Raw genomic sequence first — 57,671 nt, 5'->3', positions numbered from 1 at the left:
AGCGCCTCCTCGACGTGGATCTCATGCTCTGCGCCCCCCCGTTCCAGCCCATCGGCAATCGCCTTCAGGCCGTTCATCGCCATCCACGGGCAGTGGGCACAGCTGCGGCAGGCCGCCCCTTCCCCCGCGGTGGGGGCCTCAAGCAGCTCTTTATCCGGGCAGGCCTGCTGCATTTTATAGAAGATGCCGCGATCGGTGGCGACGATCATCTGCCGCTGCGGCAGCCGCTGTGCGGCCTGGATCAGCTGGCTGGTCGACCCCACCGCGTCGGCCAGGTCGACAATCGCCTGCGGCGACTCCGGGTGGACCAGCACCGCCGCCTCGGGATAAAGGTGCTTCATCTGCCGCAGCGCCTGGGTTTTAAACTCGTCGTGGACGATACAGGCCCCCTGCCAGCACAGCACGTCCGCGCCGCTTTTGCGGGTGACGTACTGGCCAAGGTGGCGATCCGGCGCCCAGATGATCTTCTCGCCGAGGCCGTCGAGGTGCTCAATCAACTCAACGGCAATACTGGAGGTGACCACCCAGTCAGCGCGCGCTTTGACCGCCGCCGAAGTGTTGGCGTAGACCACCACCGTGCGGTCCGGGTGGGCATCGCAGAAGGCGCTGAATTCTTCAATCGGGCAGCCGAGATCCAGCGAACACTCCGCCTGCAGCGTTGGCATCAGGATAGTTTTTTCCGGGCTGAGGATTTTGGCCGTTTCCCCCATAAAACGCACCCCGGCTACCAGCAACGTTGACGCCGAATGCTGGCTGCCGAAGCGTGCCATCTCCAGCGAGTCCGAAACGCAGCCACCGGTCTCTTCTGCCAGCGCCTGAATCTCCGGGTCGGTGTAGTAATGGGCCACCAGCACCGCATTCCGTTCTTTCAGCAGGCGTTTGATTTTCTCACGGTAAAACACCTTCTCATCGGCGGTGAGTCGGGCGGGTTTCGGCGGGAAAGGATAAATGGCATCATCAGGGTTAAACATCAGGCTCATATCACAACTCTCGTTTCTTCAACTTAACCGAATTCGCCGTAAAAGCCGTGTTGCGTGACTCATTCGGCTGGTTTGTTTTATATGCTAAACACGATAGCTGAAAAAGAGACCAGTGTCGCTGGATTTCTCGTCAGAATGTTATGATTTTGTGAGCGCCAGCTGAAGCGGCTCTTCCGCCCACAGCTGGCCGCTTTCTCTGCGCAGCAGGAAGGCTTTAGTGTCAAGGCCACCGGCGAAACCGGTCAGTTTACCGTTAGCACCGATCACCCGGTGGCAGGGAGTGATGATCGAGATCGGATTGCGGCCATTCGCCGCCCCGACGGCCCGCACGGCGCTCGGGTTGCCGATCTGCTGTGCGATCTGCGCATAGCTGCGGGTTTCGCCGTAGGGGATGGTGAGCAGCGCGGCCCACACCTGTTTCTGAAAGTCGGTGCCGACAAAGTCCAGCGCCAGACTAAAGTGCTGCCGTTCACCGGCAAAGTATTCCCGCAGCTGGCGTTCGGTCTCCAGCAGAATGGCATGCTGCCGGTCTTCAGTCTGCGGCAGAAAGCGGCTACGTTTCGGGTCATCATTTTCCCACAGCACCGCCACCAGCGCGCGCTCTGTCGCCACCAGTTTGAGTTCGCCGACCGGGGAGTCGATCAGGTTGAAAGAGTAGGTCATCGTGGTTCTCCTGGTTTACCTGCCGTCGCGGTGATTATGCGCTTTTACCCGGCCATCACTGGCCGTTTGCGGACAGCATAATAAAATAAGTCTGATGTCCGCAAACGGCCAGTGTCAGCACCGCAAACGGATTAACGTGGATTACCTTAGCTTAACGGGGCACCTTCTATGATCGATCCGGCCAGCGCGTATCTGGCGCTTACCTCGCGCGACGCACGTTTTGATGGCGTGTTCTACGTCGGCGTGACCTCCACCGGCATCTACTGTCGCCCGGTCTGCCCGGTAAAGCCACCACAGGCGCAGAACTGCCGCTTTTTTGCCAGCGCGGAAGCCGCCGAGAAAGCCCATTTCCGACCCTGCCTGCGCTGCCGCCCCGAGCTGGCGCCGGGTAATGCCCCGGTCGACCGCGGTTCAATGATTGCGGAGCGGCTGATGCAGCGCATCGATGAAGGGCTGGCCGAGCAAGTGGATTCGCTGGAGGCGATTGCCGCCCAGTTCGAGCTCAGCCTGCGCCAGCTGCGGCGTATCGTCCAGCAACAGCTCGGGGTCTCCCCGCAGGAGCTGCGCCAGACCCGCCGCCTGCTGCTAGCCAAGCAGCTGTTAAGCGAGACATCGCTGCCGATCACCGAAATCGCCTTCGCCAGCGGGTTCAGCAGCCTGCGCCGCTTTAACGCCGCGTTTAGCAGCCAGTATCGCATGCCCCCCAGCCGTCTGCGCCGGGCGCTGATCGCGAAGCCGCAGAGCGGTCAGCCAGGCGACAGCTCCACGCTGCTGTTGAGTTACCGCCCGCCTTACGACTGGACGGCCATGCTCGACTTCCTGCGGCTGCGTGCGCTGGCGGGCGTCGAGTACGTGGATGCGGACAGTTACGCCCGTACGGTGCGTCTGGGGGCCTGTAGCGGCTGGATCCGCGTGACCGCCTCGCCGAAGAGCTCCGCGCTAAGCGTGGCGTTCAGCCATACCCTGACGCCGGTGCTGCCGGCGCTGCTGCGGCGGTTACGCAATCTGTTCGACCTCAGCGCCCGCCCGGACCTGATAGCCGCTCATCTGAGCCAGGATCCGCTGCTGGCGGCGGCCGTGCAGGCGCACCCGGGCTTACGGGTGCCGGGGGCATTTGACGGCTTTGAGATGGCGGTACGGGCGATCCTCGGCCAGCAGATCACCGTGAAGGCGGCGACCACGCTGGGTGGGCGTTTTGTCGGCGCGTTTGGCGAAGCGATCGACACGCCGCTGCCGCAGCTGACCCGGCTGTCGCCACAGGCCGCTACCGTCGCCACCTGCACGGTTGATCAAATTGCCAGCCTCGGGATTATCAGCGCACGCAGCCGTACCCTGCTGGCGCTGGCAGCGGCTTGTGCCGGCGGAGAGCTGCAGCTGGATGCCGGCAGCCAGCCAGACGTCACCACAGCCCTGCTGCTGCAGTTGCCGGGCATAGGTGACTGGACGGCACAGTATCTTGCTATGCGCGCGCTACGCTGGCCTGACGCCTTTCCTGCGGGGGACATCGTGGTACGCAACAATCTGGGTGGGCTGACGGCCAAAGAGGCGGAGGCGCGCTCTCAGGCGTGGCGACCGTGGCGCAGCTATGCGGTAATGCATATCTGGAAGAGTCTGGGGAAAGGGTGACACACCCTGCCCGATTTACGCATAGCAAAAAGGCGCCTTTAGGGCGCCTTCTTAACATTGGTGGGTCGTGCAGGATTCGAACCTGCGACCAATTGATTAAAAGTCAACTGCTCTACCAACTGAGCTAACGACCCGATATGGTGGGGGATGACGGGCTCGAACCGCCGACCCCCTCCGTGTAAAGGAGATGCTCTACCAACTGAGCTAATCACCCATATCGTTACTGCTGCGTATTGCGGACTTCCTTAGCGGAAGTGGTGGGTCGTGCAGGATTCGAACCTGCGACCAATTGATTAAAAGTCAACTGCTCTACCAACTGAGCTAACGACCCGCAATGCGGTACTGCCTTTACTACGCTGTCTGAAGTGGTGGGTCGTGCAGGATGACTCGGCTGACGCCTCGCCCTTCGGGCCGTTGCCGCTGGCAACGTTGTCTCGCTTTCGCTTGACCCGAACCTTTACGGTTCTCATCCTTCACGGTTAAACACCGTGTACTATTTCCATAATTGGTGGGTCGTGCAGGATTCGAACCTGCGACCAATTGATTAAAAGTCAACTGCTCTACCAACTGAGCTAACGACCCACTTTTTTGTTGCTTTTGGCGTTGAACTTATCCCCCTGCAACGGCGGCATATATTACTGATTTGAATTTTCAGCGCAACCACTATTTCAGGTTAAATCGTTCAACTGCCTGACTTTCAGGCGTTAAGACCAGAATTCAGACGAAAACTGGTCACACAACGGCAATTACAGACCGGCAGCGCGTTTCTGCGCCTGTTTTGCGGCTTCACTGGTTGGGTACAGTTTTACCACCTGCTGGTAGACCGCTTTGGCTTTTGCCTTGTCGCCCTTTTCCTGCATGATCACCCCGACCTTGAGCAGCGCTTCCGGGCTCTTCGGTGATTTAGGGTAATTTTTGACTACGGTGGCAAAATAAAATGCCGCATCGTCTTTTTTACCTTTGTTGTAATTCAGCTGCCCCAGCCAGTAGTTAGCATTGGCCTGGTAGGTTGAATCCGGGTACTTCTTCACAAAGGCCTGAAAAGCCGAGATTGCCTGATCGTACTGTTTTTTCTCCAGCACCAGCGCAACCGCTGCGTTGTAGTCGGTATTGGCATCACCACTCTGGGTTGGCGCAGCGGCGGCGGCAGGCTGGCTACCGGACGTGCTGTTATCCCCTGCGGCGGCACCGGCACCGGCTGCTGCGGCATCAGCGTTTCCCGACTGTCCACCGGCCGCGGCACCGCCGCTGCTCAGACCGTCGATCTGCTGAAGAATACTTTTCTGACGCTCCACCACCTGGTTCAGCTGGTAGTTGTTTTCCTGGATCTGACCGCGCAGTGAGTCGATATCGGTCTGAGTTTCGGAAAGCTGCTGCTGAAGCTGCTGGAGGAGTTGAGCCTGAGCATTAGAGATACGCTCAAGGGTGGTGACGCGGTCTTCGACCGAGCCGGAGCCAACGCTACTGATTGTTGCCTGGGCATTAGCGGCCCAGGGGGCCGCTACGCCAATCAGTAACGACAGACTCAGGAGATGAGTTCTGCAGCTACTAATCATGTGATTCTCTTAGTAAACCAGTACTGCACGACGGTTTTTAGCATACGCTGATTCGTCGTGGCCCAGTACGGCTGGTTTCTCTTTACCGTAAGAAACGATAGAGATCTGGTCAGCAGAAACGCCTTTACCCTGCAGGTACATTTTCACTGCGCTGGCACGACGTTCGCCCAGGGCGATGTTGTACTCAGGGGTACCGCGCTCATCCGCGTGGCCTTCTACAGTGACTTTGTAAGACGGGTTGCTACGCAGGAAGTTTGCGTGCGCGTCCAGCATCTGTGCGAATTCAGACTGGATTTCATATTTGTCCAGGCCGAAGTACACGATGTTGTTTTTCTGCAGTTCCTGCATCTGCAGGCGAGCCTGCTCGTCAGAAGACATGTTGCCGCTGTTCAGGCCGCTGTTAGAACCGTCACCAAGACCGTTAGTCTGGTCGTTGTTGTTGTTCTTGTGTGAGCTACATGCAGCTACTGCGATCACTGGCAGTGCCAGCATTAAGCCTTTCAGCACTTTATTCAGTTGCATTTCATAATTCCTATTATAGTTTGCCATACATAATTATTTATGCATCACAGATACGGCGACCAGGCAGGAAATTTGACCTGTCCATCGGTTGCCGGAAGACGCGCTTTGAAACGCCCGTCGGTTGACACTAACTGCAGAATTGAACCCATGCCCTGAGTGGAGCTGTAGATTACCATGGTGCCGTTCGGTGCCAGACTTGGCGTTTCATCCAGGAACGTGTCCGTTAATTGTTGAACGGCTCCCGTTACCAGATCCTGTCGTGCGACGTGTTGAGCGCCGCCGTTGGTGCTAATCATCACCAAAGATTTACCATCAGAGCTGACGTCTGCGTCCTGGTTCTGTGAACCTTCCCAGGTAATACGCTGAGGCGTGCCGCCGCCTGCGCTGACTTTATAGATTTGTGGACGGCCGGCCTGGTCAGAGGTATAGGCCAGGTTCTGGCTGTCCGGGTACCAGGTCGGTTCGGTGCTGTTGTAGCGGCCGTCGGTAACCTGACGGATCTGGCCGGAGCCGATATCCATCACATAGATGTTCAGGCTGCCGGTCTTGGACAGGGCAAACGCCAGCTTGCTGCCGTCCGGTGAGAAGGCCGGTGCGCCATTGTGGCGTGGGAACGAAGCTACCTGACGGATAGCACCGTTGGCCAGCGTCTGGATCACCAGCGCTGATTTACCGCTCTCAAACGTCACGTAGGCCACTTTACTGCCATCCGGAGACCAGGCCGGTGACATCAGCGGCTCAGGTGAACGGTGCACCACGAAGGTGTTGTAGCCGTCGTAGTCGGACACGCGCAGCTCATACGGGAACTGGCCGCCGTTGGTCTGCACCACGTAAGCGATACGGGTACGGAACGCGCCTTTGATACCGGTCAGCTTCTCAAAGCTTTCGTCACTGGCGGTGTGCGCAGCATAACGTAACCACTGTTTGGTCACCTTAAACTGGTTCTGTGCCAGTACCGTGCCCGGATTACCGGCGGTATCAACCAGCTGGTAAGAGACGAGGTAGCTGCCGTCCGCGCCAGGCTGCACCTGACCGACTACGACCGCGTCGATACCCAGTGCGGTCCAGGCCGCTGGCTGCACCTCAGCCGCCGAGGTCGGCTGCTGAGGCAGACGCGAGCGGTCCAGCGGGTTGAATTTGCCGCTGTTGCGCAGGTCAGCGGCTACGATGCCACCAATATCTTCAGGGGCTGCACCCGGACCATCCCATTTGAACGGCACCACGCCGATCGGACGTGCGGTATTCACACCCTGAGTAATCTCAATACGTACTTCTGCCTGCGCAACCGCGACAAACAGCAGTAAAAAACTCAGCGCTACACGAAATGCCTGCTTCATTATTTCTCCCTTATCCGGGTATCACACCCACGATAATTAGCCTTGTATCAACAAACCTAAGAGTACGGCATGTTGCTCAGAGTTCAACACACCGCTGGTAAACGCACGTTTACGGTTTGAATTCCAGCGTCGCGTTTTTAACCGCCTGCCACACTTCCGGACTCGGTGGCTTCGGAATTCTTGCCGAATTAGCCGCGTTGATGGCTGCCTGACAGAGTGCCGGGTCACCACCTGCGGACTTGGCAGAAATCAGCAGACCATCCGATCCCAGGCTGATACGCACATCGCAGGTTTTGCCCGCAAAGGTATCAGCATCGTAAAACTTGCTCTGAATCGCGCCTTTCACCTGGCCCAGGTAGCTGTCGATCGCGGCACCTGAAGCGCCCGCTTTCTTCTGGTTACCTTCACCCGGTGCGGCACCGGCACCCCCGCCCGCTTTACCTGATTTCGGCGCATTCTTACCTGAAGTCAGGTCGCCGAGCAGATCGCCCACGTCACCGGCCTCTTTCGCCGCCTCAGCTGCCGCTTTCTTCTTCGCGGCGGCATCGGCTTTGGCTTTGGCTGCCGCATCGGCCTTGGCTTTCGCAGCAGCATCGGCTTTCGCTTTCGCCTCGGCGGCAGCCTTCTCTTTAGCCTCTGCCGCAGCTTGTTCTTTCGCTTCTGCGGCAGCCTGTGCTTTGGCTTCTGCTGCTGCGGCTTTCGCTTCCGCAGCGGCCTGTGCCTTGGCTTCCGCCGCCGCCTGGACTTTCGCTTCCTGCGCCGCTTTCGCATCCGCAGCCGCTTTGGCTTTAGCATCGGCAGCAGCTTTTACTTTAGCTGCTTCTGCGGCAGCCTGCTTAGCCTGTTCTTCCGCTTTTTTCTTCGCATCGGCAGCCGCCGCTTTGGCGTCTTCCTGCGCTTTTTTCTGTGCATCAGCGGCGGCTTTCGCCTGGGCATCCGCCTGCGCTTTCGCATCGGCTTTGGCTTTTGCAGCGGCGTCTGCTGACGCTTTCGCCTGGGCATCGGCTTCGGCTTTGGCTTCAGCCTTCGCTTTCGCGGCGGCGGCTTCGGCCTGCTTCTGCTCCTGCTGGGCCTGCTTCGCGGCTTCCTGCGCCTGTTTCTGCTCGGCTGCCTGCTCGGCCGCTTCCGCTTTGGCCTGTTCAGCCGCCTGCAGACGCTCTTTCTCCAGCTGTTTCAGCCGCTGCTGTTCTGCCGCCTGTTTCTGCTGCAGCTCTTCCGCCTGCTGTTTCGCCTGCTTCTGGCGCTGCTGCTCGGCGCGTTTGCTGTCACTCTGTTGATTCTGCTGGCGATTATACTGTTCTACCACCGCACCAGGATCGACCATGACGGCACTGATATCACTACCGCCGCCACCGCCGCCGCTGGCGTCGAGATTTTCGTCAAACGAGCTCCATACCAGCAGAGCGATCAGCACAACATGCAGGATCACTGAGAGGGTTATCGCACGTTTTAACTTATCGTTTTGCTCGGTTGCCTTCGACACTCTCGATTCCCAAAAACGGTTCGAATGAATTAAATCGGCTGCGTCATTAATCCGACAGACTTCACGCCTGCCTGATGCAGCAAGTTAAGCGCCTTGATGATCTCTTCGTAGGGCACCTCTTTCGCACCGCCGATCAGGAACACGGTCTTCGGATCGGCAGTGATACGACGCTGTGCTTCGGCGACGACCTGCTCAGACGGTAACTGCTCCATGCGGTCGTGATCGACCACCAGGCTGTACTGCCCGACGCCGGACACTTCAACAATCACCGGCGGATTATCATTGGTGGAGACGGTTTTGGAATCTGTTGCGTCCGGAAGATCGACCTCAACGCTCTGGGTAATGATCGGTGCGGTTGCCATGAAGATCAGCAGCAGCACCAGCAGTACGTCCAGCAGCGGAACGATGTTGATCTCAGACTTCATGTCGCGACGACCGCGACCACGCGTTCTGGCCATGTGAAACCTCCGACTTACTTGCTGGCGTCGCTGGTGAAAGCCTGACGGTGCAGGATAGCCGTGAACTCTTCCATAAAGTTGTCGTAGTTCTGCTCCAGCTTGTTCACGCGCAGGGTCAGACGGTTATAAGCCATAACCGCCGGGATCGCCGCAAACAGACCAATCGCGGTGGCGATCAGCGCTTCGGCAATACCCGGTGCCACCATCTGCAGGGTGGCCTGTTTTACCGCACCGAGAGCGATAAAAGCGTGCATGATCCCCCATACCGTACCAAACAGGCCGATATACGGGCTGATTGAACCGACGGTGCCGAGGAACGGAATATGGTTTTCCAGCGCTTCCAGCTCACGGTTCATCGAGATGCGCATGGCACGGGTCGCCCCTTCCACTACCGCTTCCGGCGCGTGGTTATTCGCGCGGTGCAGGCGGGCAAACTCTTTGAAGCCGGCGTAGAAAATCTGCTCCGAACCCCCGAGCTCATCGCGTCGGGCCTGACTCTCCTGGTAGAGGCGCGACAGTTCGATACCCGACCAGAACTTATCTTCGAAAGCGTCTGCATCCCGTGTCGCCGCATTCAGAATACGGGTGCGCTGAATGATCACCGCCCAGGAGGCGATGGAGAATCCGATTAAAATTAACATGATCAGTTTTACCAGAAGGCTCGCCTTCAGGAACAAATCAAGAACATTCATGTCAGCCACTGCTTGAACTCCGCGACAATAGACTTGGGAAGCGCTATCGGCTTCATTAGATGTGGATTGATGCAGGCAATAAGGACTTCTGCTTCATTGAGTACACGCCCATCGGCATTCAGAATGCGCTGAGCGAACGTCATGGTCGTGCGGCTCATGGCAATCACCTGGCACTCCACGCTGAGCAGATCGTCCAGACGTGCGGCAGCAAGGTAATCGACCGTCATTCGACGCACGACAAAGGACACCTGCTGTTCCAGCAGTGCCTGTTGATTGAAATGGCGCTGACGCAGCATCTCAGTGCGTGCCCGTTCATAAAAAGCAACGTAGCTGGCGTGGTAAACCACGCCGCCGGCATCTGTGTCTTCATAGTAGACCCGCACCGGCCATCGAAACAGCGTTGTACTCACTCTACATCCCGGTAATGCATTAAACGTTGGTACCCGAAAACGTTGCTACTATACGCAAGAGCATAGGGCTTGGGAATGGATTGCCAGAGGGGAACGAAAATAATTATTGAACGGTAACAACTTATTGGAAGTCAGTACGTTTGGCAAACAAAGATTGACAATTATAGAGGTAAAAACAGACAAACATCGGTTAGATTGTCGACAGTACACCTGGCCGATTGGGCAGCCAGGCATTGGCGGACGGTAACCGTATTAGCAATAGAAGAAAACGATGCCGCAGACCAGCAGGACTAACGCCGGCAGCGGCGAAAATACCCCCTGCCAGCGCAGGCGCCGCGGGCTGAAGCCGACGCCGTGGATCACCCCACTGCACACCGCCCAGATCAGCAACGGCCCCTGCCAGATAGCCAGATGGCCGCTGTTGGCGGCAAAGCGCGCCGGGTCCCAGAAGATACAGCCCGCCAGCAGCAGCGCGGCGGCCAGCGACAGCGCCCGCAGGGGGCATCTGTCCATCATTTGATACAGACGGCTTACCCCCTGCCCCATTACTGGTCGCCTTCTGCGTTGCTGGCCTCAACATGTTCCAGCGCCAGCGCGGTGATAATTCCGAAGGCACAGGCCAGCAGCGTGCCAAGGATCCAGGCAAAGTACCACATGATATCGCTCCTATTCAGTAGAGTGAGTGGGTGTTGTTTTCAATCTGTTCATTGGTCACCCGGCCGAACATCTTCCAGTAACACCAGCTGGTATAGATGAGGATCAGCGGCACGAAGATCATCGCGGCCACGGTCATCACCTTCAGCGTCAGCAGCGTCGAGGTCGCATCCCACATCGTCAGGCTGGCACCCGGCACGGTGCTGGAGGGCATCACGAACGGGAACATCGCTACGCCGGCCGTCAGGATCACACAGGCCAGCGTCAGTGAGGAGAACAGGAACGCCCAGGCGCCTTTCTCCAGCCGTGAAAACAGGATGGTCAGCAGCGGTAGCACCACGCCCAGTAACGGAATCAGCCACAGTACCGGCGTGTGATTGAAATTAACCAGCCAGGCACCGGCCTCGCGGCCCACCGTTTTCAGCAGCGGATTGGAGACGCCGTTGTGATCCAGCGCCGAGGTCACCACGTAGCCATCGATACCATAAACTACCCAGACGCCGGCCAGCGCGAAACAGACCATCATCACCAGCGCGGAAATTTGCGCCGCGCAGCGGGCACGCTGATGCAGTACGCCAACGGTGCGCATCTGCAGGTAGGTCGCTCCCTGTGCCAGAATCATGGTCAGGCTGACGATGCCGGCCAGCAGGCCAAACGGATTCAGCAGCTGGAAGAAATTGCCGGTATAGAACAGACGCAGGTCACTGTCGATATGGAACGGCACGCCCTGCAGCAGGTTGCCAAAAGCCACACCGATCACCAGCGGCGGCACAAAGCTGCCGATGAAGATGCCCCAGTCCCACATGCCGCGCCAGCGCGAGTCTTCAATCTTTGAACGGTAGTCAAAGCCCACTGGACGAAAGAACAGCGAGGCCAGCACCAGGATCATTGCCACGTAAAAACCGGAGAACGCCGCAGCGTAGACCATTGGCCAGGCGGCGAACAGCGCACCACCGGCGGTGATCAGCCACACCTGGTTGCCATCCCAGTGTGGCGCAATGCTGTTAATCATCACTCGTCGCTCGGTATCGGTGCGGCCGAGAATGCGGGTCAGCATGCCGACCCCCATGTCGAAGCCGTCGGCGACCGCGAAGCCGATAAACAGGATGCCGATAAGCAGCCACCAGATAAAACGCATCAGTTCATAAGTTAACATCGCTTTGTTTCTCCCTTAACGTACGGTCTGCAAACGTGGCTCGGGCTGTTCATAGTGATAGCGTCCGGTCTTCAGGCTGCTCGGCCCAAGACGGGCAAACCTGAACATCAGGTACATCTCCGCTACGATGAACAGCGTGTAGAGCCCGCAGATTAGTCCCATTGAAAACAGCAAATCCCCGGCGGTAAGCGATGAGTTAGCGACAGCCGTTGGTAATACTTCACCAATTGCCCACGGCTGACGGCCATATTCGGCAACAAACCAGCCAGATTCGATAGCAATCCACGGCAGTGGAATACCGTACAGCGCGCATTTCAGCAACAGTGGCCACTGACCGATGCGGTTACGGATCACCGTCCAGAAGGAGAGTCCGATGATCAGCAGCATCAGCATGCCGCTGGCAACCATAATACGGAATGAGAAATAAAGCGGTGCAACACGTGGTATTGAGTCCTGTACCGCCTGTTTTATTTGCGCTTCGCTGGCATCCGCAACTGCTGGCGTATAGCGCTTCAGCAGCAGCCCGTAACCGAGATCCTGTTTCGCCGCATTAAAGGCCGTACGCACCGCCGGATCCTGGCTACCCCCACGCAGTTCCTGCAGCAGGGTGTAAGCTTTCATCCCGTTGCGGATACGCACTTCGTGCTGGCTCATCAGCTCTTTCAGGCCGGTGACCTGTTTATCGACGGAACGGGTGGCAATCAGCCCCAGCGCCCACGGGATCTGAATGGCGAAGTGATTTTCCTGTTTGTCCTGGTCGGGAATGCCGAACAGGGTAAAGGCCGCGGGTGCCGGCTGGGTTTCCCACTCAGCTTCAATGGCGGCCAGTTTGGTTTTCTGCACGTCACCGATTTCGTAGCCGGACTCATCCCCCAGCACGATGACTGACAGAATCGCCGCCATACCGAAGCTGGCGGCCACCGCAAACGAGCGTTTGGCAAAGGCGACGTCGCGGCCGCGCAGCAGGTAGTAAGCGCTGACCCCGAGAATAAACATCGCGCCGCAGGTGTAGCCTGCCGCCACGGTGTGGACGAATTTCACCTGTGCGACCGGGTTGAGCACCAGCTCGGAGAAGCTGACCATCTCCATGCGCATGGTTTCCCAGTTGAACTCAGAGGCTACCGGGTTCTGCATCCAGCCGTTGGCCACCAGAATCCACAGCGCCGACAGGTTTGAGCCCAGCGCCACCAGCCAGGTAACCGCCATATGCTGCACTTTACCCAGCCGATCCCAGCCAAAGAAGAACAGGCCAACAAAGGTGGATTCAAGGAAGAACGCCATCAGGCCTTCGATCGCCAGCGGCGCACCGAAGATATCGCCAACGTAGTGCGAGTAATAGGACCAGTTGGTGCCGAACTGGAACTCCATAGTCAGTCCGGTGGCCACGCCCAGCGCAAAGTTAATGCCAAATAACTTGCCCCAGAACTTAGTCATATCTTTATAAATTTGTTTACCTGACAGGACGTAGATCGTCTCCATAATGGCCAGTAAAAACGCCATACCCAGCGTCAGTGGCACAAACAGGAAATGATACATCGCCGTCAATGCAAACTGTAAACGTGACAGTTCGACAATATCAAACATGATAACTCCTTGCTCCGCTAAAGGGAGCAGCCTTAAATAAATGAGTCAGAAACGCATTTACTTATTCGTGCCCCCGGTAATAACGAAAACCGCGTTCCTGAACCCTGGCTACAGGCGCAATGCAGCACGCCTCAGCGCAGCTGAGCCCCAGGGCAAAGACGGATTTAAAATTTCTGGTGGTGAGATTGCGCAGTGATGATACGCCTTTCTCCCCACAGGATTAAAGTGGTTTTCGATGACAATATTCTTTTCTTGTCTTACATCAAAATTCAATGAATCAACGATCTATCCATCATTGATGTGGCGCAATTTAACCCTATCGGAGACGGCAATTCCAGATAAATACCCAGGTATAAATCGGCATTTATTGATCCAGAATAATAATCTGACGAGGCAACTGTGCCGGAGAGGAGAGTTGTGAAATTATTGTATAACTTTATAAAGTAAAAGGTGAATGCACCATCCGCTTATGCCACCTGTTACGGTAAATGATAATTCCCGTAATTTAAAATTTTATTAACCAGGCCAGCCAGCCCGTGGCTTTGCGCTACCTGCCGCCGGAAGAAACAAAAAGGGCCGCCCGAAGGCAGCCCTGATATCGCAAGAGTTTAGCTTACTGTGGCAGTACGGCTTTCACCGCGTCGCCGATGTCCGCCAGGCTACGCACGGTTTTCACACCGGCCGCTTCCAGCGCAGCAAACTTCTCGTCTGCGGTGCCTTTGCCACCGGCGATAATCGCACCGGCGTGGCCCATACGCTTGCCTTTCGGCGCGGTAACGCCGGCGATATAGCCGACGACCGGCTTGGTCACGTACTCTTTGATAAACGCTGCGGCTTCTTCTTCCGCGCTGCCGCCAATCTCACCGATCATCACGATCGCTTCGGTCTGCGGGTCATCCTGGAACAGTTTCAGGATGTCGATGAAGTTTGAACCTGGGATCGGGTCACCGCCGATACCGACGCAGGTCGACTGGCCGTAGCCGATGTCGGTGGTCTGCTTGACTGCTTCATAGGTCAGGGTACCGGAACGGGAAACGATGCCGATACGGCCCGGCTGGTGAATGTGGCCAGGCATGATGCCGATTTTACATTCGCCTGGAGTGATGACACCCGGGCAGTTCGGGCCAATCATGCGCACGCCGGCTTCATCCAGCTTCACCTTCACGGTCAGCATATCCAGCGTCGGGATGCCTTCGGTGATGGTGATGATCAGTTTGATGCCCGCTTCAATCGCTTCCAGGATACCGTCTTTGCAGAACGGAGCCGGAACGTAGATCACCGAGGCGGTGGCGCCGGTGGCTTCTACCGCTTCGCGCACGGTGTTAAACACCGGCAGGCCAAGGTGCTCAGTGCCGCCTTTACCCGGAGTGACGCCGCCAACCAGCTGCGTACCGTAGGCCAGCGCCTGCTCAGAGTGGAAGGTACCCTGACCGCCGGTGAAACCCTGGCAGATCACTTTGGTGTTTTTATCGATCAAAATGGACATTATTTACCCTCCGCTGCGGCAACAACGCGCTGTGCCGCGTCACTCAGGCTGGTTGCTGCAATAATATTCAATCCGCTGTCTGCCAGTTTTTTCGCGCCCAGCTCAGCATTGTTACCTTCCAGACGGACCACAACCGGTACGTTGACGCCGACTTCTTCCACGGCACCGATGATACCGTCAGCAATCAGGTCACAGCGAACGATGCCGCCGAAGATGTTAACGAAGACCGCTTTCACCGCATCGTCAGACAGGATGATTTTAAAGGCTTCGGTCACGCGCTCTTTGGTCGCGCCGCCGCCAACGTCCAGGAAGTTGGCCGGCTGGCCACCGCTCAGCTTCACGATGTCCATGGTGCCCATCGCCAGACCGGCTCCGTTAACCATGCAGCCGATATTGCCTTCCAGCGCCACGTAGTTCAGTTCCCACTGCGTTGCGTGGGCTTCACGGGCATCTTCCTGGCTTGGGTCACGCATTTCGCGCAGCTCAGGCTGACGGAACATGGCGTTGCTGTCGGCGGTCAGTTTACCGTCGAGACACACCAGGTCGCCCTGCTTAGTGATCACCAGCGGGTTGATCTCAACCAGCGCCAGGTCGCGCTCCAGGAACAGCGTCGCCAGACCCATAAAGATCTTGGTGAACTGGCCAACCTGCTTACCGGTCAGGCCCAGCTTGAACGCCAGCTCACGGCCCTGGTAAGGCTGTGGACCGGTCAGCGGGTCCAGCGCCATTTTGTGGATCAGATGCGGAGTCTCTTCCGCCACTTTCTCGATTTCCACGCCGCCTTCGGTTGAGGCCATAAACACTACGCGACGGGTCGCACGGTCCACTACGGCACCCAGGTACAGCTCTTTGTCGATATCGGTCGCTGCTTCAACCAGGATCTGATTAACCGGCTGACCGCCTGCGTCAGTCTGATAGGTCACCAGGTTTTTGCCCAGCCAGTTTTCGGCGAACGCACGAATGTCTTCTTTGCTGTTAACAACCTTCACGCCGCCCGCTTTACCGCGGCCACCGGCATGAACCTGACATTTCACAACCCACGGGCCGGCGCCAATTTTAGAGGCGGCTTCTTCAGCTTCACGTGGCGTGGTGCAGGCGTAACCGGTTGGTGCCGGTAAGCCATACCGTGCAAACAACTGTTTTGCCTGATATTCGTGTAAGTTCATGATGTTCTATCCATTCAGGTCTGAAAAGACTTAGCCACCGTTGTGGCTACACATAGAACAGAGCACGGCGCTGGCCGTGCTCTGCAAGGTTTAAACGTCCAGCAGCAGACGCGCCGGATCTTCCAGCAGCTCTTTAATCGCCACCAGGTAACCCACGGACTCACGTCCGTCGATCAGGCGGTGGTCGTAAGAGAGCGCCAGATACATCATCGGCTGGATCACCACCTGACCATTCACCGCCATCGGACGATCTTTGATCGCGTGCATACCAAGGATCGCACTCTGCGGTGGGTTGATGATCGGCGTCGACATCAGCGAACCGAATACGCCGCCGTTGGTGATGGTGAAGTTACCGCCGGTCAGCTCCTCAACGGTCAGCTTGCCGTCACGGCCTTTAATCGCCAGCTCTTTGATTTTCTTCTCGATGTCCGACATGCTCAACGCATCAACGTCTTTCAGTACCGGCGTCACCAGGCCACGCGGCGTGGAGACGGCGATGCTGACGTCGAAGTAGTTGTGGTAGACCACATCTTCACCGTCGATCGAGGCGTTCACTTCCGGATAACGCTTCAGCGCTTCTACCACCGCTTTGATGTAGAAGGACATAAAGCCCAGGCGCACGCCGTGGCGCTTCTCGAAGGCATCTCCGTACTGCTTACGCAGTGCCATGATCGGCTGCATGTTGACTTCATTGAAGGTGGTCAGCATCGCGGTGCTGTTTTTCGCCTGCAGCAGACGTTCGGCCACGCGCTTACGCAGGCGGGTCATCGGTACACGCTTCTCGCTGCGGCCTGCCTGCACCACCGGTGCAGTCTCAGGTGCTTTGGCAGCAGGGGCTTTCGCCTGAGCCTGTGCCAGATGTTTTTCCACATCTTCACGGGTCAGACGGCCACCGACGCCGGTGCCTTTAATGGCAGACGCATCGAGGTTGTGCTCGGCGATCAGGCGGCGAATGGCCGGGCTGAGCGCGTCGTTGCTTTCTTCATCCAGCGAGGCAGTCTGACGCTGGGCTGGCGTAGAGTCCTTGCTTTCGGTTTTAACCGAGGTCTCTTTGCCGCCGCTGTTGCCTTCTTTCAGGCGCCCCAGCAACTGGCGAGAGGTGACGGTGGCACCTTCGTCTTCAAGGATGGCTTCCAGCACGCCGTCCGCAGCAGCAGGCACTTCCAGGATCACTTTGTCAGTTTCAATTTCCACCAGCACTTCATCACGGGTCACCGCATCACCCGGCTTTTTATGCCAGGTGGCGACGGTTGCATCAGCAACGGATTCAGGCAGGTCGGGAACAAGAATATCTACGCTACTCATTTTCTTTCCTTTAATTAATCTACGTTCAGCGCGTCATTAACCAGATCTTGCTGCTGCTGCTGGTGAACGGACATGTAACCCACGGCCGGCGATGCGGATGCAGGACGACCGGCATAACGTAATGAAGCCCCAAATGGCACGATTTCGCGGAAATGGTGCTGGCTGCAGTACCATGCGCCCTGATTCAGCGGCTCTTCCTGACACCAGACAAAATCATGAACATGGGCATACGGCTGCAACGCTTCCTGTACGGCTTTGTGCGGGAACGGATAGAGCTGTTCGATACGCACAATCGCCACATTGCTTTGCTCATTTTTACGGCGTTTTTCCAGCAGGTCGTAATAGACTTTACCGGAACAGAGCACTACGCGCTTCACGCCCTGCGGGTCGAGATCGTCGATCTCGCCAATCGCCGGACGGAAGGCTCCGTCGGCCAGCTCTTCCAGCGACGAGACCGCCAGCGGATGGCGCAGCAGCGACTTCGGCGACATCACCACCAGCGGACGGCGCATACCACGCAACGCCTGGCGACGCAGCATATGGTAAACCTGCGCCGGCGTGGACGGCACGCACACCTGCATATTCTGCTCGGCGCAAAGTTGCAGATAGCGTTCCAGACGCGCGGAGGAGTGCTCAGGGCCCTGGCCTTCGTAGCCGTGCGGCAGCAGCATCACCAGGCCACACATACGGCCCCACTTCTGCTCGCCGGAGCTGATGAACTGGTCGATCACCACCTGCGCACCGTTGGCGAAGTCACCGAACTGCGCTTCCCAGATGGTCAGGGTACGCGGCTCTGCCGTTGCATAGCCGTACTCGAACGCCAGTACCGCTTCTTCCGACAGCACGGAGTCCCAGACCTTAAACACGCCCTGGCCGTTGTGCACGTGCTGCAGCGGGGTGTAAGTCGAGCCGTTGGACTGGTTATGGATCACCGCATGACGGTGGAAGAAGGTGCCACGGCCCATGTCTTCACCTGAGAGGCGGCACGGAATACCTTCATCAACCAGCGTGGCGTAGGCCAGGTTTTCTGCTGCGCCCCAGTCGAACGGCTTGTTGCCGGCGGCCATTTCAGCGCGATCGTTGTAGATTTTCGCCACGCGGGACTGCATCTCAACCGCGTCCGGCACCGTGCTGATGCGTTTCGCCAGCGACTGCAGACGCTGCGGGTCCAGTTTTTCCGGATACCCTTCATCCCAGTCGTGATTCAGATACGGTGACCAGGTAAAGGAGTGCAGGCTCATCGGACGCCATGCCGGCACCACGCATTCACCGGCATCCAGCGCGTCACGGTACAGGTTGACCATTTCCGTGGCATCTTCCAGGCTGGCAACCTGTTCAGATTCCAGCTTGTCCGCGTAGATTTTACGCGGAGTCGGGTGTTTCTTGATCTTCTGGTACATCACCGGCTGGGTGGCGCTAGGCTCATCCGCTTCGTTGTGACCATGACGGCGGTAACACACCAGATCGATAAACACGTCGCGTTTAAAGGTGTTACGGAAATCCAACGCCAGGCGGGTGACAAAGGCCACCGCTTCCGGATCGTCCGCGTTAACGTGGAAGATCGGGGCCAGCACCATTTTACCGATGTCGGTACAGTACTGGCTTGAACGGGCGTCTTTCGGATTAGAGGTGGTGAAACCAACCTGGTTGTTGATCACGATACGCACGGTACCGCCCACTTCATAACCGCGGGCCGCCGACATGTTCAGCGTTTCCTGCACCACGCCCTGGCCGATCACCGCCGCATCACCGTGGATGGTAATCGGCAGCACTTTGTTGGAACCCGGTTCATCCATGCGGTCAAGACGCGCACGCACCGAGCCCATCACCACCGGGCTGACGATCTCAAGGTGAGAAGGGTTAAACGCCAGCGCCAGGTGTACCATGCCGCCGGGGGTTTCCACGTCGGACGAGAAGCCCATATGGTACTTAACGTCACCGGTGCCGAGGTGTTCTTTATGCTTGCCGGAGAACTCGTCGAACAGATCCTGGGGCCTTTTGCCCAGCACGTTAATCAGCACGTTCAGACGGCCGCGGTGCGCCATACCCAGCACCACTTCACGCGTACCGCTCTTGCCGGCATGATGGATCATGTCGTTGAGCATCGGCACCAGCGCGTCGCCGCCTTCCAGGGAGAAACGCTTCGCACCGGGGAATTTCGCGCCCAGATAGCGCTCCAGCCCTTCCGCTGCGGTCAGCTGTTGCAGGAAGCCCTTCTTCTCTTCAGAGGAGAAGGAAGCCTGCCCCACCACCGATTCGATACGCTGCTGGATCCAGCGTTTCTCTTCCGTGTTGGTCATATGCATGTACTCGGCCCCGATCGAGCCGCAGTAGGTCTGTTTCAGCGCGGCGTACAGATCGGCCAGCTTCAGCGTCTCTTTGCCGATCGCAAACGAGCCTACGTTGAAGCTTTCCTGCAGGTCGGCATCGGTCAGGCCGTGCCAGGCCGGATCGAGATCCGGCACCGTATCCTGCTTCCACAGGCCTAACGGATCGAGATTGGCCTGCTGATGGCCGCGGAAACGGAAGGCGTTGATCAGCTGCAGGACCTTTACCTGTTTGGCATTGGTTTCCGGATCGCTGACGGAGGCCGTGTAGCGCGTAGCATCTTTCGCCAGACGGCGGAAGTATTCACGCGTGGTGGAATGAAACTGCTCTGGTTTAACTCCCGTCCCCGGAAGCTGCTGGAAAAGCGATTTCCAGGCATCGTCAACAGAGTCAGGATCGGTCAGGAAGTCCTCATAGAGCTGCTCTATGTAGGACTGGTTCGCGCCGGCCAGCCAGGATGAGTCCAGCCAGGGTTTCATCGCGCTGTTCTGCATTGTGATCCCTTAAGCATTATGCTTTTTTTCGCCGTGGTTATTGAAGGAACCTTTGCAAGTCCCGTGCCGCGTTAACGGCTTACCATATACGGTTCTTCGATACGAGCAGCGGCCCGTAAGGGAACCTTTGCGAGACGTCTCAGGCGGCAAATCAGCCCAAAACACCTTCCAAAGATCGCCTGTTAAAACACCGGGAACCTGAGGTTCCCGGATATGCACGTCATCCTTCACGCTGCCTCTGCGTTGGCTGCTCTCATTCACCCCAGTCACATAGCGGCCTATGCTCCCGGGGATTCACTCGTTTGCCGCCTTGATGCACCCTGAATGATTTTGTGCATATTTTTGCCGTTATGCGCCCCGTTGCAGCAGCATCGACTTGATATGGCCGATGGCTTTGGTCGGGTTGAGCCCTTTCGGACACACGCTCACACAGTTCATAATGCTGTGACAGCGGAATACGCTGAAAGCATCGTTCAGATTATCCAGACGGGCATCCGTTTCGGTATCACGGCTGTCAATCAGGAAACGGTACGCCGCCAGCAGGCCAGCCGGACCGACGAACTTGTCGGGGTTCCACCAGAACGACGGGCACGAGGTTGAACAACAGGCACAAAGTATACACTCGTACAGGCCATCCAGTTTTTCACGCTGCTCAGGGGCCTGTAAATGCTCCCTGGACGGTGGATTTTTCCCATTATTCAACAGGTAAGGCTTAATCTTCTCATACTGAGCATAGAATTGCCCCATGTCCACCACCAAATCGCGGATCACCGGCAGGCCGGGCAGCGGGCGGATAACAATTTTCTGCTTGCCGTTCCCCAGCGCGGACACCGGGGTAATGCAGGCGAGGCCATTTTTACCATTCATGTTGATGCCGTCTGAGCCACAGACGCCTTCACGGCAGGAGCGACGGAAGGCCAGCGTCGGATCCTGCTCTTTCAGACGCATCAGCGCGTCCAGCAGCATCATGTCACGGCCGTCTTCCGACTCCAGCGTATAATCCTGCATGCGCGGCGCATCATCGACATCCGGGTTGTAGCGATAGATGGAAAATTCGAGTTTCATGTCTCTCTCCGCAAACTAGTAGGTACGCGCTTTCGGCGGGAAGGCCGCACGCAGTTTCGGTTGCATGTTCACTTCACGGCGCGTCATGCTGTCGTTTTGCGGCAGATACAGGGTATGGCATAACCAGTTCGCATCGTCACGCTCAGGGTAATCGAAGCGGCTGTGCGCGCCACGGCTTTCGGTGCGGAAGTTGGCCGACAGCGCGGTGGCATAAGCCGTTTCCATCAGGTTATCCAGCTCCAGGCACTCCACACGCTGGGTGTTGAAGTCACTGGAACGATCGTCCAGGCGGGCGTTGTGCAGACGTTCACGCAGCACTTTCAGCTCCTCCAGCCCTTTCGCCATCGCATCACCTTCACGGAACACCGAGAAGTTGTTCTGCATGCAGGACTGCAGCGCTTTACGCAGCTCGGCCGGGTCTTCACCGGTGGTGTTGTTGTCCCAGCGGTTGTAGCGCGCCATCGCAGCGTTAACTTCATCTTCGGTGGCGTCACGCAGGGTTCCCTGCTCGGCGATCGATTCCGCCAGATGCAGGCCTGCCGCGCGGCCAAATACCACCAGGTCCAGCAGCGAGTTGCCGCCAAGACGGTTAGCACCGTGCACCGAAACGCAGGCGATCTCACCGACCGCAAACAGGCCCGGGATCAGCACGTCTTCACCCTGCTCGTTGACCGTCAGTGCCTGGCCGCTGACGCGGGTAGGAATACCGCCCATCATATAGTGGCAGGTTGGGATCACCGGAATCGGCTCTTTGACCGGGTCGACGTGGGCAAAGGTGCGCGACAGTTCAAGGATGCCCGGCAGGCGAGCTTCCAGCACATCCTTACCGAGGTGGTCCAGTTTCAGCTTGGCGTGCGGGCCCCACGGGCCATCGCAGCCGCGGCCTTCGCGGATTTCGATCATGATGGAACGCGCGACCACGTCACGACCGGCGAGATCTTTGGCATTCGGTGCGTAACGCTCCATAAAGCGCTCGCCGTGTTTGTTCAGCAGGTAACCGCCTTCCCCACGGCAGCCTTCAGTCACCAGCACGCCCGCGCCGGCGATGCCGGTCGGGTGGAACTGCCACATTTCCATATCCTGCAATGGCACGCCGGCGCGCAGCGCCATACCGACGCCGTCACCGGTACAGATATGGGCGTTGGTGGTGGACTGGTAGATGCGTCCGGCACCGCCGGTGGCCAGCACCGTTGCCTTGGCCTTGAAGTAAACCACTTCACCGTCTTCGATATTCATCGCGGTGCAACCGACCACCGCACCGTCAGCATTCTTCACCAGGTCCAGCGCATACCATTCAGAGAAGATAGTGGTGTGGTTTTTCAGGTTCTGCTGGTAGAGGGTGTGCAGCAGGGCGTGACCGGTACGGTCTGCCGCCGCCGCGGTGCGTGCCGCCTGCTCGCCGCCGAAGTTTTTCGACTGGCCACCAAACGGGCGCTGATAGATACGGCCATCGTCCAGGCGGGAGAACGGCAGACCCATATGTTCCAGTTCCAGAATCGCTTCCGGACCGGTTTTACACATATATTCAATCGCGTCCTGGTCACCGATATAGTCGGAGCCTTTAACGGTGTCGTACATGTGCCATTCCCAGTCATCTTCATGGGTGTTACCCAGCGCAACGGTGATACCGCCCTGCGCAGACACGGTATGGGAACGGGTTGGAAATACTTTAGACAGCAGGGCACAGCTCTGGCCCGACTGGGAGATCTGTAAGGCGGCGCGCATACCTGCACCACCCGCGCCGATCACCACGGCATCAAATTCTCTTACTGGCAACTTCATTACGCACCCCACACGACAACAGTTCCGTAAATTGCATAGACGAACAGCGCGACCACAATCACCAGCTGCAGCACCATACGCAGCGCCAGCGGTTTAATGTAGTCGGTCAGTACCTGCCACATGCCAATCCAGCCATGAACCAGAATGCACAACAGCGTCAGCAACGTGAAAACTTTGGTTACCGGGGAGGCAAAGAAGCCATGCCAGATGTCATAAGTCAGTGGCCCTGACATGATCAGGAAGCCGAGGATATAAAGCACATAAAGGGTCATTACCATGGCGGCAGCGCGCAGCAGCAGCCAGTCATGGATTCCGTTGCGACCCAGTGCAGAAGCGTTACTTACCATACGAGGACTCCTGCAAGAACAGACAGCACGACAGTGATAGCGAAAGCAATATGCGCGGAACGTTTACCCGCCTCTAAGGTTTCTTCCAGGTAGCCGAAATCCATCAGCATGTGGCGAATACCGACCACAATGTGATAAGCGAGCGCAGTGAGAATGCCCCACATAATGAATTTGGCGAAGAAGCTGGTCATCACGGCGGATGCCTGATCGAAACCTTCGGGAGAAGAGAGCGAGAGACCCAGTAACCAGAGCAATATCCCGATCGACACAAAGGTGATCACCCCGGATACGCGGTGGAGAATGGACGCTATTGCAGTTACGGGAAACCGGATCGTAGAGAGATCCAAGTTGACAGGTCTTTGTTTTTTCACGGTTTTGCCCACACAGCCTTTCTTATTTTGCTTCCTCCGGTCCTGAAGGGGGGCTCAGACAGCGTCACACGTGAAACTTTGCGCAGGCACTAAAACTACAAACGTCCAGTGTCAGATAATAGCGCGCATGAAACGCTGGGTGGCTCCTACAGCAGGGTTTTCCGGAGACCTGGCCGCAGTATAGGGGGATCACATTCTTATTACAATTCCCCTACAAACACTTTGGGGAATTTAAAGTGGAACAGTGATCACCCTCACGGATTTTACATTCTACACAAATTTAATTATCTGATTTGACAATACTTCAACAACTTTGTTACAAACGATGCCTCAAAAGGACTATGATGCACAAAAGTTATGGGGATACACTTTCCCCTAAGCACAAGTTATGTAACATTGATGATGATTATCTATAAAGTATCGGGTTTTGGTTATGATGTAGGATATGGCCAAACCGGGTCTTAAACCATGATACGCATCAGGAATGTGCCACCCAGGCCAACGCGCCCGTCACTCTGTACCCTGCACATTATAAGATGCCACAGAGTTGATATCCTTATAGCGCCTGGCAATAAGGCTGGGAGGTTGTGGTTTTCCCGGTGGTAAATGATCCCTGTATAAGGCGCTAAGGAGACTATAAATGGCTGATAAAAAAGCGACGCTAACCCTCGACGGCGAAGCCCCTATTGAGCTGAACGTACTGAAAGGTACGCTGGGCCCGGAAGAGATCGACGTACGAGCTCTGGGCTCTAAAGGGTATTTCACTTTTGACCCTGGCTTCACCTCTACCGCGTCGTGCGAATCCAAAATCACCTTTATCGACGGTGATGAAGGCATTCTGCTGCACCGTGGTTTCCCGATCGACCAGCTGGCCCTGCACTCCAACTATCTGGAAGTATGCTACATCCTGCTGAACGGTGAAGCCCCTACCCCGGAACAGTTCAACGAATTCAAAGTCACCGTGACCCGCCACACCATGTTGCATGAGCAGATCCACCATCTGTTCCGCGGCTTCCGACGTGACTCGCACCCGATGGCGGTGATGTGCGGCGTGACCGGTGCACTGGCGGCGTTCTATCACGATGCGATGGACGTAAACATTGAGCGTCACCGCGAAATCGCCGCGTTCCGCCTGCTGTCGAAAATGCCGACCATGGCAGCGATGTGTTACAAATATTCAATCGGCCAGCCGTTTGCTTATCCGCGTAACGATCTCTCCTATGCCGGCAACTTCCTGCATATGATGTTCTCCACACCGTGCGAAGACTACGTGGTGAACCCGGTGCTGGAACGTGCGATGGACCGGATCTTAATCCTGCACGCCGATCACGAGCAGAACGCGTCGACCTCAACCGTACGTACCGCCGGTTCATCCGGTGCTAACCCGTTTGCCTGCATCGCGGCCGGTATCGCGTCACTGTGGGGGCCTGCACACGGCGGTGCCAACGAAGCCTGCCTGCGCATGCTGGAAGAGATCAGCACCGTAGAGCACATTCCTGAGTTCCTGCGCCGCGCCAAAGACAAAAACGATTCGTTCCGTCTGATGGGCTTCGGTCACCGCGTTTACAAAAACTACGACCCGCGTGCCACCGTAATGCGTGAGACCTGCCATGAAGTGCTCAACGAGCTGGGCATGAAAGATGACCTGCTGGAAGTGGCGATGGAGCTGGAACACATTGCGCTTAATGACCCGTACTTCATCGAGCGTAAGCTGTATCCAAACGTCGACTTCTACTCCGGCATCATCCTTAAGGCGATGGGCATCCCGTCATCCATGTTTACGGTGATCTTCGCCATGGCGCGTACCGTTGGCTGGATCGCCCACTGGAAAGAGATGCATGACGAAGGCGTTAAGATCGCCCGTCCGCGTCAGCTCTACACCGGTTACGAACAGCGTGATTTTACCTCACAGCTGAAGAAGTAATCGCAGAGCGGGGCCTCCCCCGCTCTGGCTGAGCAACGTCAACGAAATGGCCGGAGATCCTCCGGCCATTTTTTTATGGCTGACAAACAGGGCAACGGTAGAACGGCCGCGATGCCAGCGTGCTTTTCTCGATCATGGTGCCACAGCGCGGGCAGGGCTTCCCGGCCCGGTGAAATACGTTAAAGCGGAACAGCGCGCCGTGATGGTGCCGCTCGTCGGCCTGCCCGCGCGTGTGGTAAGAGAGCCTGGGTATCGCCAGCAGCGCGTGGCACAGGTCCGTCAGCTGCGCATCGTTCAGCGTTTGTGCCTTATGCTGCGGCGCCAGCCTCGCCTGCCAGAGGATCTCGGCGCGCAGATAGTTTCCCAGTCCGGCAAGAAACGCCTGATCCAACAACAGTCCGCTGAACTGCCGCCCGCGAAAGCGTTTGGACAGCAGCCGCTCGCGCACCTGCGTCTCGGTCAGCGTCATATCCAGCACGTCCGGCCCCACCCGCTGCAGAAACGGATGGCTGGCCAGCCCGTCGGCGTTCAGCAGCTGGATATCCGAGGCGCTGTAGAGCAGCAGCGTTTTGTCCGCCGTCGCCAGCCGCACCCGCAGCTGGCGTTGAGTCTGCGGTTCACTACCGGTAGCGACTACCCGCCAGACGCCGTACAACTGGTTATGGCTGTAGAGCGTCAGGCCGTTAGAGAAGTGGGTGAGCAGCGCTTTGCCGCGGGTTTCCAGCGCGGTCACCCGCTCGCCGATCAGCGCCTGTTGATAGGTCTGCAGCGCGGGAAAGGCGAACCAGACGTCGGTCAGCTCTTTGCCGCGCACCGCTTTTTCCAGCTGGTCCGCCGCGCGGCGGATCTCCGGTCCTTCAGGCATCGTCCTGCCTCCGTAAGTTAATCTGCTGCGCTGACGCGGATCTGCTGCTGACGGAATGCCTCACGCAGCCGGTGGGCAAACTCAAGCGCATGCGCCCCGTCGCCGTGCAGGCAAACCGTCTCTGCCCGTACGTTAACCCACTCGCCGCCGAGAGACTGTACCCGGCCCTGCTGCACCATGCTCAGCGTCTGCGTAATCGCCTGGGCATCGCTCTCCACCAGCGCCCCCGGCTGGCCGCGCGGCACCAGCGTGCCGTCTGCCCGATAGCCACGATCGGCAAATACCTCCTGACGCGTTACCAGGCCGTGGCGCTGGCCGGCGCGGATCAGTTCGCTACTGGCCAGCCCCACCAGCATCAGCGCCGGATCGACCGCCCGCACCGCGAGGGCAATGGCGTCAGCCAGCGCGGCATCGCCCGCCGCCTGGTTGTAGAGCATGCCGTGCGGCTTCACGTGAACCAGTCGGCCGCCCTCGCTGCGCACCATCGCCTGCAGCGCACCGACCTGATACAGCATCTGGGCATACACCGTCTCCGGCGGCAGCTGCATGGCGCTGCGGCCAAAGTTTTCGCGATCGGGGAACGACGGGTGCGCGCCGATCGCCACCCCCGCCGCCAGCGCCAGCCGCACCGACTGCAGCATGGTGTCGGCATCACCGGCGTGAAAGCCGCAGGCGATATTGGCCGATGAGACCAGCTGCAGCAGTTGCGCGTCGCTGCCCGCTCCTTCGCCAAGATCGGCGTTCAGATCAATCTTCATGGTTCAGCCCCCAGGCCATTTGCTCCAGCGCGCGCTGCTGTGCATCTCTGGCCTGTCGTGCCTCTTCCAGCGTACAGGCAACAAAATGCAGCGGCTCACCCAGCCGCAGCTGGGCTAAATGGTAAAGGTCGGCTTCAATCACACAGGCGATACGCGGGTAGCCGCCGGTGGTTTGCGCATCGCCCAGCAGCACGATCGGTTGCCCGGCCGGCGGCACCTGCACCACGCCGGGAACCAGCCCGTGGGAAAGCAGATCGCGGTTATTCTCCCGCTCCAGGCGGTTCCCCTGCAGCCGGTAGCCCATGCGGTTGCTTTGCGGATCGAGCCGCCAGGCGGAGCGCCAGAACGCATGCTGGCTCTCCTCGCTGAACTCCTGATACTCCGGTCCGGGCAGCGCCCGCACCCGGTTGCCCCACAGCAGCTGACGCACGCCGACCGGGCGTTTGAAGCGCCGCGCAGGCTGCAGCGGCAGACGGTCACCGTCGGCCAGCCTGCGCCCGGAAAAACCGCCGAAACCGGCCTGCAGATCGGTGCCGGAAGAGCCCAGCACCGGCTCCAGCGCAAAGCCGCCGTCAACGGCCAGATAGCTGCGCATGCCGCGGCTGGGCAGGCCCAGCGTCAGCCGCTGGCCCTTTCTGACCGCGGTGCGCCAGCCGGTCCACACCTCACGCCCGTCAAGCCGCGCATGGCACCCTGTCCCGGTTAAGGCAAACCAGCCGTCGCGACCAAACTCAACGCAGAACTGGCCCAGGGTGATTTCCACCACCGCGCTGTCGGGCGCGTTGCCCACCAGCAGATTGGCGGTGTGCATCGCTGGCCGATCCAGCGCCCCACCGAGGCTGATGCCGTACTGCCGCCAGCCGGGACGGCCGGCATCCTGCAGCGAGCTGCTCAGACCGGCGCGGATCAGGGTTAACATACGCCCTCCTTTTGCGGTACAAAACGCAGCCGATCGCCCGGGCGCAGCAGCACCGGCGGCTGGCGATCGGGCAGAAACAGCGCGGTAGCGGTATGGCCAATCAGCTGCCAGCCGCCGGGGGATTCAAGGGGATAGATGCCGGTCTGGCTGCCGCCGATGGCGACCGACCCGGCGGGCACCCGCACCCTTGGAGTGTCGCGGCGTGGGGTGTGCAGGCGCGGGTCCAGCCCGGCCAGGTAGGGAAACCCCGGCTGGAAGCCGATAAAGCACACTACGTACTCAGCGGCGGCATGCATCTCCACCACCTGGCGAGCGTTCAGGCCGTGATGGCGCGCCACGTGCTGCAGATCGGCTCCGCCGCTGCCGCCGTAAATCACCGGGATGTCGACGCGGCGGAATTCCGCCTCCTGCGACCCGCTCTGCTGCCACGCCTGCTGCAGCCACGCCAGCACCTCCGCGGCGTTATGCGGCGCTTCGCGCAGGATCACGCTAAGGTTATTCATGCCCGGCACCACGTCCAGCACCTGCGGGTGCGGCTGCAGGTGCTGCGCCAGGCTCCAGACCCGCTGCTGCGCGGTGAGTGAAAACGGCGGCTCCAGCTCCAGCACCGCCGTGCGTTCTCCTAACAGATAATATCGCGCGTGTTGCACAGGTAACCTCCGCAAAAGGGGTCATTCAGAGCGAGGTGGCGAAGACTCCGCGCCGGTGTCAATCTGCCGGGCGCCCTTGCAAGGCACCCGGCAGACCGCGAGGATGGAACCGATCAGACCGGATTGTTGATATCAATAAAGGTCACGTCCAGCCCGTATTGCCCGGCCAGCCACTCACCGAGTGCCTGAATGCCGCAGCGTTCGGTGGCGTGGTGCCCGGCGGCGAAGAAGTGGATACCCTGTTCACGGGCGCTGTGGATGGTCTGCTCAGAGGCTTCACCGCTGATAAAGGCATCCACGCCGAAGGCCGCCGCCGCATCGATAAAGCCCTGACCGCCGCCGCTGCACCAGGCCACGCGTTTGATCAGCGCCGGTGCATTATCGCCGCAGTGCAGCGGCGTTCTGCCCAGCACCTCAGCGATGCGCTGCCCAAACTGTTCGCCGCTCAGCGGCGTGGTCAGCTCGCCCCAGGGTAACAGCAGCTTCACTTCTCCCTTCACCTCAATGCCAAACATCTTTGCCAGCAGCGCGTTATTGCCAAGCTGCGGATGCGCATCCAGCGGCAGGTGCCAGCCAAACATATTGATGTCGTTAGCCAGCAGGGTTTTCAGCCGGCGGCGCTTCATGCCCTTGATCACCGACGGCTCGTTTTTCCAGAAATAACCGTGGTGCACCAGCACCGCATCGGCCTGCAGCCGCACCGCTTCATCGAGCAGCGCCTGGCAGGCGGTCACGCCGGTCACCACCTTTTTAATCTCAGCGCGCCCTTCCACCTGCAGACCGTTCGGGCCGTAGTCGTCAAAAGCGGAAGCGTTCAGGAACTGGTTTACCAGCGTTTCGAGTTCAGTATTCAGCATAATCAATCCATCTGTTTGCGTGCGGCCTCAAAGGCGTCCAGCGTCTGCTGGCGTGCCTGTTTATGTTCCACGATCGGCGCAGGATAATCGAGTTTTTGCTGATTTTTCTTTGCCCACTCGTGAGGCTGATGGATATATTTTTCCGGCACCCGGCTCAGCTCCGGCACCCAGCGGCGGATAAACTCACCGTTCAGGTCAAAGCGTTCGCCCTGGGTGGTCGGGTTAAAGATGCGGAAATAGGGGGCCGAGTCGGTCCCGGTGGACGCCGCCCACTGCCAGCCGCCGTTGTTGGCCGCGAGGTCGCCGTCGATCAGCTGCGAGATAAAGTAGCGCTCGCCCTGGCGCCAGTCGATCAGCAGGTCTTTGACCAGGAAACTGGCGGTGATCATCCGCAGCCGGTTGTGCATCCAGCCCAGCGCATTAAGCTGACGCATGGCGGCGTCAACGATCGGGTAGCCTGTTTTTCCCTGCTGCCAGGCCTGCAGCAGTGCGGCATCCTCGCGCCAGCGCACGTTGCGCGTCCATTTAATGAACGGCTGATGACGGCATAGCGCCGGGAAGGCCACCATCAGGTGGCGGTAAAACTCGCGCCAGATCAGCTCATTCAGCCAGACAAACACCCGGGTATCGTCCAGCCCGTGCGGATGCTGCTTCAGCAGACGATGCAGACACTGACGCGGCGACAGCACCCCCGTCGCCAGGCACGCAGACAGGCGGCTGGTGCCGTCCAGCGCCGGCAGATCGCGTTTATCCGGGTACTCGGTGACCGGCTGCTGGCAGAACTCCCGCAGCCGGGCAATCGCCGCTTTCTCCCCCACCGGGAACAATCGATCGTCGAACGCCTCACGCGGGTAATCAAACGGCTGCAGCGCATCAGGCGTGGACAGCGGTCCATCCGGGCGCACGGCGGGCGCGGGCACGCACTCCGGCAGGCCCTCTTTCAGGCGTTTAACGAAGGCTTTGCTGAACGGGGTAAACACCTTATACATCTCGCGGCTGCCGGTCAGCACGCTGCCCGGCGGCAGCAGCAGGCTGTCGTCAAAGCCCTGCACCATCACTTCGTCGTCAAACAGCGTGCGTTCGACGGCGGCATCGCGCTGACGCTCATTTACCTCGTACTGATAGTTATAGAACAGGCGGTCCACACGGTGTTCGTGACAGAAATCCTTTAGTAACGTCACCGAGTCGTCGAAATTGTCGCACTGCTGCAGAAACAGCGGAATGCCCTTCTCCGCCAGCGACTGCTGCAACGACTGCAGGTTCTGCCAGATGTATTCAGCCTGTTTCGGGGCCATATCATGGGACTGCCACTGGCCAGGCGTGGCGATAAACAGCGCCAGCACCCGCGCGCCCTCTGAGCGGCAGGCAGCATAAAGGGCAGAGTTGTCGTGAATGCGCAGGTCGTTACGCAGCCAGACCAGATGGGTCAGCATAAAACATCCTTAATTTAGTGTCCGTAGCGCAGGCACAGCTGGTCAGGGTAAGGCGCGAAGTAGCGCTGTTCGGTCAGCCACGGGTGCGGATACTCATTCATGTAGTGTTTAAGCAGGGTAATCGGCGCCAGCAGCGGCTGCACCCCGCGGCGGTAACAGTCGATCAGCCCGGCCAGCTCCTGACGCTGGGATGACTTCAGCTGGCGGCGGAAGTAGCCCTGAACGTGCATCAGCACGTTGGTATGGTTGCTGCGCGTGGCTTCGGTTTTCAGCAGATCCATTAGCCGCTGACGATAGGCCACGGCAAAGGCGTCCAGCGAGTCCCACTGGCCCATCGCCGCCACAAACGGCCCAATTTCCCGGTACAGCGGCTGCGAATGCGCCAGCAACAGCAGTTTGTAGCGGGTATGGAACGCCATCAGCCCGGCGCGGGTCAGACCGCTCTGCCACAGCTGATTAAATTCATGTAACGCATAGACGCGCGTCACGAAATTCTCGCGCAGCAACGGATCGTGCAGGCGGCCGTCCTCCTCCACCGGCAGCCACGGCATCTGCGCCATCAGTTCGCGGGTGAAGATGCCGGTACCGGCTTTACGGTTGTTGTTGTTATCAGGCTGATAGACGCGCACCCGCTCCATGCCGCAGCTGGGGGATTTTGCGCAGACGATATAGCCGCAGAGGTGCTGCAGCTGGCTGACTTTCTCAGCTGAAAAATGCTGCATCTGTTGTGTTACCGGCGCGGCCTGGCCGTTGCTGAAGCTTAGCGCCGTTTCGCCGCCCGGCTCCCCGGTCAGGCGCAACGCCGGGCGAGGGGTGGGCAGGCCGATAGCCATCTCCGGGCACACTGGTTCAAAGCGCAGAAAGGGTGCCAGCTGCTCGGTGGCAAATTCGTTGCGCTTGTGGCCGCCATCAAAGCGGACTTTTTCACCCAGCAGGCAGGCGCTGATGCCAACAGGAATTTTTTCGCTCATAGTTATACAACCTCAAAATTCTTGTACAGATTTAAGTGTAGCGCAGAATTGTCGTGCGCTCACCTGTTTCTTACCGCCTCACCGGACTACGGGCAAAAAAAATCCCGCCGGCGGCGGGATCGGTATGACAGGAAACGGCAGGCTTAATAGAAATCGATGCCTGCCGCTTCTGCCTGGCTCAGCCAGACCGGCTGATCGCTGGTCTTCAGCCAGAAACGGTGCAGGTAGCTGTAGAAACGCGCGCGGTCGGAGCGGAACAGCATCACCGGCAGCGCCAGCACGCCAATAAGCAGTGCGGCGCAGCGACGTACACAGACCCGCGTTGATGAATAGTGATGATAGTGACTCATACGTCCTCCGTTAAGGGAATTTAAGATTGATGGTTATCTGAGCAAAAGTGTATCGCGTCTGATGTAATTTTACTACTGATCCGACCACTTTAACGTGTAAAGAACGGAATTTAACCGTTGTGGCTGTAATTTTGTTACACGAAGGTTAAATTTAAGTTTCGCATTTTCGACTCAAGACTGCCCCCCGCTGCACCAACGGTCAGGTTCAGTGGTGACGCAGCTGTGCCGCGGTGCCTTTTGGTGAAAGCGGGCGTTAGATCGCGCCGATGGATTTTCAGGCGTGCAGACCTCATCTGCTGGCGACTACTGCCTGGCAACACAGACGCCATCCGCTCTTTTTGCTAGATTAAGCGCAATACGGGCGGTATATACCGCCTTTCAGCCTGTCGTGAGGTGCTGTGACCACTATCCTGATCGTCGAAGATGAAAAAGAGATCCGCCGCTTTTTACGCAAAGCGCTGGAGGGAGAAGGCTTCCACGTGGTGGATGCCGACACGCTGAGCCGCGGGCTGATTGAGGCCGCCACCCGTAAACCGGCGCTGGCGATCCTCGACCTGGGGCTGCCGGACGGCGACGGCGGGGAATTTATTCGTGAGGTCCGCCAGTGGAGCAGCCTGCCGGTAATCGTGCTCTCCGCCCGCAGCGACGAGCAGGATAAGATCGCCGCGCTGGATGCCGGTGCCGATGATTTCCTGACCAAGCCCTTCAGCGTCGGTGAGCTTCTGGCCCGGGTGCGGGTGGCGCTACGCCATCGTCCGGCCGGAGAAAACAGCGTAACGCCGGTGGTGACCTTCGCCGATATCGCGGTGGATATTGCCGCCCGCCGCGTCACCCGCGCCGGCAGCGAACTGCACCTGACCCCGATTGAGTTTCGTCTGCTGGTCAGCCTGCTGAACCATCCCGGCAAGGTGATGACCCAGCGCCAGCTGCTGGTGCAGGTCTGGGGGCCAAACGCCGTTGAGCACAGCCACTACCTGCGCATCTATATGGGCCACCTGCGGCAAAAGCTGGAGCAGGATCCGGCGCGCCCCGCGCATCTGCTGACCGAAACCGGCGTTGGCTACCGGTTCCTGCCCTGATTCTGGCAAAAAAAAGGCAGCTCATCGCTGAGCTGCCTTTTCAGAGTGCCGACGATCAGGCGTTTTTCAGCACCGCACTGACGATCTCAACCGCTTCTTTCTCGATCTGCTCACGATGCTCAGCGCCGAGGAAACTTTCGCAGTAGATCTTATAGGCGTCTTCGGTACCGGACGGACGCGCGGCAAACCAGCCGTTTTCCGTCATCACCTTCAGACCACCGATCGAGGCACCGTTGCCCGGCGCGGCGGTCAGGCGGGCGGTGATCGGATCACCGGCCAGCGTCGAGGCGCTGACCATTTCCGGCGAGAGCTTAGACAGCGCGGCTTTCTGTGCTGACGTTGCCGGTGCCTGGATACGGTTATAGCTTGGCGCGCCGAAGCGGGCCGCCAGCTCATCGTAGTGCTGCTGTGGATTCTTACCGGTTACCGCAGTGATCTCTGCAGCCAGCAGGCACATGATGATGCCGTCTTTATCGGTGGACCACGGTGTGCCGTCGAAGCGCAGGAATGAAGCCCCCGCGCTCTCTTCACCGCCGAAACCGAAGCTGCCGTCGAACAGGCCATCAACAAACCATTTAAAGCCGACCGGCACTTCCACCAGCCTGCGGCCAATGTCCGCCACCACCCGATCAATCATCGCGCTGGAGACCAGCGTTTTGCCAACCGCTACCTCTTTGCCCCACTGCGGGCGATGCTGGAACAGGTACTGAATCGCTACCGCCAGGTAGTGGTTCGGGTTCATCAGGCCGGCCGGGGTCACAATGCCGTGACGGTCGTAATCCGGATCGTTGGCGAAGGCCAGATCGAACTTATCACGCAGCGCCAGCAGGCCGGCCATCGCCGACTCGGACGAGCAGTCCATGCGGATAATGCCGTCATGATCGAGGTGCATAAAGCGGAAAGTCTGGTCGACGGCATCGTTAACGATGGTCAGATCCAGATTGTAATGCTCCGCAATGCGCTGCCAGTAAGCGATACCGGAACCGCCAAGCGGGTCGACGCCGATCTTCAGGCCGGCCTTCTGAATCGCCGCAATATCGACGATCTGTGCCAGACCTTCAACGTACGGTTGGATCAGGTCTTTCTCCTGCAGATGGCCGCTGGCCCACGCCTGATCGAGGCTGATGCGGCGCACCTCTTTCAGTCCGGCTTTGATCAGCGCGTTAGCCCTGTCTTCAACCACTTTGGTGACGTTGGTATCGGCCGGACCGCCGTTTGGCGGGTTGTACTTGATGCCGCCATCTTCCGGTGGGTTGTGCGACGGGGTAATTACAATGCCGTCGGCCTGCGCGGTCGCCGTTTTATTATGTTCGAGAATCGCGTTGGAGATGGCGGGCGTAGGCGTATAGCCGTTATCCAGCTGCACTATTACATCCACGCCGTTGGCCGTCAGCACTTCCAGTACCGAGATCAGCGCCGGTTCAGACAGCGCATGGGTATCTTTCCCCACGTAGCACGGACCCGTGATGCCATTTTTCTTACGCTCTTCGGCAATCGCCTGGGCAATCGCCAGGATATGAGTCTCGTTAAAGCTGTGACGCCCCGCGCTGCCGCGGTGGCCGGAAGTACCAAACTTCACCGCGTGCTCTGCGTTGCCCACTTCAGGCTGCAGCACATAATACTGTGAGGTTAATTGTGCAACGTTTATCAAATCGCTCTGCCGGGCGGGTTGTCCGGCACGGGGGTGTCTGGCCATTGGCGCTTCTCCCTGACGCTTCAGTTAGAGGGTTCCGCAAACTTTGTCGGTCAGTTCCGCAGGGAACTGCATGGACTGCATGATGTGTTCCACCATGCTGCGTTTGCGCTCGGTATTGGTATTGGTGATCACCCAGTACGGCGTGCCGGGAATGTGCTGCGGCTTGGTATGGGTGCCGTTCTGAACCAGGGTTTGCTGATTGCCGGCGAAATAGACGCGCGTGCGGCCGTGCAGCGACTCCGTTGCTGCGCCGAATGCCTGAGCATCCAGACCGTATAACGTCGACAGAATCAGCATAAAACGGTTTACCGCTTTCTTCTGCTCGGCGTACTCATCGGACAGCAGCAGTTCACGCACCGCGCGCACGCGATCCTGTGGCCGTGCCTCAGCGACAGCGACAGCAGGCTGAGTAGCGACGGCTGAAATCTGTGCCGGGGCAGCCGCCGCAGGGGCGCTCTGACCGGCGGTAAACTTCAGCATGCGGCGTAAAATGTCCGATGCGCTTTCACCAATATGCTGAGTGTGGCTGGCGATATAGCGGTACAGCTCTTCGTCGACTTCGATCGTTTTCATCTTTATCCAGTACGGTAATGGCTTGTATCAGAACACAATCAATGTAGCGGCTATTGCCAGCGCGGTGGCGGGAATGCCCATTTTTTGCCGTTCTAACATCAGGATTATAAAGTTAAATTCTGCCAGGGTGTAGCCACAACGCCACTTCGCGGTAAAACTCAGACTTTACCGCAAAAAATGCTCTTTGCAGTCTGTGCCGCACGCGACAGAAATTGTGGGATCCATGATACCCTAAGCCTTCCGTCCACCTGTAAGAACTTTGCCATGAATTTGAATGTCCGCCTGCAATCTGAACAATCCGCCAGCGGTGACTGCCCGCTGGTGCTGATCCACGGCCTGTTTGGCAGTCTGGATAATCTCGGGATCCTGGCACGTGAGCTGAAGAGCCACCGCCAGATCGTTCAGTTTGACGTACGCAACCACGGCCTGTCGCCGCGCGCCAGCGAGATGGACTATCGGCAGATGGCGCAGGATGTTCTTGATTCGCTGGACGATCTGGGCATCGACCGTTTCAGCGCCATTGGCCACTCGATGGGCGGAAAAATCACCATGGCGCTGACCGCACTGGCACCTGAGCGGGTCGCAGAAATTGTGGTGATCGATATCGCGCCGGTGGCTTACCCGACCCGCCACCACGACGAGATCATTGCCGCGCTAAAGGCGGTGACTGCCGCTGGCATCACCTCGCGCATGGAAGCGGCTACCCTGATGCGGGAACGGCTGGCGGAAGAGGGCGTGATTCAGTTCCTGCTAAAATCGTTTCACAACGGTGAGTGGCGTTTTAACGTGCCGGCGATCGAAGCCTGCTACGGGCAAATTATCGGCTGGCAGCCGCAGCCAGCGTGGCCCCATCCGGCACTGTTTATTCGCGGTGAGCTGTCGCCGTATATCCGTGATGACTACCGGGGAGCCATCCTGGCGCAGTTCCCGCAGGCGCGGGCACACGTGGTGGCCGGGGCCGGTCACTGGGTGCATGCCGAGAAGCCTGATGCGGTTTTACGCACAATTCGTCGTTTTTTTGCGCTGTAAAAACAAATGCTTCAGCCGGGTTGTTAAATCATTGTCGTCATGAGTTTGCGTGGGGTATGATGGCGCGCAAAAATTTTGCCGCTGATGGTTTTTCAGGCGGCATGACGGCCCAATTCATCAGAACCCAGCCTTTTCAGTAATCACCGACCTATGGCAAAAGAAAACACGGACCGCACCACGATCGATCTGTTTGCAGACGAACGTCGCCCGGGACGACCGAAAACCAATCCGCTTACGCGTGATGAGCAACTGCGGATCAACAAACGCAACCAGCTCAAGCGCGACAAGGTTCGCGGACTTAAGCGCGTTGAGTTGAAAATGAACAGCGAGGCGGTTGACGCGCTGAATCAGCTGGCGGAAGCGCGCAATATGAGCCGCAGCGAGCTGATTGAAGAGATGCTGCTGGCTCAGTTACAGCACCTGCCATCCTGAGCCGCTGGCCGCAGTGCTACGCACAAAGCGACAAAACCAGCGGCATTTCGCATTTATCCGTTGAGTGCAGTCTGCTATTATTAGCGCTATATGCAAACCATTTTGCAGTCACCATACCATTAAGATTCAAGAGGTTATCAAACTCATGGCAATCGTAGGCATTTTCTTTGGCAGCGATACGGGCAATACGGAAAACATTGCAAAGATGATCCAGAAGCAACTGGGTAAAGACGTTGCAGAGGTTCGTGATATTGCCAAAAGCAGCAAAGAAGACCTGGAAGCCTTCGATATTCTGCTGCTGGGCATTCCAACCTGGTATTATGGTGAAGCCCAGTGTGACTGGGACGACTTCTTCCCGACGCTGGAAGAGGTTGATTTCAATGGTAAACTTGTTGCCCTGTTTGGCTGTGGCGATCAGGAAGACTACTCAGAGTACTTCTGCGACGCGATGGGTACCCTGCGCGACATTATCGAGCCAAACGGCGCGGTGCTGGTTGGCTTCTGGCCAACCGAAGGCTACCATTTTGAAGCCTCTAAAGGTCTCGCCGATGATAACCACTTCCTCGGCCTCGCCATTGATGAAGATCGCCAGCCTGAGCTGACCAACGATCGCGTTGAGAAGTGGGTAAAACAAATTTTTGATGAACTTCAGTTAAAAGAGATCATCGAAGCTTAAGCCAGTCGGCCGGAGTGAGGGCTGCCTCACACCCGGCCAGTGGTTTTTCCTATAGAAGTAATCGATAGATATTTGAAATTTTAACCACCAAAACTGTACAATAACCCCATCGGTTACCTGCTTTCTCCTCCCCCTGCCGCCTTGCTGTGACGATTGTCGCAATCAGCGCCTCAGGCAGAGGAAGGCCGAAATGTTAACGAATTAATTTTGGGTTCGGGCTACACCGGATGTCATGGTACAATCCCTTACATCCGGTAGTGGCTTACTTCCCCCTGACGGTTTTCATTTTAAAGTATCAGTTCTATACTGGGACGCATCTAACTTTAGCGTCAACCGATGTTCAGGGCTTTCAGCCTCTAAGTGACCAGCTAAGTAACAGGACAATATCCGCATGACTGACAACAACACCGCATTAAAGAAGGCCGGCCTGAAAGTCACGCTTCCACGACTGAAAATTCTGGAAGTGCTTCAGGAACCTGAGGGCCATCACGTCAGTGCGGAAGACTTGTATAAGCGCCTGATTGATATGGGCGAAGAGATTGGTCTGGCGACCGTATATCGCGTACTTAACCAGTTCGACGATGCGGGCATCGTGACCCGTCATAATTTCGAGGGCGGTAAATCTGTCTTCGAACTGACCCAGCAGCAGCATCATGACCACCTGATCTGCCTGGACTGCGGCAAAGTGATTGAGTTTAGTGATGAATCGATTGAAACCCGTCAGCGTGATATCGCCACGCGTCACGGTATCAAACTGAGCAACCATAGCCTGTACCTGTACGGCCATTGCGCTCTCGGCGACTGCCGCGAAGACGAAACTCTGCACGACAAGTAGTCCCCCCTGTTGTAAAACCGGTGGCCTGCCACCGGTTCTCTTCCCCTACTGCACATCTCCGATTACAGACTCTCAACCTGGCTGAACCGCTTTCCGCTGACGCTACGGATCTGCACGCTGCCGCTCACCGCCGGCGGATGCTGCGGCTGCCACAGCTGCCAGCTATTCCCGTTGCCGACACCCTGATGAAACACCACCACCGGTTACGTACCGTGGAGCAGCGCCGATTGGCGCTGCTCAATGCCGCCACATGCATCATCCCCGCAGATGAGCGGGTGTTAGCCGCTCCACACCGGCAGCCAGTTGCCGTAAGAGAGCAGCGAGACCACCACGTTAAGCGCGCCGAAAGCCAGCACCAGCGCCAGCGGAATGGCTCCGCCCCTTACCCGCCAGGCAGGCGGGGCAAAGCGCTGCCGCGCCTTCCAGGCCAGCAGGGCCGGAGTGATGACCGCCCAGATGGTGGCGGCCAGACCGGCGTAGCCGATCGCCACCAGGAAACCGTCCGGCCACAGCATCGCCGCCGCCAGCGGCAGGCTGAAGGTCAGCAGTGCGGTTTTCAGCCGCCCGCCGTGCGTGCCATCGATGTTAAACCGATCGGCCAGGTAGTCAAAAAAGCCGAGGCTGACGCCGAGAAACGAACTGGCGACCGCGAAGTTGGAGAAGATATTCAGCAGCAGGTTGAGGTAAGGACTGTGCAGCACGCCGGACAGCGCCGCGACCAGCACATCAATATTGCCGCCCTGCGCGGCTATCGCACGGAAATCCTGGCGGGGAATGTTCCCCATGGTGCCGAGGATCCAGATAAAGTAGATCGCCAGCGCCAGCAGCGTGCCGTAAATCAGGCAGCGGCCGACGCGCTGAGCATGGTGGCCGTAGTAGCGGTTCAGCCCGGCAATGTTGCCATGATAGCCAAAGGAGGCGAGGCAAAACGGCACCACCATCCACAGGTAAGGCAGATAGTGGCCGCCTTCATTCGCGCTGTCCAGCAGGGTGGCGGGCTGTACGTGCCACAGCAGGCCGCCAAAAATGGTCAGGAAGGTGATTAGCTTAGCCCCGAGAACAATCAGCGTCATGCGGCTGACCACGCCGGTGCCGAGCCAGATAAACAGCGCCACCAGCAGGGTAAACAGCAGCCCGGCGCTGCGCGCGGAGAGCGGGATATCCAGTAACCCCAGCGTGCGCTGAATAATCGCTCCGCTGGCGGAGATATAGGCGTAGGTGAGAATGCCCAGCACAAAGGCCACCGACAGGCCGTTAATCTGGTTCCAGCCCCTGCCGAGTAAATCGCGGGTGATGGTGTCAAAACTGGCCCCGGCAGGATAGTGCTGGCTGGCCTCCAGAAACAGCAGCCCGGAGAGCAGCATACACAGCCAGCTCACCAGCAGCAGCGCGGTCGACCAGCTAAACCAGGCACCGGCCATCACCACCGGCAGTGAGAACATCCCGGCACCGATAATGGTGCCGCTGATGATCAGCGTGCCCCACAGCGTGGCGGGCAGCGGTGTGGCAGAAACGGGTGAAACCATAACAACTCCCTGATAAACAATCCGCGCCGTCGAAAGGCCTGACAACATCTGGCGCAACGACGCTAAAGCGGCACAGTCTACAGAGTTAAATACTCACGAACTAGTACACTAACCCACTAAGCTGCAAATGGCAGAGCTTCCGATCGGAAACTCTTATTTACAGAAACGTAAAGAGACAGACGGACGTACCACTGCGGCGGAGAGCAGGTGGAAAATCGAGGTGGCAGGTGACAGGTGGCAGACAGTCAGACAGTCAGACAGTCAGACAGTCAGACAGTCAGGCTATTCTGACGGCTGCGATCGCTAAGCAAAAAAAAGGAGCGATTGCTCGCTCCTTTTATCATTACCGCGTAAAAGTGACGTTATTCGCCGCTTTTCGCCCAGGTATCACGCAGGCCAACGGTGCGGTTAAACACCAGCTGGCTGGCGCTGGAGTAAACGCTGTCGGCGCAGAAGTAGCCTTCACGCTCGAACTGATATGGCGCGGATGCCTCTGCCTGCTGCAGCCCCGGTTCGACAAAGCCGTTACGGATAATCAGCGAGTCCGGATTGATAGTGGTCAGGAAGTCGTCGGCGGCGGCCGGGTTAGGCACGCTGAACAGGCGATCGTACAGACGGAATTCTGCCGGCAGCGCATGCACCGCAGACACCCAGTGGATCACGCCTTTAACCTTACGGCCATCGGCAGGATCTTTGCTCAGGGTGTCCACATCACAGGTGCAGAACAGGCAGGTGATATTGCCGTCTTCGTCTTTCGCCACGCGCTCCGCACGGATCACGTAGGCGTTGCGCAGACGCACCTCTTTCCCCAGCACCAGACGCTTGTACTGCTTATTCGCCTCTTCGCGGAAGTCGGCACGGTCGATCCAGATCTCGCGGCTGAACGGCACGTCACGCGTGCCCATCTCCGGCTTGTTAGGATGGTTTGGCATGACGATAGTTTCATCGTGATGCGCAGGCAGGTTCTCAATGACCACCTTAACCGGATCCAGCACCGCCATCGCGCGCGGAGCGTTTTCGTTCAGGTCGTCGCGGATGCAGGACTCCAGCGCGGCCATCTCGACGATATTGTCCTGTTTGGTCACGCCGATGCGGCGGCAGAACTCGCGGATCGACTCGGCGCTATAGCCGCGGCGGCGCAGACCGGAAACGGTCAGCATACGCGGGTCATCCCAGCCTTCCACCACCTTCTCGCTCACCAGCAGGCTCAGCTTGCGCTTGGACATGATGGCGTATTCGAGGTTCAGGCGTGAGAACTCGTACTGACGCGGATGCACCGGAATGGTGATGTTGTCCAGCACCCAGTCATACAGGCGGCGGTTGTCCTGGAACTCCAGCGTACAGAGCGAGTGGGTAATGCCCTCCAGCGCATCGGAGATGCAGTGGGTGAAGTCGTACATCGGGTAGATGCACCAGGTGTTGCCCGTCTGGTGATGTTCGGCAAACTTGATGCGGTACAGCACCGGGTCGCGCAGCACGATAAAGCTGGAGGCCATATCAATTTTGGCACGCAGGCAGGCGGTACCTTCGGCGAAACCACCGCTGCGCATCTTCGCAAACAGCGCCAGGTTCTCTTCCACGCTGCGATCGCGGTACGGGCTGTTTTTACCCGGTGCGGTCAGGCTGCCACGGTATTCGCGGATCTGCTCAGGCGTGAGCTCATCCACGTAGGCGAGGCCTTTATTAATCAGTTCAACGGCGTAGTTATGCAGCTGTTCAAAATAGTCAGATGAGTAACGCACCTCACCGCTCCACGCAAAGCCCAGCCATTGCACGTCACGTTTGATCGACTCAACAAACTCCAGATCTTCTTTCACCGGGTTGGTATCGTCGAAACGCAGGTTGCACTGCCCCTGGTAATCTTGTGCGATACCAAAATTCAGGCAGATCGACTTGGCGTGACCGATGTGCAGGTAGCCGTTTGGCTCAGGCGGAAAGCGGGTCTGCACGCTGTGGTGCTTGCCGGTCGCCAGATCTTCGTCGATGATCTGACGAATAAAGTTAGTTGGGCGGGCTTCAGCCTCACTCATCTCAATTTCCTCAGTTAATGCTTAGCATAAATCCACTATGAATTAACGGAGTATGATCCACAAAGCGAGCGGCTGAAACAACCGTTAGTTGCGGGAAACGGATAAAAAAGGGGCACAGCAGCGTAAAGCGGGTAAAAATGAGGCGTAGCGGTGGAAAAGGCCTGCAGACGGGCGGATTGCCGGGCTAAAAACGTAGATAAAAAAGGGCGGGATCGCTCCCGCCCTGCGCACTGATAATCGTTATGGTTAGCCGCGGATCTCGAGGATGCGGGTCTCGCCTGCCACCACGCTGTCACCGGCCAGCAGCGTTACCGCACTGTACTCTTCACTATTGCTGACCACCACCGGGCTTACCATCGAGCGGGCGTTGGCCTCGAGCCAGGCCAGGTCCATCTCCAGTACCGGCTGACCGGCCGTCACCACGCTGCCCTCTTCCGCCAGGCGGGTGAAGCCTTTGCCTTCCAGCGCCACGGTATCCAGCCCCATGTGCACGACGATCTCGGCTCCGTTTTCGGTTTCCAGGCAGAAAGCGTGGTTGGTATTGAAGATTTTGACCAGCGTGCCGTTAGCTGGGGCGACCACGGTGCTACTGGTCGGTTTGATCGCCAGACCTTCGCCCACCGCTTTGCTGGCAAAGGCTTCGTCCGGCACCTGCTCGATAGCCACCACGCTACCGCTGACCGGGGCCACCAGCGTGGCGATAACGCCTTTGGCCGGGTTCGGCACCGCCTGCAGCGGAGCCGCCGGGGCGACAGGGGCTGTTGTCGCTGACGCTGCGCTGGCCGCCGCGATCGGGCCCTTAGCGATCAGTTTTTTCATCCCTTCGGCAAGCGATTCGGCTTTCGCGCCGACGATCACCTGAATGGTCTGTTTGTTCAGTTTCACAATCCCTGAGGCGCCCAGACGCTTACAGGCCGCATCATCCACGCGGGCTGAATCTTTCACCGACAGGCGCAGGCGGGTAATACAGGCATCAATCACGTTCAGGTTATCGGAACCGCCGACCGCCACAATGTACTGACGGGAAAGCTGATCCAGCCCCTCTTCGGTATTGCTGTTGGCTTCAGGAGCGACAGTATCTGTCTGATCTTCACGGCCCGGCGTTTTCAGGTTAAACAGGCGAATGACCGCGCTGAACAGCACGAAGTAAACCACAAAAGCGATCGCGCCCATCACCAGCAGCACCCAGACGTTGTGGCTGGCCGCAGGCAGTTTGTACATCAGCACATAGTCAATGGCGCCTGCGGAGAAAGAGAAGCCGGCATGCACGCCCAGCAGCGTCGCCACAAACAGGCTGATCCCGGTTAACAGCGCGTGGATCAGATAGAGCACCGGAGCCAGGAACATAAACAGGAATTCCAGCGGTTCAGTAACGCCGGTCAGGAACGCGGTCACCGCCACGGAGATCAGCATGCCGCCGACCATCGGACGGCGCGCTTTCGGCGCGGCCAGGTACATGGCAAGCGCCGCACCCGGCAGACCAAACATCATGATCGGGAAGAAGCCCGCCATAAACATCCCCGCCGTGCCATCACCGGCGTAGAAGCGGTTGATGTCGCCGTGGAACACGGTGCCGGCGGCGTTGGTGAACTCACCGATCTGGAACCAGGCAATGGTGTTCAGCACCTGATGCAGGCCGGTTGGGATCAGCAGACGGTTAACGAAACCGAAGATACCGGCGCCCAGCGCGCCTTCCGCCACAATCCACTCACCACCGGCGTGAATGGCGTTCTGCACCGGAGGCCAGACGTAACCAAACACCGCAGAGAGCACCAGACAGAAGAAGCCGGTGGCAATCGGTACAAAGCGCTTGCCGCCGAAGAAGCTCAGGAAGTCAGGCAGCTTGATATCCGACCAGCGGTTGTAGGTCATACCGGCGATCAGACCGGTGATGATCCCCGCCAGCACGCCCATGTTGATTGCCGGGTTAATGGTTACCATCGCCTTGGTCAGAATAAAGTAGCCCACCGCACCGGCGAGTGCCGCGGCACCGGCGTTGTCTTTCGACCAGGTCGACGCCACCCCGATTGCGAAGATCAGCGCGAGGTTATCAAAAATCGCCCCGCCCGCCTGGGCAATAAACGCCATGTTAAGCAAGTCGGGCTGACCGAAGCGCAGCATCAGCGCCGCGACCGGCAGTACGGCTATTGGTAGCTGCAATGAGCGCCCTAAGCGTTGAAAGAACCCTAAAATATTCACCCTGCTACCCCCTTGATGAGCCGTTCAGGCGTCAGATGTACCGTTTTTTATTGGCTATTCGTCGTCATTATGACATCAAACACCGTATGACGAAGTGTAAAAAAAAATTAATTCGCTCCGCAAATTATATGCACTATATTGTGACTAAAATCACCAAAAATAATCATAAACAGCGCTTTTATCTGGTCAGTGAAGCCAACTTATTTTATGATTAAAAAAATCTAAACGTGAAAATGCCTCTTTTACCGGCCGCCCTCCCAGGCAGCGCGGGCTTAGGCTAAGCTGGACAAAGCTTCGTTTACCCTGTTTTCAATTACGCTTATTACGAGGTTCCTCATGAGACTGATTCCCCTGGCAACGTCATCACAGACCGGTAAGTGGGCGGCGCGCCATATCGTTAGCCGGATCAACGCCTTCAACCCGACCGCCGACCGCCCGTTTGTCCTGGGCCTGCCGACCGGCGGTACTCCGCTGGAAGCCTACAAGCACCTGATTGAGATGCACAAAGCGGGCCAGGTTAGTTTTAAACATGTGGTAACCTTCAACATGGACGAATACGTCGGCCTGCCAAAGGAACACCCGGAGAGTTACCACAGCTTTATGTACCGGAACTTTTTCGATCATGTTGATATTTCAACTGAAAACATCAACCTCCTCAATGGCAATGCCGCGGATATTGACGCAGAATGCCGCCAGTATGAGGAGAAAATCCGCGCTTACGGTAAAATCAACCTGTTTATGGGCGGCGTCGGCAACGACGGACATATCGCCTTCAACGAACCGGCCTCTTCACTGGCTTCACGCACGCGCATCAAAACGCTGACCCAGGATACGCGTATCGCCAACTCACGCTTCTTCGGCGGCGATGTCGAGCAGGTGCCGAAATATGCGCTGACCGTTGGCGTCGGTACGTTACTGGATGCGGAAGAGGTGATGATTCTGGTGACCGGCCATGTGAAGGCGCAGGCGCTGCAGGCCGCCGTTGAGGGTAACGTCAACCATATGTGGACCATCAGCTGCCTGCAGCTGCATCCTAAGGCCGTGGTGGTGTGTGATGAACCCGCCACCATGGAATTAAAAGTCAAAACGGTTAAATATTTCCGCGAAATGGAAGCGGCCAATATTACCGACCTGTGAGAATCAGGGCGTAACGCCCGCTCACAGCGCGGACTGCGCCGGGCCACTACCGGCCCGGCGCAGTCGATTATGCTAAGCCAGGAGAACATCATGTACGCTTTAACCCACGGCCGCATTTATACCGGCCACGAAATTCTCGACAACCACGCGGTAGTGATCGCTGACGGCCTGATTGAACGCGTCTGCGCCGTGGATGCCCTGCCCGAGGGAGTCGAAACCCGTGACGTTGGCGGCGCGCTGATTGCGCCGGGTTTCATCGATCTGCAGCTGAACGGCTGCGGTGGCGTACAGTTTAATGATGACCTGGCGGCTATCAGCGTTGAAACACTGAACATTATGCAGCGGGCCAATGAAAAATCCGGCTGCACCAGCTTTCTGCCGACCCTGATTACCAGCAGCGATGAGCTGATGATCCGCGCCGTTGAAGTGATGCGGGCGTATCTGGCGCAGAATCACGGCCAGGCGCTGGGCCTGCATCTTGAGGGGCCGTGGTTAAACCCGCTGAAAAAGGGCACCCACGATCCGGCGCTGATCCGCGCCCCCTCCCCGCAGCTGGTGGATTTCCTCTGCGATAACGCGGATGTGATTAGCAAAATTACCCTGGCACCGGAGAAGGTGGCACCGGCAGTGATCCGCCGCCTGCGTGACGCCGGCATCGTAATCTCCGCCGGGCACTCGCACGCCACCTGTGACGAGGCGCGAGAAGGTATTCGCGCCGGGGTGAGCTTTGCTACCCATCTGTATAACGCCATGCCCGCCACCACCGGCCGGGAGCCGGGGCTGATCGGCGCGCTGTTCGACTCACCTGATGTCTGGTGCGGCATTATTGCCGACGGCCTGCACGTCAATTATGCCAACATCCGCAACGCCAAACGCATCAAAGGCGACAAGCTGGTGCTGGTGACCGATGCCACCGCGCCGGCGGGTGCCTGTATTGATCGGTTCATTTTTGCCGGTAAAACAATATACTATCGCGACGGGTTGTGCGTGGATGAAAATGGCACGCTGAGCGGGTCGGCCTTAACTATGATTGAAGCCGTGGCGAACAGCGTTGAACACGTCGGCATCTCACTGGATGAGTCGCTGCGTATGGCGTCACTCTACCCGGCCCGGGCAATGGGGGTGGATGCACAGTTGGGTTCAATTGAGGCCGGAAAAGTGGCCAACCTGACCGTGTTCACCCGCGATTATAAAATCACCCGTACCATCGTGAATGGTCACGAGGTCTATAGCGAGTAGAGCGTTAATGAGCACTGGCGGCCTGGCACAGATAGGAAATGTTGACCTTGTTAAACAATTAAACAGTGCGGCCGTCTATCGGCTTATCGATCAGCAGGGGCCAATCTCACGGATTCAGATTGCCGAAATCAGCCAGCTCGCGCCCGCCAGCGTCACCAAAATCACCCGTCAGCTGATCGAGCGCGGGCTGATTAAAGAGGTGGATCAGCAGGCCTCCACCGGCGGTCGCCGCGCCATCTCCATCGTCACCGAACCGCGCGGCTTTAACACCATCGGCGTGCGCCTCGGCCGTAACGACGCCACCCTGACCCTGTTTGACCTCAGCGGTAAGAGCCTGGCAGAGGCGCACCACCCGCTGCCGCAGCGCACCCAGGAGACGCTGGAAAACGCCCTGTTTACCGCCATCGCCGACTTCTGCGAGCAGCATCAGCGCAAGCTGCGCGAGCTGATCGCCATCTCCGTCACCCTGCCCGGCCTCGTCGACCCGAACAACGGCATCATTCGCTATATGCCGCACATCAACGTCGGCCCGTGGCCGCTGGTGGCCAGCCTGGAAAAACGCTTTAACGTCACCAGCTTTGTCGGCCACGATATTCGCAGCCTGGCGCTGGCAGAGCACTATTTTGGCGCATCCCGCGATTGCGCCGACTCCATCCTGGTGCGCGTGCATCGCGGAACGGGTGCCGGCATTATTGCCAACGGCCATATTTTTCTCGGCAGCAACGGTAACGTTGGCGAACTGGGACATATCCAGGTTGACCCGCTGGGCGAACGCTGTCACTGCGGTAACTTCGGCTGTCTGGAGACCATCGCCGCTAACGGCGCGATTGAAAATCGCGTGCGCCACCTCCTGACCCAGGGCTATCCCAGCAGCCTGACGCTGGATGACTGCCAGATCCAGCCGATCTGTCGGGCAGCCAGCCAGGGTGACGCGCTGGCCACCGAAGTGATCGAGCACGTCGGCCGTCACCTCGGCAAAGCTATCGCCATCGCCATTAACCTTTTTAACCCGCAGAAGGTGGTGGTAGCCGGTGAAATAACCGAAGCGCAGAAGGTGCTGCTGCCGGCGATCGAAGGCTGCATCAATACCCAGGCGCTGAAAGACTTCCGCAAAAATCTGCCGATCGTCCGATCCGAGATCGACCACCGTTCGGCCATTGGCGCATTTGCGCTGGTCAAGCGAGCGATGCTCAACGGCATTCTGCTGCAGCGCCTGCTGGAGGCGGAACCGCGTTAATCCCGCGTTAGCCCCTCATGGCCTTTAGAATGCCCGCCCCTTGCGGGCATTTTTTATCGCCGGGTGGTCGGTTTTTGTCCCGTTTTATTGATTTATTAGTGAATCAACAATAAAAACCCTATAAAAATATCAATTCATCAATAAATCCACCGCACCAGCCTGCAATTTCCCAGCTAAACCTTAAATCACTTGCATCCCCTGCTCTGTTAGCGCATTTTCTTATACATCAGGCGATACACGTCGCTGCAAACCAATAATGTTTACAACATCACCACCGCAAGGTATGTCGTTAGGGAGCTGTATATGTGTTCTATTTTTGGTGTACTGGATCTGAAAACTGACCCCACTGAACTGCGTAAGAAAGCGCTGGAGCTTTCCCGTCTGATGCGCCACCGTGGCCCGGACTGGTCCGGCGTCTACGCCGATGACCACGCGATCCTCGCCCACGAGCGTCTGTCGATCGTCGACGTCAACAACGGTGCACAGCCGCTGTACAACGCAGCCCGTACCCATGTCCTGGCGGTAAACGGTGAGATCTACAACCATCAGGCGCTGCGTGCAGAGCTGAGCGATCGTTATGAGTTCCAGACCGACTCTGACTGTGAAGTGATCCTGGCGCTGTACCAGGAAAAAGGCGTCGACTTCCTGGACGAGCTGCAGGGCATGTTCGCCTTTATCCTGTATGACACCGAAAAGCAGACGTACCTGATTGGCCGCGACCATATCGGTATTATCCCGCTGTACACCGGTAACGACGAGCACGGCAACCTGTTTGTCGCCTCTGAAATGAAAGCGCTGGTGCCGGTTTGCCGTACCATTAAAGAGTTCCCGGCGGGCAGCTACCTTTCCAGCACCGACGGCGAAATCCGCCAGTACTGGCAGCGTGACTGGTTTGACTATGCGGCGGTAGAGAACAACACCACCGATGCAGCAGGCCTGAAAGCCGCGCTGGAAGAGTCGGTAAAAAGCCACCTGATGTCAGACGTGCCTTACGGCGTGCTGCTGTCCGGCGGTCTCGACTCTTCGATCATCTCCGCCATCACTAAAAAGTATGCGGCGAAGCGCGTGGAAGACCATGACAAGAGCGAGGCCTGGTGGCCACAGCTGCACTCCTTCGCGGTGGGCCTGGAAGGTTCCCCGGACCTTAAAGCGGCAAAAGCCGTGGCAGAGCACTTGGGCACCGTGCACCATGAAATTCACTTCACCGTGCAGGAAGGCCTCGATGCGATCCGCGATGTGATCTACCACATCGAAACCTATGATGTGACCACCATCCGTGCGTCAACGCCGATGTACCTGATGTCCCGCAAGATTAAGGCGATGGGCATCAAGATGGTGCTGTCCGGTGAGGGTGCCGATGAAGTGTTCGGTGGCTACCTGTACTTCCATAAAGCGCCGAACGCCCGTGAATTCCACGAGGAGAACGTGCGTAAGCTGCAGGCGCTGCATATGTTCGACTGCGCCCGTGCCAACAAGGCGATGTCTGCCTGGGGCGTGGAAGCCCGCGTACCCTTCCTGGACAAGAAGTTCCTCGACGTGGCGATGCGCATCAACCCGGCTGACAAACTGTGCGGCAGCAACGGCAAGATGGAAAAACACATCCTGCGCGAGTGCTTCGAATCCTACCTGCCGGCCAGCGTCGCCTGGCGTCAGAAAGAGCAGTTCTCTGACGGCGTAGGCTACAGCTGGATCGATACCCTGAAAGAAGTGGCCGCGGCGCAGGTCAGCGACCAGCAGTTGCAGACCGCCCACTTCCGTTTCGCGTACAACACGCCAACCTCAAAAGAGGGCTACCTGTACCGTGAAATCTTCGAAGAACTGTTCCCGGTGCCAAGCGCGGCCGAGTGCGTGCCTGGCGGCCCGTCAGTTGCCTGTTCTTCGGCGAAAGCGATAGAGTGGGATGAAGCGTTCAGGAACATGGACGACCCGTCTGGCCGCGCCGTCGGCGTACACCAGTCAGCTTATTAATCAAGATGATGTTGTACTAACCAACGGGCCTGACGGCCCGTTTTTTTTTGCGTTTGCTTATGATACCCGCTGTTTTCGCCGATTAAATCGCCAGACTGGTTACAGGCCAGCCAAACAACACGTTTATGACAAAAAACGGCAAAAAAGGTGTTGACGCTTTTGGGCCAACTCCGCATAATGCGCCCCGCAACGCCGATGAAGGTTACGCAAAAAAAGAAGGCTACTTAGCTCAGCTGGTTAGAGCACAGCACTCATAATGCTGGGGTCACAGGTTCGATTCCCGTAGTAGCCACCAAATTTATTGGGGTGTCGCCAAGCGGTAAGGCACTGGTTTCTGATACCAGCATTCCGGGGTTCGAATCCCTGCACCCCAGCCAATCAGTAAAGAAGCCCGCTTACGCGGGCTTTTTTGCGTCTGGCGTTTGTATAGCCTCTGGCTCATCCGCACCTCCTGCCCAGATCTGCCAGCTACCGTTCCGACATTCTGCACTGCCCACTGAATCCTTCCTGCCGGGGATCCTCTGCCGCTGCAGCACAAAAAAACCGGCTTGCGCCGGCTTATGCACGATCAGGAGCCTGTAGCGACCTGCAGCGGAACGCCACAAGCCTCTGCCGGGCGCTACAGGCCCAGCGCGTAACGCAGCGCCTGACGTTTCAGCACGCCAGAGTTCTCGGCGGCCAGCAGCCCAAGGTTGCGCAGCACCTTTAACGGCCCGGCCGGGGTGCTGAAGGCAAAGTAGAACAGATCCATGCCGCTCTGCATCAGCTGGTTGTCCAGCCGCCGTTTGCGCTGGTAACGCTGCAGCACCGCTTCGGACGCCCAGTCCTCCGCCCGCGAGCGTGAGTCACATAACACCCCAGTCAGCGCATCCACGTCGCGGTAACCGAGGTTAACCCCCTGCCCGGCCAGCGGGTTGATGGTATGCGCCGCATCGCCAACCAGCGCCAGCCCCGGCAGCACATAGCGTGAGGCGTGGCGACGCACCAGCGGGAAGGCCCCGCGGCCTGCCACCTCCACCGGCCCGAGGCGCGGCGGGAAGTGCGCCTGAATCTCTTTTTGCAGCTGTGCCAGCGGCATCGCCTGCAGCTGGCGGATACGCGCCGGGCTGTCGTACCACACCAGCGACGCCCAGCGGTCAAACAGCGGCAGGAAGGCGCGCGGCCCCTGCGGGGTAAACTGCTGCCAGGTGGTATCACCGGCGTCCTGCTCGCCGCGTACGCTGATCAGCATGCAGGACTGAGCATAGTTCCAGCCGTGCACGCCAATCCCCGCCAGCTGCCGCACCTGTGAATTGGCCCCGTCGGCCCCCACCACCAGCCGCGCGTCCAGCGCCTCACCATCCGCCAGCGTTAAGCGCCAGCCGCCGTTAACCGGCTGCAGATCCTGCAGCTGCGCCGGGCACAGCAGTTGCACCGGCTGCTGCTGCAGGCGCTGCCACAGGGCGCGCTGCAGCACGCTGTTCTCGACCATATAGCCCAGCTCAGGCAGCCCCAGCGAGGCAGCATCAAACGCCACTTTTGCGCTCTGCCACTCCCAGGTCTCCAGCTGACGGTAGGGAACCGTGCGCATGGCCAGCACGTCCGGCCAGACGCCGAGCTGCCTGAGCAGCGCCACCGACGCCGCGCCAATGGCGGAAATGCGCACGTCCGGGTTGCTGGCGGCGTCAAACGCGGTGGGTTCACGCTGTTCCAGCACCGCCACGCTAAAGCCCTGTTGCGCCAGCCCGCTGGCCAGCGCCGCGCCGACCATGCCACCACCGACGATGGCAACGTCCACCTTATGCTTATTCTCTGTCATTGTTTTTCCTTCAACCGGGAGCATCCGCCGTGCGGTACCTCTACACTTTGCAGGGGTAATTCTGTTATCCTGACCAACCTTAGGGGATATCCCTTAATTGTACCGGAAATTCCTTCACATACGGCATACCGTACGGCGGTTTTGCCTGGCTGTGAACGTATCCTACGCGCCCGGCCTCTCTTTCTGCATGACATATGGCAAGTCGATGACAAAAAAACTGCATATCAAAACCTGGGGCTGTCAGATGAATGAGTATGACTCATCCAAAATGGCTGACCTGTTAAACAGCACCCACGGTTACACCCTGACCGACGAGGCGGAAGACGCCGACGTGCTGCTGCTTAACACCTGTTCTATTCGCGAAAAGGCCCAGGAAAAAGTTTTTGCGCTGCTTGGCCGCTGGCGCAAGCTGAAAGAAGCGCGCCCCGACCTGATTATCGGCGTCGGCGGCTGCGTGGCCTCGCAGGAGGGTGACAAGCTGCGCCAGCGCGCCAGCTGCGTGGATATCGTCTTTGGCCCGCAAACGCTGCACCGCCTGCCGGAGATGATCAACCGCGTACGCGGCAGCAACAGCCCGGTAGTCGACGTCAGTTTTCCGGAGATCGAGAAGTTTGATCGCCTGCCGGAGCCGCGCGCCGATGGCCCGAGCGCCTTCGTGTCGATCATGGAAGGCTGTAACAAATACTGCACCTTCTGCGTGGTGCCCTACACCCGTGGCGAAGAGGTCAGCCGCCCGTCGGACGACGTTTTATTTGAAATTGCGCAGCTGGCGGCGCAGGGCGTGCGTGAAGTCAATCTGCTCGGGCAGAACGTAAATGCGTACCGCGGTGCCACCTTCGACGGCGGCATCTGCTCGTTTGCCGAACTGCTGCGGCTGGTGGCGGCGATCGACGGCATCGACCGCATTCGCTTCACCACCAGCCACCCGATCGAGTTCAGCGACGATATCATCGCGGTCTATGGCGATACGCCGGAGCTGGTCAGCTTCCTGCACCTGCCGCTGCAGAGCGGCGCGGACCGCATTCTGACGCTGATGAAACGCGCCCACACCGCGCTGGAGTATAAGGCCATCATCCGCAAACTGCGGGCGGTCCGCCCGGATATTCAGATCAGTTCGGACTTTATTATCGGCTTCCCGGGCGAGACCCAGGCCGATTTCGAGCAGACCATGAAGCTGGTCGGCGAGATCAACTTCGATACCAGCTACAGCTTTATCTACTCATCCCGCCCCGGCACCCCAGCGGCCGACCTGCCGGACGACGTCTCTGACGACGAGAAGAAGCAGCGCCTGTATATCCTGCAGGACCGCCTCAATCAGCAGGTGCTGGCCTGGAACCGACGGATGCTCGGCAGCGTGCAGCGAATTCTGGTCGAGGGCATCTCGCGTAAAAACGTGATGGAGCTTTCCGGTCGCACCGAGAATAACCGCGTGGTCAACTTTGAAGGCAGCCCGGAGCACATCGGTAAGTTTGTCGACGTGGAGATTGTCGACGTATACGCCAACTCGCTGCGCGGCATCTTCCTGCGCGGTGAGGAACAGATGGGGCTGCGGCTTAGCGAAACGCCGGCCGCGGTGATTGCCCGTACACGTAAGGAAAACGAGCTCGGCGTGGGCCTTCACCAGCCCTGAGCCCCGCCTTTTGCGGCAAGCCTCGCAGTTTGCCGCGAGTTTTCATCGGGTTGCGCTTGCTTTCTGAACACTCTGCCCAAATATCCCGGTTGAGGCTTGCACCTTCGCGCCGTGCCATAAATAATTCACTATGACAGTGGCGTGCAGCGGGTAAGCTGCCCTCAATTTCTCAACCCGGCCCTGAGTGACCCAAAGGATTAGTTTGAATATTGAAACACGTGAAATTAGCGTAGAACCGTTTGATAACACCCGGCTGCTCAGCCTGTGTGGCCCCTTTGATGACAATATCAAGCAGCTGGAGCGCCGGCTGGGGATTGAAATTGTCCGTCGTGATAACGCCTTCAAACTGACCGGCCGTGCCCTCTGCGTGCATGCAGCCGTCGATATTCTGCGCGATCTCTACGTGGATACCGCCCCGGTGCGCGGCCATATCCCGGATATCGACCCGGAGCAAATCCACCTGGCGATCAAAGAGAGCGGCGTGCTGGAACAGACCGCCGACAGCGTGCCGGAGTTCGGCAAGGCGATCCATATCAAGACCAAACGCGGAGTGATTAAACCGCGCACGCCTAACCAGGCGCAGTACGTGGCCAATATTCTCGACCACGACATCACCTTCGGCATCGGCCCGGCCGGTACCGGTAAAACCTACCTGGCGGTGGCGGCGGCGGTCGACGCGCTGGAGCGCCAGGAGATCCGCCGCATCCTGCTGACCCGCCCGGCCGTTGAGGCAGGTGAAAAGCTCGGCTTTCTGCCCGGCGACCTCAGTCAGAAGGTCGATCCTTACCTGCGCCCGCTGTATGACGCGCTGTTTGAGATGCTCGGCTTTGAACGCGTTGAGAAGCTGATCGAACGTAACGTGATCGAAGTCGCCCCGCTGGCCTATATGCGCGGCCGCACGCTGAACGACGCCTTTATCATCCTCGATGAGAGCCAGAACACCACCATCGAACAGATGAAGATGTTCCTGACCCGCATCGGCTTTAACTCCAAAGCGGTGATCACCGGTGACGTCACCCAGATTGACCTGCCGCGCAACCTGAAGTCCGGTCTGCGCCACGCGATTGAGGTGCTCTCCGGGGTGCCTGAACTGAGTTTTAATTTCTTCCACAGTGAAGATGTGGTGCGCCACCCGGTGGTGGCACGCATTGTGGTCGCCTATGAAGCCTGGGAAGCCGCCGATCAGAAACGGCGCGATGCTCAGGCCGAAGAACGTAAACGTGAAGCGCTGGCACTGCAACAGGCTTCACAGGAGAGCAAATGAGTTCTGTTATTCTTGATCTGCAAATTGCCTGCGCCAGCGAGCAGGGCCTGCCGGCGGAAGCCGATTTTCAACGCTGGCTGGAGGCGGTGCTGCCGCAGTTTCAACCGGAGAGCGAAGTCACCGTACGTCTGGTCGATGAAGCAGAGAGCCGCGAGCTCAATCACACCTACCGCGCTAAAGATAAGCCGACCAACGTGCTGTCGTTCCCGTTCGAGGCGCCGCCGGGTATTGAGCTGCCGCTGCTGGGCGACCTGATCATCTGCCGTCAGGTGGTGGAGCAGGAAGCCGCCGATCAGGAAAAAGCGCTGGAGGCCCACTGGGCGCACATGGTGATCCACGGCAGCCTGCACCTGCTGGGTTATGATCATATTGAAGATGACGAAGCCGAAGAGATGGAATCGCTGGAGACCGAGATAATGCTTGCTCTTGGCTATGCCGATCCGTACATTTCGGAGAAAGAATAAGTAGCGGCACGCTACTCCCCCGGGCGAGGCCTCTGCCGCACCCGGGCCTGTGCCATCCGCCTGCCCCGCCGGGGCAGCCGATTTCTTAAGAGAGAGAAAAACTCAAAAACGCCATGAGCGATGACCATTCACAGAACAACGACAGTCCCGCCAGTAAAAAGGGCTTCTTTTCACTGATCCTCAACCAGCTGTTCCACGGCGAACCGAAAAACCGTGATGACCTGCTGGAGCTGATTCGCGATTCCGAGCAGAACGAGCTGATCGACCCCGATACCCGCGACATGCTGGAGGGGGTGATGGATATCGCCGGCCAGCGCGTACGCGATATCATGATCCCGCGTTCGCAGATGATCACGCTGCGGCGTAACCAGACGCTGGAAGAGTGCCTGGCGGTGATTATCGACTCCGCCCACTCCCGCTTCCCGGTGATCAGCGAGGACAAAGACCACGTTGAAGGCATCCTGATGGCCAAAGACCTGCTGCCGTTTATGAGCAGCAGTTCTGAACCGTTCAGTATTGAGAAAGTGCTCCGCCCGGCCGTAGTGGTGCCTGAAAGCAAGCGCGTTGACCGCATGCTGAAAGAGTTCCGCTCACAGCGTTACCACATGGCGATCGTCATTGACGAGTTTGGCGGCGTCTCCGGCGTGGTGACCATTGAAGATATTCTTGAACTGATCGTTGGCGAAATTGAAGATGAATACGACGACCAGGAAGAGAGTGATATCCGTCAGCTTAGCCGTCACGCCTACACCCTGCGTGCCCTGACGCCGATCGAAGATTTCAACGAGGCGTTCGGCACCCACTTCAGCGATGAAGAGGTCGACACCATTGGCGGCCTGGTGATGCAGGGCTTCGGCCATCTGCCGGCGCGCGGTGAAAGCATTACCATTGACGGCTACCAGTTTAAAATTGCGATGGCCGACAGCCGCCGCATCATTCAGATTCACGTCAGGATCCCGGACAACTCGCCGCAACCCACTCTGGAAGAGTAATCACCGTATGGCAATTGCCTCCTTACTTCAGCGCCAGCGGGTTCGCCTGCTGCTGGCGCTTTTAACGGGTGCCGCTGGCACCCTCTCTTTTTCACCTTATGATTTCTGGCCCGCGGCGCTGGTTTCGCTGCTCGGGCTGCAGGCGCTGACGCTGCACCGCACCACCCGTCAGGCCTGCGCCATCGGTTTTGCCTGGGGCTTTGGCCTGTTCGGCAGCGGCATTAACTGGGTCTACGTCAGCATCGCCACTTTTGGCGGCATGCCGGGACCGGTGAATATCTTCCTGGTGGTGCTGCTGGCCGCTTACCTGTCGCTCTACCCAATGCTGTTTACCGCACTGCTCAACCGCCTGCTGCCGCGCGCCTCGCTGCTGCGCCTGGCCGTGGCGGCACCGGTGCTGTGGCAAATCACCGAGTTCCTGCGCGGCTGGATCCTGACCGGTTTCCCGTGGCTGCAGTTTGGTTACAGCCAGATTAACGGCCCGCTAAAAGGGCTGGCTCCGCTGGTCGGCGTAGAGGGGATCACCCTGCTGCTGATGGTGATTGCCGGGCTGGCGGTTTACGCCGCGATCCACCGCCGTGCGGCGGCTGCCGTCGCCGCGCTGGCGCTGCTGGCGCTGCCCTGGCCGCTGCGGCTGGTAAACTGGTTTACGCCGCTGCCGGAACGGGCGGTGGAGGTTGCGCTGGTGCAGGGCAATATCGCCCAGTCGCTGAAGTGGGACCCGAACCATCTGGTCACCACCCTGAACACCTACGCCACGCTCAGCCGCCCGTACCTGGGCAAAGCACCAATCATTATCTGGCCGGAATCCGCCATCCCGGATCTGGAGACCAATCAGCAGCCGTTCCTGAAGACGGTGGATGCGCAGCTGCGCGCCGCCGGCAGCAGCCTGATCACCGGCATCGTCGATTCGCGGCTGGAAGCGAACCGCTACCACGACTACAACTCGATTATCGTGCTCGGTGGCCCGCAGCCGTATAACTACTTCAGCGGCAACCGTTACCAGAAGAACCATCTGGTGCCGTTTGGCGAGTTCGTACCGCTGGAGTCGCTGCTGCGCCCGCTGGCGCCGTTCTTCGACCTGCCGATGTCCTCGTTCAGCCGCGGCAGCTACGTGCAGCCACAGCTGCAGGTGGCCGGTTACAACCTGACCGCCGCGATCTGTTACGAGATCGTGCTCGGTCAGCAGGTGCGCGATAACTTCCGCCCGGACACCAACTTCCTGCTGACCATCTCGAACGATGCCTGGTTCGGCCACTCGATCGGCCCGTGGCAGCACCTGCAGATGGCGCAGATGCGCGCACTGGAGCTGGGCCGCCCGCTGCTGCGCAGCACCAATAACGGCGTAACGGCGGTGGTCGACGCCAGTGGCAACATTGCGCAGACCATCCCGCAGTTTGAAGCCGGCGTGCTGGCGGCTAAGGTCACCCCCACCAGCGGGCTGACGCCGTATGCCCGTATCGGCAACGGGGGAGTCTGGTTGCTGTCGCTGCTGCTGGCCGCCGCCGGATCGCTGATGGCGTGGCGCTCGCGCCGCCGGATGTAATCTGTATCCGCTGCATCGCCGGGGGCAAGGGATTGTCCGCCGGCTGTTTTGCTGATTGCCGAAATACGCGCGCGATCTCCTGCTCATAAACGCCGCACGACGGCCACCTCTCTTCTCACGACAGACGTC

The 57,671-nt window shown here is 58.4% G+C and carries 51 protein-coding genes, 6 tRNA genes and 1 other RNA gene (1 of these 58 running past the window's edge); 18 read left to right on the top strand and 40 right to left on the bottom strand.

Features of this window, described 5'->3' with window-relative positions; translation table 11 throughout:
* Together nadA and NV64_RS14850 are read right to left on the bottom strand one after the other, a co-directional pair.
* A protein-coding gene (nadA, locus tag NV64_RS14855; RefSeq protein ID WP_101506204.1) for a quinolinate synthase NadA crosses the window boundary here: on the bottom strand, positions 1–980 show its 5' portion. 82 nt of this gene lie to the left of the window's left edge; only the first 980 of its 1,062 coding nucleotides appear in the window; its start codon is at positions 978–980; its stop codon lies beyond the left edge, outside the window.
* Between the two features lie 138 nt (positions 981–1,118).
* Positions 1,119–1,643 carry a methylated-DNA--[protein]-cysteine S-methyltransferase gene (locus NV64_RS14850; protein ID WP_101506203.1) on the bottom strand — a complete coding sequence of 175 codons (525 nt, stop codon included), beginning with the start codon at positions 1,641–1,643 and terminating at the stop codon, positions 1,119–1,121.
* 168 nt (positions 1,644–1,811) lie between these two features.
* On the opposite strand from NV64_RS14850, the gene NV64_RS14845 reads away from it, so the two are divergent.
* Positions 1,812–3,269 (top strand): AlkA N-terminal domain-containing protein, encoded by a 1,458-nt coding sequence (locus NV64_RS14845; RefSeq protein WP_101506202.1) that lies wholly within the window; start codon positions 1,812–1,814, stop codon positions 3,267–3,269.
* Positions 3,270–3,327: 58 nt separating this feature from the next.
* On the opposite strand, the gene NV64_RS14840 is transcribed toward NV64_RS14845, so the two are convergent.
* The 24 genes from NV64_RS14840 to sdhC form a co-directional block, all read right to left on the bottom strand.
* A tRNA-Lys gene (locus tag NV64_RS14840) sits at positions 3,328–3,403 on the bottom strand.
* Positions 3,404–3,407: 4 nt separating this feature from the next.
* Positions 3,408–3,483, bottom strand: a tRNA-Val gene (locus NV64_RS14835).
* A gap of 41 nt (positions 3,484–3,524) precedes the next feature.
* A tRNA-Lys gene (locus tag NV64_RS14830) sits at positions 3,525–3,600 on the bottom strand.
* A gap of 35 nt (positions 3,601–3,635) precedes the next feature.
* Positions 3,636–3,760, bottom strand: a non-coding RNA gene (locus NV64_RS14825) — RtT sRNA.
* Positions 3,761–3,775: 15 nt separating this feature from the next.
* Positions 3,776–3,851 (bottom strand) — tRNA-Lys (locus NV64_RS14820).
* Between the two features lie 164 nt (positions 3,852–4,015).
* Complete coding sequence (gene cpoB / locus NV64_RS14815; protein ID WP_056239824.1) at positions 4,016–4,825, bottom strand: cell division protein CpoB; 810 nt, start codon at positions 4,823–4,825, stop codon at positions 4,016–4,018.
* Between the two features lie 9 nt (positions 4,826–4,834).
* Positions 4,835–5,347 (bottom strand): peptidoglycan-associated lipoprotein Pal, encoded by a 513-nt coding sequence (pal, locus tag NV64_RS14810; RefSeq protein ID WP_056239827.1) that lies wholly within the window; start codon positions 5,345–5,347, stop codon positions 4,835–4,837.
* A gap of 44 nt (positions 5,348–5,391) precedes the next feature.
* Complete coding sequence (tolB, locus tag NV64_RS14805; protein ID WP_056239830.1) at positions 5,392–6,684, bottom strand: Tol-Pal system beta propeller repeat protein TolB; 1,293 nt, start codon at positions 6,682–6,684, stop codon at positions 5,392–5,394.
* 109 nt (positions 6,685–6,793) lie between these two features.
* The gene (gene tolA, locus NV64_RS14800) at positions 6,794–8,167 is read right to left on the bottom strand and encodes a cell envelope integrity protein TolA (RefSeq protein WP_056239834.1); all 1,374 of its coding nucleotides are present in this window, start codon (positions 8,165–8,167) and stop codon (positions 6,794–6,796) included.
* Positions 8,168–8,196: 29 nt separating this feature from the next.
* Positions 8,197–8,625 (bottom strand): colicin uptake protein TolR, encoded by a 429-nt coding sequence (gene tolR / locus NV64_RS14795; protein WP_056239837.1) that lies wholly within the window; start codon positions 8,623–8,625, stop codon positions 8,197–8,199.
* A gap of 14 nt (positions 8,626–8,639) precedes the next feature.
* Positions 8,640–9,317 carry a Tol-Pal system protein TolQ gene (tolQ, locus tag NV64_RS14790; RefSeq protein WP_199177668.1) on the bottom strand — a complete coding sequence of 226 codons (678 nt, stop codon included), beginning with the start codon at positions 9,315–9,317 and terminating at the stop codon, positions 8,640–8,642.
* Complete coding sequence (ybgC, locus tag NV64_RS14785) at positions 9,314–9,727, bottom strand: tol-pal system-associated acyl-CoA thioesterase (RefSeq protein ID WP_101506201.1); 414 nt, start codon at positions 9,725–9,727, stop codon at positions 9,314–9,316. Before ybgC ends, tolQ begins: the two co-directional genes overlap by 4 nt.
* Before the next feature lie 252 nt (positions 9,728–9,979).
* A complete protein-coding gene (ybgE, locus tag NV64_RS14780; protein WP_101506200.1) occupies positions 9,980–10,273 on the bottom strand; it encodes a cyd operon protein YbgE in 294 nt (97 codons plus the stop codon).
* Positions 10,273–10,383, bottom strand: a complete 111-nt coding sequence (gene cydX / locus NV64_RS14775; protein WP_056239847.1) for a cytochrome bd-I oxidase subunit CydX — start codon at positions 10,381–10,383, stop codon at positions 10,273–10,275. Before cydX ends, ybgE begins: the two co-directional genes overlap by 1 nt.
* Before the next feature lie 14 nt (positions 10,384–10,397).
* The gene (gene cydB / locus NV64_RS14770; RefSeq protein ID WP_101506199.1) at positions 10,398–11,537 is read right to left on the bottom strand and encodes a cytochrome d ubiquinol oxidase subunit II; all 1,140 of its coding nucleotides are present in this window, start codon (positions 11,535–11,537) and stop codon (positions 10,398–10,400) included.
* Positions 11,538–11,552: 15 nt separating this feature from the next.
* Positions 11,553–13,121, bottom strand: coding sequence for a cytochrome ubiquinol oxidase subunit I (gene cydA, locus NV64_RS14765; RefSeq protein ID WP_056239855.1), 1,569 nt, complete (start codon positions 13,119–13,121; stop codon positions 11,553–11,555).
* A gap of 613 nt (positions 13,122–13,734) precedes the next feature.
* The gene (gene sucD / locus NV64_RS14760; RefSeq protein WP_056239857.1) at positions 13,735–14,607 is read right to left on the bottom strand and encodes a succinate--CoA ligase subunit alpha; all 873 of its coding nucleotides are present in this window, start codon (positions 14,605–14,607) and stop codon (positions 13,735–13,737) included.
* Positions 14,607–15,773, bottom strand: coding sequence for an ADP-forming succinate--CoA ligase subunit beta (gene sucC / locus NV64_RS14755; RefSeq protein WP_056239861.1), 1,167 nt, complete (start codon positions 15,771–15,773; stop codon positions 14,607–14,609). Before sucC ends, sucD begins: the two co-directional genes overlap by 1 nt.
* A 90-nt stretch (positions 15,774–15,863) precedes the next feature.
* A complete protein-coding gene (odhB, locus tag NV64_RS14750; RefSeq protein ID WP_101506198.1) occupies positions 15,864–17,078 on the bottom strand; it encodes a 2-oxoglutarate dehydrogenase complex dihydrolipoyllysine-residue succinyltransferase in 1,215 nt (404 codons plus the stop codon).
* Between the two features lie 14 nt (positions 17,079–17,092).
* On the bottom strand, positions 17,093–19,900 hold the full coding sequence (sucA, locus tag NV64_RS14745) for a 2-oxoglutarate dehydrogenase E1 component (RefSeq protein ID WP_056239868.1): 2,808 nt from the start codon (positions 19,898–19,900) through the stop codon (positions 17,093–17,095).
* A gap of 348 nt (positions 19,901–20,248) precedes the next feature.
* Entirely contained in the window at positions 20,249–20,965 is a 717-nt protein-coding gene (locus NV64_RS14740) for a succinate dehydrogenase iron-sulfur subunit (protein ID WP_056239872.1), read from the bottom strand.
* 15 nt (positions 20,966–20,980) lie between these two features.
* On the bottom strand, positions 20,981–22,747 hold the full coding sequence (gene sdhA, locus NV64_RS14735; RefSeq protein ID WP_056239875.1) for a succinate dehydrogenase flavoprotein subunit: 1,767 nt from the start codon (positions 22,745–22,747) through the stop codon (positions 20,981–20,983).
* Positions 22,747–23,094 (bottom strand): succinate dehydrogenase membrane anchor subunit, encoded by a 348-nt coding sequence (sdhD, locus tag NV64_RS14730; RefSeq protein WP_056239877.1) that lies wholly within the window; start codon positions 23,092–23,094, stop codon positions 22,747–22,749. The genes sdhA and sdhD overlap by 1 nt, the downstream gene beginning before the upstream one ends.
* Positions 23,088–23,477 carry a succinate dehydrogenase cytochrome b556 subunit gene (gene sdhC, locus NV64_RS14725; RefSeq protein ID WP_056239882.1) on the bottom strand — a complete coding sequence of 130 codons (390 nt, stop codon included), beginning with the start codon at positions 23,475–23,477 and terminating at the stop codon, positions 23,088–23,090. Before sdhC ends, sdhD begins: the two co-directional genes overlap by 7 nt.
* Before the next feature lie 628 nt (positions 23,478–24,105).
* Here sdhC and NV64_RS14720 point away from each other — a divergent pair.
* Positions 24,106–25,389 (top strand): citrate synthase, encoded by a 1,284-nt coding sequence (locus NV64_RS14720; RefSeq protein WP_056239885.1) that lies wholly within the window; start codon positions 24,106–24,108, stop codon positions 25,387–25,389.
* Positions 25,390–25,462: 73 nt separating this feature from the next.
* On the opposite strand, the gene nei is transcribed toward NV64_RS14720, so the two are convergent.
* The 8 genes from nei to NV64_RS14680 all read right to left on the bottom strand — a co-directional run bounded on the left by nei (position 25,463) and on the right by NV64_RS14680 (position 32,192).
* Positions 25,463–26,254: an endonuclease VIII gene (gene nei / locus NV64_RS14715; RefSeq protein ID WP_056239888.1), complete on the bottom strand. Its 792-nt coding sequence runs from the start codon at positions 26,252–26,254 to the stop codon at positions 25,463–25,465.
* Between the two features lie 17 nt (positions 26,255–26,271).
* Positions 26,272–27,012 (bottom strand): 5-oxoprolinase subunit PxpA, encoded by a 741-nt coding sequence (gene pxpA, locus NV64_RS14710; RefSeq protein WP_101506197.1) that lies wholly within the window; start codon positions 27,010–27,012, stop codon positions 26,272–26,274.
* Positions 27,002–27,931 carry a 5-oxoprolinase subunit PxpC gene (pxpC, locus tag NV64_RS14705; protein WP_101506196.1) on the bottom strand — a complete coding sequence of 310 codons (930 nt, stop codon included), beginning with the start codon at positions 27,929–27,931 and terminating at the stop codon, positions 27,002–27,004. The genes pxpA and pxpC overlap by 11 nt, the downstream gene beginning before the upstream one ends.
* Entirely contained in the window at positions 27,925–28,581 is a 657-nt protein-coding gene (gene pxpB / locus NV64_RS14700; protein ID WP_101506195.1) for a 5-oxoprolinase subunit PxpB, read from the bottom strand. The genes pxpC and pxpB overlap by 7 nt, the downstream gene beginning before the upstream one ends.
* A gap of 113 nt (positions 28,582–28,694) precedes the next feature.
* Positions 28,695–29,438: a type 2 GTP cyclohydrolase I gene (locus NV64_RS14695; RefSeq protein ID WP_056239901.1), complete on the bottom strand. Its 744-nt coding sequence runs from the start codon at positions 29,436–29,438 to the stop codon at positions 28,695–28,697.
* A 2-nt stretch (positions 29,439–29,440) separates the two neighbouring features.
* On the bottom strand, positions 29,441–30,871 hold the full coding sequence (gene phrB / locus NV64_RS14690) for a deoxyribodipyrimidine photo-lyase (protein ID WP_101506194.1): 1,431 nt from the start codon (positions 30,869–30,871) through the stop codon (positions 29,441–29,443).
* Between the two features lie 14 nt (positions 30,872–30,885).
* Positions 30,886–31,842 carry a 2-thiouracil desulfurase family protein gene (locus tag NV64_RS14685; protein WP_056239908.1) on the bottom strand — a complete coding sequence of 319 codons (957 nt, stop codon included), beginning with the start codon at positions 31,840–31,842 and terminating at the stop codon, positions 30,886–30,888.
* A 143-nt stretch (positions 31,843–31,985) separates the two neighbouring features.
* Positions 31,986–32,192 (bottom strand): YbfA family protein, encoded by a 207-nt coding sequence (locus NV64_RS14680; RefSeq protein ID WP_056239910.1) that lies wholly within the window; start codon positions 32,190–32,192, stop codon positions 31,986–31,988.
* Positions 32,193–32,590: 398 nt separating this feature from the next.
* Here NV64_RS14680 and kdpE point away from each other — a divergent pair, with 398 nt between their 5' ends.
* Positions 32,591–33,271 (top strand): two-component system response regulator KdpE, encoded by a 681-nt coding sequence (gene kdpE / locus NV64_RS14675; RefSeq protein ID WP_056239913.1) that lies wholly within the window; start codon positions 32,591–32,593, stop codon positions 33,269–33,271.
* Between the two features lie 55 nt (positions 33,272–33,326).
* Here kdpE and pgm read toward each other — a convergent pair whose 3' ends face one another.
* Both pgm and seqA read right to left on the bottom strand, forming a co-directional pair.
* Positions 33,327–34,967, bottom strand: coding sequence for a phosphoglucomutase (alpha-D-glucose-1,6-bisphosphate-dependent) (gene pgm / locus NV64_RS14670; RefSeq protein ID WP_101506193.1), 1,641 nt, complete (start codon positions 34,965–34,967; stop codon positions 33,327–33,329).
* A gap of 24 nt (positions 34,968–34,991) precedes the next feature.
* Positions 34,992–35,540, bottom strand: a complete 549-nt coding sequence (gene seqA / locus NV64_RS14665) for a replication initiation negative regulator SeqA (RefSeq protein ID WP_101506192.1) — start codon at positions 35,538–35,540, stop codon at positions 34,992–34,994.
* Positions 35,541–35,804: 264 nt separating this feature from the next.
* On the opposite strand from seqA, the gene ybfF reads away from it, so the two are divergent.
* The 4 genes from ybfF (at position 35,805) to fur (ending at position 38,512) form a co-directional block, all read left to right on the top strand.
* Complete coding sequence (ybfF, locus tag NV64_RS14660; protein WP_056239923.1) at positions 35,805–36,569, top strand: esterase; 765 nt, start codon at positions 35,805–35,807, stop codon at positions 36,567–36,569.
* A 150-nt stretch (positions 36,570–36,719) separates the two neighbouring features.
* The gene (gene ybfE, locus NV64_RS14655) at positions 36,720–37,001 is read left to right on the top strand and encodes a LexA regulated protein (RefSeq protein WP_056239927.1); all 282 of its coding nucleotides are present in this window, start codon (positions 36,720–36,722) and stop codon (positions 36,999–37,001) included.
* A 145-nt stretch (positions 37,002–37,146) separates the two neighbouring features.
* Positions 37,147–37,677 (top strand): flavodoxin FldA, encoded by a 531-nt coding sequence (gene fldA / locus NV64_RS14650; RefSeq protein ID WP_056239928.1) that lies wholly within the window; start codon positions 37,147–37,149, stop codon positions 37,675–37,677.
* Between the two features lie 391 nt (positions 37,678–38,068).
* Positions 38,069–38,512, top strand: a complete 444-nt coding sequence (gene fur / locus NV64_RS14645) for a ferric iron uptake transcriptional regulator (RefSeq protein WP_056239931.1) — start codon at positions 38,069–38,071, stop codon at positions 38,510–38,512.
* A gap of 278 nt (positions 38,513–38,790) precedes the next feature.
* Here fur and mtr read toward each other — a convergent pair whose 3' ends face one another.
* The 3 genes from mtr to nagE all read right to left on the bottom strand — a co-directional run bounded on the left by mtr (position 38,791) and on the right by nagE (position 44,267).
* A complete protein-coding gene (mtr, locus tag NV64_RS14640) occupies positions 38,791–40,038 on the bottom strand; it encodes a tryptophan permease (RefSeq protein WP_101506191.1) in 1,248 nt (415 codons plus the stop codon).
* A gap of 362 nt (positions 40,039–40,400) precedes the next feature.
* Positions 40,401–42,068 (bottom strand): glutamine--tRNA ligase, encoded by a 1,668-nt coding sequence (gene glnS / locus NV64_RS14635; RefSeq protein WP_056239936.1) that lies wholly within the window; start codon positions 42,066–42,068, stop codon positions 40,401–40,403.
* Between the two features lie 246 nt (positions 42,069–42,314).
* A complete protein-coding gene (nagE, locus tag NV64_RS14630) occupies positions 42,315–44,267 on the bottom strand; it encodes a PTS N-acetyl glucosamine transporter subunit IIABC (protein ID WP_056239939.1) in 1,953 nt (650 codons plus the stop codon).
* 336 nt (positions 44,268–44,603) lie between these two features.
* Here nagE and nagB point away from each other — a divergent pair, with 336 nt between their 5' ends.
* The 6 genes from nagB (at position 44,604) to NV64_RS14595 (ending at position 50,225) form a co-directional block, all read left to right on the top strand.
* The gene (gene nagB / locus NV64_RS14620) at positions 44,604–45,404 is read left to right on the top strand and encodes a glucosamine-6-phosphate deaminase (protein WP_056239944.1); all 801 of its coding nucleotides are present in this window, start codon (positions 44,604–44,606) and stop codon (positions 45,402–45,404) included.
* 90 nt (positions 45,405–45,494) lie between these two features.
* Positions 45,495–46,643, top strand: a complete 1,149-nt coding sequence (nagA, locus tag NV64_RS14615; protein ID WP_056239947.1) for an N-acetylglucosamine-6-phosphate deacetylase — start codon at positions 45,495–45,497, stop codon at positions 46,641–46,643.
* A 7-nt stretch (positions 46,644–46,650) separates the two neighbouring features.
* A complete protein-coding gene (locus tag NV64_RS14610; RefSeq protein ID WP_056239951.1) occupies positions 46,651–47,880 on the top strand; it encodes an N-acetylglucosamine repressor in 1,230 nt (409 codons plus the stop codon).
* A 303-nt stretch (positions 47,881–48,183) separates the two neighbouring features.
* A complete protein-coding gene (asnB, locus tag NV64_RS14605; protein ID WP_056239954.1) occupies positions 48,184–49,848 on the top strand; it encodes an asparagine synthase B in 1,665 nt (554 codons plus the stop codon).
* 218 nt (positions 49,849–50,066) lie between these two features.
* Positions 50,067–50,143: transfer RNA gene (locus NV64_RS14600), tRNA-Met, on the top strand.
* Between the two features lie 7 nt (positions 50,144–50,150).
* Positions 50,151–50,225, top strand: a tRNA-Gln gene (locus tag NV64_RS14595).
* 242 nt (positions 50,226–50,467) lie between these two features.
* Here NV64_RS14595 and ubiF read toward each other — a convergent pair.
* Entirely contained in the window at positions 50,468–51,646 is a 1,179-nt protein-coding gene (gene ubiF, locus NV64_RS14590) for a 3-demethoxyubiquinol 3-hydroxylase (protein WP_056239957.1), read from the bottom strand.
* Between the two features lie 205 nt (positions 51,647–51,851).
* Between ubiF and miaB the strand changes: the two genes are divergently transcribed.
* From miaB to lnt, 5 genes are all read left to right on the top strand, one after another.
* The gene (gene miaB, locus NV64_RS14585) at positions 51,852–53,276 is read left to right on the top strand and encodes a tRNA (N6-isopentenyl adenosine(37)-C2)-methylthiotransferase MiaB (protein ID WP_056239960.1); all 1,425 of its coding nucleotides are present in this window, start codon (positions 51,852–51,854) and stop codon (positions 53,274–53,276) included.
* Positions 53,277–53,478: 202 nt separating this feature from the next.
* Positions 53,479–54,540 carry a PhoH family protein gene (locus NV64_RS14580; RefSeq protein ID WP_056239962.1) on the top strand — a complete coding sequence of 354 codons (1,062 nt, stop codon included), beginning with the start codon at positions 53,479–53,481 and terminating at the stop codon, positions 54,538–54,540.
* A complete protein-coding gene (ybeY, locus tag NV64_RS14575; protein WP_056239967.1) occupies positions 54,537–55,004 on the top strand; it encodes an rRNA maturation RNase YbeY in 468 nt (155 codons plus the stop codon). The genes NV64_RS14580 and ybeY overlap by 4 nt, the downstream gene beginning before the upstream one ends.
* A 113-nt stretch (positions 55,005–55,117) precedes the next feature.
* Positions 55,118–55,996: a CNNM family magnesium/cobalt transport protein CorC gene (gene corC, locus NV64_RS14570; protein WP_056239969.1), complete on the top strand. Its 879-nt coding sequence runs from the start codon at positions 55,118–55,120 to the stop codon at positions 55,994–55,996.
* A 7-nt stretch (positions 55,997–56,003) separates the two neighbouring features.
* Positions 56,004–57,542 (top strand): apolipoprotein N-acyltransferase, encoded by a 1,539-nt coding sequence (gene lnt, locus NV64_RS14565; protein WP_056239971.1) that lies wholly within the window; start codon positions 56,004–56,006, stop codon positions 57,540–57,542.
* The last annotated feature ends 129 nt before the right edge of the window (positions 57,543–57,671 follow it).

Source organism: Erwinia sp. B116 (assembly GCF_002865965.1).
Lineage (GTDB): Bacteria > Pseudomonadota > Gammaproteobacteria > Enterobacterales > Enterobacteriaceae > Erwinia.
The sequence above is the reverse complement of the archived record's forward strand: the minus strand, read 5'-3'. Positions and strand labels throughout refer to the sequence as shown.

Excerpts from the sequence above, each read along its gene's own strand:
- nagA (WP_056239947.1), top strand. The coding sequence starts at position 45,495 with ATGTACGCTTTAACCCACGGCCGCATTTATACCGGCCACGAAATTCTC.
- NV64_RS14850 (WP_101506203.1), bottom strand. The coding sequence starts at position 1,643 with ATGACCTACTCTTTCAACCTGATCGACTCCCCGGTCGGCGAACTCAAA.
- sucC (WP_056239861.1), bottom strand. The coding sequence starts at position 15,773 with ATGAACTTACACGAATATCAGGCAAAACAGTTGTTTGCACGGTATGGC.
- pxpC (WP_101506196.1), bottom strand. The coding sequence starts at position 27,931 with ATGTTAACCCTGATCCGCGCCGGTCTGAGCAGCTCGCTGCAGGATGCC.
- ybeY (WP_056239967.1), top strand. The coding sequence starts at position 54,537 with ATGAGTTCTGTTATTCTTGATCTGCAAATTGCCTGCGCCAGCGAGCAG.
- nei (WP_056239888.1), bottom strand. The coding sequence starts at position 26,254 with ATGCCTGAAGGACCGGAGATCCGCCGCGCGGCGGACCAGCTGGAAAAA.
- sucD (WP_056239857.1), bottom strand. The coding sequence starts at position 14,607 with ATGTCCATTTTGATCGATAAAAACACCAAAGTGATCTGCCAGGGTTTC.
- pgm (WP_101506193.1), bottom strand. The coding sequence starts at position 34,967 with ATGGCCAGACACCCCCGTGCCGGACAACCCGCCCGGCAGAGCGATTTG.
- glnS (WP_056239936.1), bottom strand. The coding sequence starts at position 42,068 with ATGAGTGAGGCTGAAGCCCGCCCAACTAACTTTATTCGTCAGATCATC.
- seqA (WP_101506192.1), bottom strand. The coding sequence starts at position 35,540 with ATGAAAACGATCGAAGTCGACGAAGAGCTGTACCGCTATATCGCCAGC.
- ybfF (WP_056239923.1), top strand. The coding sequence starts at position 35,805 with ATGAATTTGAATGTCCGCCTGCAATCTGAACAATCCGCCAGCGGTGAC.
- asnB (WP_056239954.1), top strand. The coding sequence starts at position 48,184 with ATGTGTTCTATTTTTGGTGTACTGGATCTGAAAACTGACCCCACTGAA.
- sdhD (WP_056239877.1), bottom strand. The coding sequence starts at position 23,094 with ATGGTAAGTAACGCTTCTGCACTGGGTCGCAACGGAATCCATGACTGG.
- fldA (WP_056239928.1), top strand. The coding sequence starts at position 37,147 with ATGGCAATCGTAGGCATTTTCTTTGGCAGCGATACGGGCAATACGGAA.
- tolQ (WP_199177668.1), bottom strand. The coding sequence starts at position 9,317 with ATGAATGTTCTTGATTTGTTCCTGAAGGCGAGCCTTCTGGTAAAACTG.
- NV64_RS14845 (WP_101506202.1), top strand. The coding sequence starts at position 1,812 with ATGATCGATCCGGCCAGCGCGTATCTGGCGCTTACCTCGCGCGACGCA.
- sdhA (WP_056239875.1), bottom strand. The coding sequence starts at position 22,747 with ATGAAGTTGCCAGTAAGAGAATTTGATGCCGTGGTGATCGGCGCGGGT.
- NV64_RS14680 (WP_056239910.1), bottom strand. The coding sequence starts at position 32,192 with ATGAGTCACTATCATCACTATTCATCAACGCGGGTCTGTGTACGTCGC.
- tolB (WP_056239830.1), bottom strand. The coding sequence starts at position 6,684 with ATGAAGCAGGCATTTCGTGTAGCGCTGAGTTTTTTACTGCTGTTTGTC.
- cpoB (WP_056239824.1), bottom strand. The coding sequence starts at position 4,825 with ATGATTAGTAGCTGCAGAACTCATCTCCTGAGTCTGTCGTTACTGATT.
- fur (WP_056239931.1), top strand. The coding sequence starts at position 38,069 with ATGACTGACAACAACACCGCATTAAAGAAGGCCGGCCTGAAAGTCACG.
- odhB (WP_101506198.1), bottom strand. The coding sequence starts at position 17,078 with ATGAGTAGCGTAGATATTCTTGTTCCCGACCTGCCTGAATCCGTTGCT.
- ubiF (WP_056239957.1), bottom strand. The coding sequence starts at position 51,646 with ATGACAGAGAATAAGCATAAGGTGGACGTTGCCATCGTCGGTGGTGGC.
- ybfE (WP_056239927.1), top strand. The coding sequence starts at position 36,720 with ATGGCAAAAGAAAACACGGACCGCACCACGATCGATCTGTTTGCAGAC.
- ybgE (WP_101506200.1), bottom strand. The coding sequence starts at position 10,273 with ATGGGGCAGGGGGTAAGCCGTCTGTATCAAATGATGGACAGATGCCCC.
- miaB (WP_056239960.1), top strand. The coding sequence starts at position 51,852 with ATGACAAAAAAACTGCATATCAAAACCTGGGGCTGTCAGATGAATGAG.
- tolR (WP_056239837.1), bottom strand. The coding sequence starts at position 8,625 with ATGGCCAGAACGCGTGGTCGCGGTCGTCGCGACATGAAGTCTGAGATC.
- lnt (WP_056239971.1), top strand. The coding sequence starts at position 56,004 with ATGGCAATTGCCTCCTTACTTCAGCGCCAGCGGGTTCGCCTGCTGCTG.
- NV64_RS14685 (WP_056239908.1), bottom strand. The coding sequence starts at position 31,842 with ATGAGCGAAAAAATTCCTGTTGGCATCAGCGCCTGCCTGCTGGGTGAA.
- cydB (WP_101506199.1), bottom strand. The coding sequence starts at position 11,537 with ATGTTAACTTATGAACTGATGCGTTTTATCTGGTGGCTGCTTATCGGC.
- pal (WP_056239827.1), bottom strand. The coding sequence starts at position 5,347 with ATGCAACTGAATAAAGTGCTGAAAGGCTTAATGCTGGCACTGCCAGTG.
- cydX (WP_056239847.1), bottom strand. The coding sequence starts at position 10,383 with ATGTGGTACTTTGCCTGGATCCTTGGCACGCTGCTGGCCTGTGCCTTC.
- sucA (WP_056239868.1), bottom strand. The coding sequence starts at position 19,900 with ATGCAGAACAGCGCGATGAAACCCTGGCTGGACTCATCCTGGCTGGCC.
- NV64_RS14720 (WP_056239885.1), top strand. The coding sequence starts at position 24,106 with ATGGCTGATAAAAAAGCGACGCTAACCCTCGACGGCGAAGCCCCTATT.
- corC (WP_056239969.1), top strand. The coding sequence starts at position 55,118 with ATGAGCGATGACCATTCACAGAACAACGACAGTCCCGCCAGTAAAAAG.
- NV64_RS14610 (WP_056239951.1), top strand. The coding sequence starts at position 46,651 with ATGAGCACTGGCGGCCTGGCACAGATAGGAAATGTTGACCTTGTTAAA.
- NV64_RS14740 (WP_056239872.1), bottom strand. The coding sequence starts at position 20,965 with ATGAAACTCGAATTTTCCATCTATCGCTACAACCCGGATGTCGATGAT.
- pxpA (WP_101506197.1), bottom strand. The coding sequence starts at position 27,012 with ATGAAGATTGATCTGAACGCCGATCTTGGCGAAGGAGCGGGCAGCGAC.
- nagB (WP_056239944.1), top strand. The coding sequence starts at position 44,604 with ATGAGACTGATTCCCCTGGCAACGTCATCACAGACCGGTAAGTGGGCG.
- phrB (WP_101506194.1), bottom strand. The coding sequence starts at position 30,871 with ATGCTGACCCATCTGGTCTGGCTGCGTAACGACCTGCGCATTCACGAC.
- cydA (WP_056239855.1), bottom strand. The coding sequence starts at position 13,121 with ATGTTTGATATTGTCGAACTGTCACGTTTACAGTTTGCATTGACGGCG.
- NV64_RS14695 (WP_056239901.1), bottom strand. The coding sequence starts at position 29,438 with ATGCTGAATACTGAACTCGAAACGCTGGTAAACCAGTTCCTGAACGCT.
- mtr (WP_101506191.1), bottom strand. The coding sequence starts at position 40,038 with ATGGTTTCACCCGTTTCTGCCACACCGCTGCCCGCCACGCTGTGGGGC.